50 protein-coding genes and 2 tRNA genes are annotated in these 52,688 nt (G+C 68.0%); 17 read left to right on the plus strand and 35 right to left on the minus strand.

From position 1 onward, the window contains the following. Positions 1-155: 155 nt before the first annotated feature. On the plus strand, positions 156-1,601 hold the full coding sequence (locus CAP40_RS05685) for an MFS transporter (RefSeq protein WP_086128319.1): 1,446 nt from the start codon (positions 156-158) through the stop codon (positions 1,599-1,601). 835 nt (positions 1,602-2,436) lie between these two features. Here CAP40_RS05685 and CAP40_RS05690 read toward each other — a convergent pair. Together CAP40_RS05690 and CAP40_RS05695 are read right to left on the minus strand one after the other, a co-directional pair. Beyond that, positions 2,437-3,594: a YdcF family protein gene (locus tag CAP40_RS05690; RefSeq protein WP_086128320.1), complete on the minus strand. Its 1,158-nt coding sequence runs from the start codon at positions 3,592-3,594 to the stop codon at positions 2,437-2,439. Then, entirely contained in the window at positions 3,594-6,095 is a 2,502-nt protein-coding gene (locus CAP40_RS05695; protein ID WP_086128321.1) for a TonB-dependent receptor, read from the minus strand. The genes CAP40_RS05690 and CAP40_RS05695 overlap by 1 nt, the downstream gene beginning before the upstream one ends. A gap of 123 nt (positions 6,096-6,218) precedes the next feature. Here CAP40_RS05695 and CAP40_RS05700 point away from each other — a divergent pair, with 123 nt between their 5' ends. Beyond that, a complete protein-coding gene (locus CAP40_RS05700) occupies positions 6,219-7,352 on the plus strand; it encodes an ROK family transcriptional regulator (RefSeq protein WP_086128322.1) in 1,134 nt (377 codons plus the stop codon). Between the two features lie 114 nt (positions 7,353-7,466). On the opposite strand, the gene CAP40_RS05705 is transcribed toward CAP40_RS05700, so the two are convergent. The 5 genes from CAP40_RS05705 to infA all read right to left on the minus strand — a co-directional run bounded on the left by CAP40_RS05705 (position 7,467) and on the right by infA (position 9,516). Next, positions 7,467-7,542 (minus strand) — tRNA-Phe (locus tag CAP40_RS05705). 30 nt (positions 7,543-7,572) lie between these two features. Further along, positions 7,573-7,758, minus strand: a complete 186-nt coding sequence (locus CAP40_RS05710; RefSeq protein ID WP_086128323.1) for a DNA gyrase inhibitor YacG — start codon at positions 7,756-7,758, stop codon at positions 7,573-7,575. A gap of 1 nt (position 7,759) precedes the next feature. Further along, entirely contained in the window at positions 7,760-8,722 is a 963-nt protein-coding gene (locus CAP40_RS05715) for a ribonuclease (RefSeq protein ID WP_086128324.1), read from the minus strand. Next, positions 8,715-9,284, minus strand: coding sequence for a nucleoside triphosphate pyrophosphatase (locus tag CAP40_RS05720; RefSeq protein WP_086128325.1), 570 nt, complete (start codon positions 9,282-9,284; stop codon positions 8,715-8,717). Before CAP40_RS05720 ends, CAP40_RS05715 begins: the two co-directional genes overlap by 8 nt. 13 nt (positions 9,285-9,297) lie before the next feature. After that, positions 9,298-9,516, minus strand: coding sequence for a translation initiation factor IF-1 (gene infA / locus CAP40_RS05725; RefSeq protein ID WP_003049127.1), 219 nt, complete (start codon positions 9,514-9,516; stop codon positions 9,298-9,300). A 247-nt stretch (positions 9,517-9,763) separates the two neighbouring features. Between infA and CAP40_RS05730 the strand changes: the two genes are divergently transcribed. After that, complete coding sequence (locus tag CAP40_RS05730) at positions 9,764-11,137, plus strand: hypothetical protein (RefSeq protein WP_086128326.1); 1,374 nt, start codon at positions 9,764-9,766, stop codon at positions 11,135-11,137. 81 nt (positions 11,138-11,218) lie between these two features. Here CAP40_RS05730 and CAP40_RS05735 read toward each other — a convergent pair whose 3' ends face one another. The 7 genes from CAP40_RS05735 to hisG all read right to left on the minus strand — a co-directional run bounded on the left by CAP40_RS05735 (position 11,219) and on the right by hisG (position 19,509). Further along, positions 11,219-13,210: an alpha/beta fold hydrolase gene (locus CAP40_RS05735; RefSeq protein WP_144034232.1), complete on the minus strand. Its 1,992-nt coding sequence runs from the start codon at positions 13,208-13,210 to the stop codon at positions 11,219-11,221. A gap of 172 nt (positions 13,211-13,382) precedes the next feature. Then, positions 13,383-15,563, minus strand: a complete 2,181-nt coding sequence (locus tag CAP40_RS05740) for a sodium-translocating pyrophosphatase (RefSeq protein ID WP_086128328.1) — start codon at positions 15,561-15,563, stop codon at positions 13,383-13,385. 108 nt (positions 15,564-15,671) lie between these two features. Further along, positions 15,672-16,511: a thiamine-phosphate kinase gene (gene thiL, locus CAP40_RS05745; protein ID WP_086128329.1), complete on the minus strand. Its 840-nt coding sequence runs from the start codon at positions 16,509-16,511 to the stop codon at positions 15,672-15,674. A gap of 114 nt (positions 16,512-16,625) precedes the next feature. Then, the gene (gene nusB / locus CAP40_RS05750) at positions 16,626-17,087 is read right to left on the minus strand and encodes a transcription antitermination factor NusB (RefSeq protein WP_086128487.1); all 462 of its coding nucleotides are present in this window, start codon (positions 17,085-17,087) and stop codon (positions 16,626-16,628) included. 90 nt (positions 17,088-17,177) lie between these two features. Then, a complete protein-coding gene (locus CAP40_RS05755) occupies positions 17,178-17,567 on the minus strand; it encodes a hypothetical protein (RefSeq protein ID WP_086128330.1) in 390 nt (129 codons plus the stop codon). Then, on the minus strand, positions 17,567-18,859 hold the full coding sequence (hisD, locus tag CAP40_RS05760; protein WP_086128331.1) for a histidinol dehydrogenase: 1,293 nt from the start codon (positions 18,857-18,859) through the stop codon (positions 17,567-17,569). The genes CAP40_RS05755 and hisD overlap by 1 nt, the downstream gene beginning before the upstream one ends. Beyond that, the gene (gene hisG, locus CAP40_RS05765; RefSeq protein WP_086128332.1) at positions 18,856-19,509 is read right to left on the minus strand and encodes an ATP phosphoribosyltransferase; all 654 of its coding nucleotides are present in this window, start codon (positions 19,507-19,509) and stop codon (positions 18,856-18,858) included. The genes hisD and hisG overlap by 4 nt, the downstream gene beginning before the upstream one ends. 124 nt (positions 19,510-19,633) lie before the next feature. Between hisG and CAP40_RS05770 the strand changes: the two genes are divergently transcribed. Both CAP40_RS05770 and CAP40_RS05775 read left to right on the plus strand, forming a co-directional pair. Next, positions 19,634-20,671, plus strand: coding sequence for a DUF2332 domain-containing protein (locus CAP40_RS05770; protein WP_256924028.1), 1,038 nt, complete (start codon positions 19,634-19,636; stop codon positions 20,669-20,671). Beyond that, on the plus strand, positions 20,668-21,048 hold the full coding sequence (locus CAP40_RS05775; RefSeq protein WP_086128334.1) for a DUF6157 family protein: 381 nt from the start codon (positions 20,668-20,670) through the stop codon (positions 21,046-21,048). Before CAP40_RS05770 ends, CAP40_RS05775 begins: the two co-directional genes overlap by 4 nt. A gap of 28 nt (positions 21,049-21,076) precedes the next feature. Here CAP40_RS05775 and CAP40_RS05780 read toward each other — a convergent pair whose 3' ends face one another. The 4 genes from CAP40_RS05780 to CAP40_RS05795 all read right to left on the minus strand — a co-directional run bounded on the left by CAP40_RS05780 (position 21,077) and on the right by CAP40_RS05795 (position 23,529). Continuing rightward, positions 21,077-21,976: an alpha/beta fold hydrolase gene (locus CAP40_RS05780; RefSeq protein WP_086128335.1), complete on the minus strand. Its 900-nt coding sequence runs from the start codon at positions 21,974-21,976 to the stop codon at positions 21,077-21,079. Between the two features lie 55 nt (positions 21,977-22,031). Continuing rightward, a complete protein-coding gene (locus CAP40_RS05785; RefSeq protein ID WP_256924029.1) occupies positions 22,032-22,196 on the minus strand; it encodes a hypothetical protein in 165 nt (54 codons plus the stop codon). 43 nt (positions 22,197-22,239) lie between these two features. Beyond that, on the minus strand, positions 22,240-23,139 hold the full coding sequence (locus CAP40_RS05790) for a pirin family protein (protein WP_086128488.1): 900 nt from the start codon (positions 23,137-23,139) through the stop codon (positions 22,240-22,242). A gap of 105 nt (positions 23,140-23,244) precedes the next feature. Beyond that, positions 23,245-23,529, minus strand: coding sequence for a BolA family transcriptional regulator (locus tag CAP40_RS05795; protein WP_086128337.1), 285 nt, complete (start codon positions 23,527-23,529; stop codon positions 23,245-23,247). Between the two features lie 108 nt (positions 23,530-23,637). On the opposite strand from CAP40_RS05795, the gene CAP40_RS05800 reads away from it, so the two are divergent. Further along, positions 23,638-24,180 carry a J domain-containing protein gene (locus CAP40_RS05800; RefSeq protein ID WP_256924045.1) on the plus strand — a complete coding sequence of 181 codons (543 nt, stop codon included), beginning with the start codon at positions 23,638-23,640 and terminating at the stop codon, positions 24,178-24,180. A gap of 113 nt (positions 24,181-24,293) precedes the next feature. On the opposite strand, the gene CAP40_RS05805 is transcribed toward CAP40_RS05800, so the two are convergent. The 8 genes from CAP40_RS05805 to CAP40_RS05840 are packed head-to-tail and all read right to left on the minus strand — an operon-like array spanning position 24,294 to position 28,843. After that, the gene (locus CAP40_RS05805) at positions 24,294-24,941 is read right to left on the minus strand and encodes a glutathione S-transferase family protein (protein WP_086128338.1); all 648 of its coding nucleotides are present in this window, start codon (positions 24,939-24,941) and stop codon (positions 24,294-24,296) included. Positions 24,942-24,947: 6 nt separating this feature from the next. Beyond that, on the minus strand, positions 24,948-25,730 hold the full coding sequence (locus CAP40_RS05810; RefSeq protein ID WP_086128339.1) for a VOC family protein: 783 nt from the start codon (positions 25,728-25,730) through the stop codon (positions 24,948-24,950). Further along, a complete protein-coding gene (locus CAP40_RS05815; RefSeq protein WP_086128340.1) occupies positions 25,727-26,083 on the minus strand; it encodes a DUF1428 domain-containing protein in 357 nt (118 codons plus the stop codon). Before CAP40_RS05815 ends, CAP40_RS05810 begins: the two co-directional genes overlap by 4 nt. Positions 26,084-26,107: 24 nt before the next feature. Then, a complete protein-coding gene (locus CAP40_RS05820) occupies positions 26,108-26,761 on the minus strand; it encodes a glutathione S-transferase family protein (protein WP_086128341.1) in 654 nt (217 codons plus the stop codon). Between the two features lie 10 nt (positions 26,762-26,771). Continuing rightward, entirely contained in the window at positions 26,772-27,251 is a 480-nt protein-coding gene (locus tag CAP40_RS05825; RefSeq protein WP_086128342.1) for a VOC family protein, read from the minus strand. 25 nt (positions 27,252-27,276) lie between these two features. After that, a complete protein-coding gene (locus CAP40_RS05830) occupies positions 27,277-27,660 on the minus strand; it encodes a DoxX family protein (RefSeq protein ID WP_086128343.1) in 384 nt (127 codons plus the stop codon). Positions 27,661-27,686: 26 nt separating this feature from the next. Beyond that, positions 27,687-28,127 carry a VOC family protein gene (locus tag CAP40_RS05835; protein WP_086128344.1) on the minus strand — a complete coding sequence of 147 codons (441 nt, stop codon included), beginning with the start codon at positions 28,125-28,127 and terminating at the stop codon, positions 27,687-27,689. Positions 28,128-28,150: 23 nt separating this feature from the next. Then, complete coding sequence (locus CAP40_RS05840; protein WP_086128345.1) at positions 28,151-28,843, minus strand: DUF899 family protein; 693 nt, start codon at positions 28,841-28,843, stop codon at positions 28,151-28,153. 159 nt (positions 28,844-29,002) lie between these two features. Between CAP40_RS05840 and CAP40_RS05845 the strand changes: the two genes are divergently transcribed. Next, complete coding sequence (locus CAP40_RS05845; protein WP_256924030.1) at positions 29,003-29,617, plus strand: winged helix-turn-helix transcriptional regulator; 615 nt, start codon at positions 29,003-29,005, stop codon at positions 29,615-29,617. 58 nt (positions 29,618-29,675) lie between these two features. Here the strand turns inward: CAP40_RS05845 and CAP40_RS05850 are convergent, their stop codons facing one another. Beyond that, positions 29,676-30,329 carry a hypothetical protein gene (locus CAP40_RS05850; RefSeq protein WP_086128347.1) on the minus strand — a complete coding sequence of 218 codons (654 nt, stop codon included), beginning with the start codon at positions 30,327-30,329 and terminating at the stop codon, positions 29,676-29,678. Between the two features lie 184 nt (positions 30,330-30,513). Here CAP40_RS05850 and cobS point away from each other — a divergent pair, with 184 nt between their 5' ends. After that, positions 30,514-31,518 carry a cobaltochelatase subunit CobS gene (gene cobS, locus CAP40_RS05855; RefSeq protein WP_086128348.1) on the plus strand — a complete coding sequence of 335 codons (1,005 nt, stop codon included), beginning with the start codon at positions 30,514-30,516 and terminating at the stop codon, positions 31,516-31,518. Positions 31,519-31,537: 19 nt separating this feature from the next. On the opposite strand, the gene CAP40_RS05860 is transcribed toward cobS, so the two are convergent. Next, positions 31,538-31,921, minus strand: coding sequence for a hypothetical protein (locus CAP40_RS05860; RefSeq protein WP_086128349.1), 384 nt, complete (start codon positions 31,919-31,921; stop codon positions 31,538-31,540). Between the two features lie 136 nt (positions 31,922-32,057). Between CAP40_RS05860 and CAP40_RS05865 the strand changes: the two genes are divergently transcribed. The 6 genes from CAP40_RS05865 (at position 32,058) to CAP40_RS05890 (ending at position 39,072) form a co-directional block, all read left to right on the plus strand. Further along, positions 32,058-32,948 (plus strand): hypothetical protein, encoded by an 891-nt coding sequence (locus CAP40_RS05865; protein ID WP_144034234.1) that lies wholly within the window; start codon positions 32,058-32,060, stop codon positions 32,946-32,948. 42 nt (positions 32,949-32,990) lie between these two features. Next, positions 32,991-34,817, plus strand: a complete 1,827-nt coding sequence (gene cobT / locus CAP40_RS05870) for a cobaltochelatase subunit CobT (RefSeq protein ID WP_086128351.1) — start codon at positions 32,991-32,993, stop codon at positions 34,815-34,817. After that, complete coding sequence (locus tag CAP40_RS05875; protein WP_086128352.1) at positions 34,814-35,083, plus strand: ribbon-helix-helix domain-containing protein; 270 nt, start codon at positions 34,814-34,816, stop codon at positions 35,081-35,083. Before cobT ends, CAP40_RS05875 begins: the two co-directional genes overlap by 4 nt. 112 nt (positions 35,084-35,195) lie before the next feature. Then, positions 35,196-37,700, plus strand: a complete 2,505-nt coding sequence (locus CAP40_RS05880) for a TonB-dependent siderophore receptor (protein ID WP_086128353.1) — start codon at positions 35,196-35,198, stop codon at positions 37,698-37,700. A 101-nt stretch (positions 37,701-37,801) separates the two neighbouring features. Beyond that, positions 37,802-38,395 carry a tetratricopeptide repeat protein gene (locus tag CAP40_RS05885; RefSeq protein ID WP_373384843.1) on the plus strand — a complete coding sequence of 198 codons (594 nt, stop codon included), beginning with the start codon at positions 37,802-37,804 and terminating at the stop codon, positions 38,393-38,395. After that, on the plus strand, positions 38,389-39,072 hold the full coding sequence (locus CAP40_RS05890; RefSeq protein ID WP_086128354.1) for a Fe2+-dependent dioxygenase: 684 nt from the start codon (positions 38,389-38,391) through the stop codon (positions 39,070-39,072). Before CAP40_RS05885 ends, CAP40_RS05890 begins: the two co-directional genes overlap by 7 nt. Positions 39,073-39,153: 81 nt before the next feature. Here CAP40_RS05890 and CAP40_RS05895 read toward each other — a convergent pair whose 3' ends face one another. The 6 genes from CAP40_RS05895 to CAP40_RS05920 all read right to left on the minus strand — a co-directional run bounded on the left by CAP40_RS05895 (position 39,154) and on the right by CAP40_RS05920 (position 48,849). After that, positions 39,154-40,134 carry an FAD:protein FMN transferase gene (locus tag CAP40_RS05895; RefSeq protein WP_256924031.1) on the minus strand — a complete coding sequence of 327 codons (981 nt, stop codon included), beginning with the start codon at positions 40,132-40,134 and terminating at the stop codon, positions 39,154-39,156. Positions 40,135-40,179: 45 nt separating this feature from the next. Further along, entirely contained in the window at positions 40,180-41,079 is a 900-nt protein-coding gene (locus tag CAP40_RS05900; RefSeq protein WP_086128356.1) for a DUF4198 domain-containing protein, read from the minus strand. A 19-nt stretch (positions 41,080-41,098) separates the two neighbouring features. Next, a complete protein-coding gene (locus CAP40_RS05905) occupies positions 41,099-41,632 on the minus strand; it encodes a DUF2271 domain-containing protein (RefSeq protein ID WP_086128357.1) in 534 nt (177 codons plus the stop codon). Between the two features lie 6 nt (positions 41,633-41,638). Further along, positions 41,639-42,295 carry a PepSY-associated TM helix domain-containing protein gene (locus CAP40_RS05910; protein WP_086128358.1) on the minus strand — a complete coding sequence of 219 codons (657 nt, stop codon included), beginning with the start codon at positions 42,293-42,295 and terminating at the stop codon, positions 41,639-41,641. A gap of 490 nt (positions 42,296-42,785) precedes the next feature. Then, positions 42,786-47,375 carry an NAD-glutamate dehydrogenase gene (locus CAP40_RS05915; protein WP_373384850.1) on the minus strand — a complete coding sequence of 1,530 codons (4,590 nt, stop codon included), beginning with the start codon at positions 47,373-47,375 and terminating at the stop codon, positions 42,786-42,788. A gap of 184 nt (positions 47,376-47,559) precedes the next feature. Then, positions 47,560-48,849, minus strand: coding sequence for a hypothetical protein (locus tag CAP40_RS05920; protein WP_086128360.1), 1,290 nt, complete (start codon positions 48,847-48,849; stop codon positions 47,560-47,562). A 189-nt stretch (positions 48,850-49,038) separates the two neighbouring features. Here CAP40_RS05920 and CAP40_RS05925 point away from each other — a divergent pair. Continuing rightward, positions 49,039-49,114, plus strand: a tRNA-Thr gene (locus CAP40_RS05925). Positions 49,115-49,134: 20 nt separating this feature from the next. Here CAP40_RS05925 and CAP40_RS05930 read toward each other — a convergent pair. Then, a complete protein-coding gene (locus tag CAP40_RS05930) occupies positions 49,135-49,974 on the minus strand; it encodes a Fic family protein (RefSeq protein ID WP_144034236.1) in 840 nt (279 codons plus the stop codon). Positions 49,975-50,100: 126 nt separating this feature from the next. Between CAP40_RS05930 and CAP40_RS05935 the strand changes: the two genes are divergently transcribed. Both CAP40_RS05935 and CAP40_RS05940 read left to right on the plus strand, forming a co-directional pair. After that, positions 50,101-50,559: a hypothetical protein gene (locus CAP40_RS05935; protein ID WP_144034237.1), complete on the plus strand. Its 459-nt coding sequence runs from the start codon at positions 50,101-50,103 to the stop codon at positions 50,557-50,559. A gap of 284 nt (positions 50,560-50,843) precedes the next feature. Continuing rightward, positions 50,844-52,421, plus strand: a complete 1,578-nt coding sequence (locus CAP40_RS05940) for a hypothetical protein (protein ID WP_179187923.1) — start codon at positions 50,844-50,846, stop codon at positions 52,419-52,421. Positions 52,422-52,688: the final 267 nt, after the last annotated feature.

Consider the following 52,688-nt stretch of genomic DNA (forward strand, 5'->3'; position numbering starts at 1 on the left):
GCGCGGGGCCGCGCTGGCGGCTCCGCGCGCATCGGCGTTGTCGCCAATCTGAAATGATCGGGCCGTAGGGGCGGCGGCAGGGTGCGGTGTCGGGCTTGCCGCCACCCCTGATACGAAAGACCCCGCCGATCACGAGCATTGCCACAGAGAGACGGATGCTCGCCTATTCGTCCGGCAATTTCGGCAAGGCCCTGGTGTTCGGCGGCGCGGATCTGACGATCCTGTTCCTGCTTACCGACGTGCTGGGCCTGAACGGTGCCCAGGCAGCGGGGCTGATGCTGTTCGCGGTGCTGGGCGATCTGGTGTTCGATCTGCTCGCAGCCCGGCTCGTCCTCCATTGGCGGGCGGTGGGGCGGGGCTATCGCTGGACCCTTGCCTTGGCCGCGCTCCCTTGCGGGGCAGCCTTCGGGCTGATCTACGCGATGCCGGCGCTGGGCCTGCATCGCACCTGGATGCTTGCGGTGGCGATCCTGGTTTTCCGCGGCGCCTATGCGGTGGTTGACGTGCCGCACAATGCGCTGATGGCGCAGGTCAGCCGTGACAGCCGGGCGCGCGGGCGCGTCTCGGGCTACCGGCTCTTCTTCAGCACGGCCAGCGCGCTGGCCATCGCCACAATGCTCACACCGCTGGTCCAGCAAGCGGGACGGACTCGGCATTTTGATGCGCTGGCGTTCACCGGGATCGGTGCGGGCCTGGCCTTTGCGCTGACCATGCTCCTGTGCGCCTGGGCTTCGGGCGGGCGCGGCGAGAGCGGCACGGCATCCGCGCTGCGCGGCGATCGCATCGCCGTTCCGCTGCGCGACCCGATGGTGTTGGCAATGGGCGCGCTGGCCCTGCTCACCGGCTTCGCCATGCCGTGCTTCGGCCGGATGCTGATGTATCTGGGAACCTATGTCGTCGATCGACCGCGTGCGGTCCCCTTGCTGCTTGCCGCGCTGACGGCGGGGCAATTCGGCGGCGTGCTCGCCTGGACTGCGCTCACCCACCGATTCAGCAAGAGCCGCCTGCTCGGTGCGGGACATGCGGTGAGCGCGTTGGGCCTTCTCTTCTTCGCCCTGTGCATGGCATGGCCGGCGGGGCAGGTGGCCGGCGCGGCACTGATCGGCTTCGGCTTTGCGAGCGTGTTCATGCTGCCCTGGGGCCTGCTTGCCGACGCGGTCGACGTCGTCGAATGGCGGCACGGCCGGCGGCTCGAGACGGGGCTGTTCGCCTTTTACCTGGTCCTGGTGAAGGCCAGCGGCGCCGGGGCGACCGCCACGATCGGCTGGGTGCTGAGCATGCTCGGCTACGTCCCCGGCGCAGTCCAGCCGGCCGGGGTGCGTCTCGGCATGCTCGGCCTCGGCCTGGGCGTACCGCTCGCCGGCGCGCTGCTGGCGATGCTGCTGCTCAGGCGCTTCACGCTCGACCATGGCCGCCATGCGCGACTGCTGCGCGCGCTGGGACGGCGTCAGGCCGGGGCGGAGCCCGTCTCCGGATCGAACCGGGGGTTGGAGAAATCGAGTGGCGAGGGCGCCACCTTGGCAGGCGGCGCCGCGCTTTCCGCCCAGGCACGGCAGAACATGTCGCGCAGCATCGCCGCGCCCGCGGCGGTGCGCTCGTAGATCAGGGCGCGGACGTCCTTGTCGGCCATATTGCCGAAGCCGTCGCGTTTCTCGAGCCTGTAGACCGTCTCCATCCGATCGCCGGACCGGTCGAGAAAGGCGAGCACCGCGTCGAACATGTCGCCGTGGAGATGCGTCGGCGCGCCGATCCGGGGCACGATGTCCGCGGCGGTGAGCCCGATGCCGTCGACGAAGCGGCTCTCGAACCGCCCATGGATGCTGCGGTCGCGGGTATAGCCGTTCGGATTGGGGCCCAGCCAGCCGTCCGAGTTCACCGAGTTGTGCAGCGGCTGCGAGCCGTCGCCGACATAGTGGCCGAGCCGGATCGCCTGGAACGCGCAGTGCTGCTCGGGAACCGATGCGTCGCCACCGCTCGCCTGCGCCGCGCGGATCGCGCGCATGCAGACGATCAGCCGCTCATAGGCTTCCATCGCCGCATAGGGCAGCGTGCCGGTCCAGCGGACATTGGTACGTGCGGCGGTGGCGGGATCGCTCTGCTTGATCCTCTCGTAGCGCTTGTAGAGCGCGAGGATGAAGGCGTAGCGCGATCGCGGGACGGGCTTCAGAAAGGCGAACTGCTCGCGAAACCAGCCATGGTTCGGGTCTTCCTCGATCTTCGAGAAGCCCTCCGCGTCCCCGCGCCAGCCGTCCGGCAGTGCGGCGGAGGCCGAGATATAGTCGATATGGCGGCGCAGAAAGACCGGGCCGCCATCGGGTATCGTCTGGATCGCCGCGCGGTCGATCACCGCATGCGCCGTGCCGCCCCAGGCATGGGCGACGGCGGGGCACAGCAAGAGGGCGGCAGCCAGGGCAAGGCGGCGCATGACGGCTCCTTTCAGGGATCGAGGGGATCGCGCGGATCGATGCGTTCGGACGTCCGCGACGGGCGGAACACCAGCTCGTTCGGCGACACCCGGCGAACGACCGCGCCGGGCTGGTAGCCGAGCTCGGCGGCGTTGCGCTCGGCGAACCTGGCGCTTTCGATATAGGCGCTCTGCAGGGGATTGCAGACGATCACGGTCTCCGCCTCCAGCGGCGCGCCCATCCGCGCGAGCAGCCGGCCGGCGTTGCGCAGGTTGGTGGTGGTGTGGCGGGCATAGGGCTCGATGAGGATCGCTTCGGCGGGGACGCCGTAGCGCTCGATCAGCGCCTTGCGCATCTCGACGGCCTCGGTGAAAGGCGTTGCGCGCGGGTGCGCCCGCCCGCCCGTGACCAGGATGAAGGCGATGTCGCCCTGCGCGAACCGGCGCGCGGCGATGCGCAGATGATATTTGCCGAACGGGCTGAGCGGTTCGCCCTCGATCTCGGGTCCGACGCCCGTGACGATCATCGCGCTGTAGCGATAGCGGCGCCAGTCGAGCCCCTTCGCCCGTGCCATCGCCGCGGCGTTGGCGCCGCCGCTCAGCGGTTCATGGCCGATCGCATCGGTGCGCTCGCTCACGTCGAGCAGCGCGAGCGCATAGTCGATGCTGGGATCGAGCCGCTGTGCCGATCCGGCGCGGGGCGTCTCGGCGATCCAGTCGGCGGCCTGGAGGCGTGCCCGGTGATCCTGCGGAGAGACGGTGCCGGGGCCATCGATCACGGTGGCGGGGATCGCCCCCAGCGCATAGGTCCGCACGATCATGTTGATGCCCGCGATCTCGCGATCCACCTGGGCGGCGGGGCCATCGTCCGCGGCGGGAAGGCCCGGCGCCTGGGCAACGGCGCGCCGCACCGCATCCGCTTCGCGATCGCTCCAGAGCAGCGCCTGCGCGCGACAGGCGAGATCGGTGCCACATGCGGCGCGGCGCTCCTGCCGCACCCGCAGCATGTTTTCCATGCCGGGCGCCCTGGCGATCCGCTCGATCGCCGCCGGATCGTGCCCGGCCGCATCGAGCAACGGGAAGAGCCGCGCGGACAGTGCCGCCATCACCCGGTCGTCCACCGCCCCGGCCGAAGCCGGGGCGGCGAGCACCGTCACCGCGAGCGCGGCGGCGGAGAATATGGCGCGCATCACCAGCTGCGGCTGACGATGAGGCGGAAGTTCCGGCCGAACAACGGACGGCCGTAGATCGCCTGGCTGGAGCCCTGGCCGGCGAACTGGTCGGTACGCGTGTTGCCCTCGGTCAGGCCGTGCGCGTTGAACAGATTGTCGCCGACCACCTGGAAGCGCCACGCCCCCCAATCGAGCGACGCGCCCGCGCCGGTCGTCTGGTAGCCCGGCATCGCCGTGCGGTTGAACAGGTCGACATAGCGCCGGCCGACCCACTCGAAGCGCCCGAAGATCGAGAGCTTCTGCTCGCCCAGGTCGAAGTCGAAGCTCGGCCGCAGATTGCCGAAGAACTTCGCCTCGCGGATGATCTGCTTGCCGTTCACCGCGCTCGGATCGGCGCCCGAATTGTTCTGGAGATTGGCATATTCCGGCTTCTGCCAGGTCACGGACCCGTCGAGCGAGAACCAGCGGACCGGCACGATCCGGCCATCCACTTCGACGCCCTTGACCGAGGCCTCGCCGATGAACGGCAGCGTCTGGTCGTTGCGGCCGGTCAGCGGGTTGAACGCCGCGAAAGAGGCGTTGAACGGGTTGAACTTGGTGTAGAAGCCGGTGGCATAGAGATAGTTCGGGCCGAAGCTCGCCTTCAGGCCGACTTCATACTGGCGCGCCTTGGTCTTGACGATGGTCGCGTTGATGCCGGACACCACACCCATCTGCGGCGGCACTTCCAGATTGGAGATGCGGCCATAGGCGCCGAGATGGCCGTCCAGGTCGTAGCTGACGCCGACGGTCCAGTTGGTCGCCTTGGGGCTGAGGCGCTGGTCGAGCACCTGGCCGGTGAAGGCGCGGGTGGTGTCGTCGGCCAGCGTCGTCGCATCGCCCAGATTGACCTGGGTGGTCGGCAACGCGAAGCCCCTGTAGCCGTAGCGCTCGGTGCGGATGCCGGCATCGACGCGCAGGCCGCGGGCGATGTCCCAGGTGTCGTTCGCGTAGAAGGCGATCATCTGCGCATCGCCTTTGCCCTTGTTGAGGGTGGTGGTGTAGCGCAGCACGCCATTCTGGGTGACCGAGCCCAGCACCGCGCCGGTCGACGAATAGGCGAGCAGGTCGAGCGTGCGCGGCTGGCTGCGCACTTCGATCAGCATGTCCTGATAGGCCTGGAGCAACGTGTTGCCATAGAACGCGCCGTACAGGCCGACGCGCACGTCATGGGTGCCGATGCCGGTCTCGAACTTGCGGGTGACGCTCAGGTCGCCCTGCACCGAATAGAAGTCCGATTCCGAGGCGCGATACTGGCCGGACATGACCAGGCCCGAGGCAGTGGAGGGATCGTAGACCGACGCGCCGTTGGTGCCGGCGAAGGCATAACCGAGCCGGGCCACATTCGGCCCGAAGGCAGTGCGCGCGGCGGCCAGATAGCCGGCGGCGAAGCTGGTCGCGTCGGCAGGGTTGGTGGTCGAGTAGAACGCGTCGAAGCTCGACTTGCCCTTGGTCCCGCCGACCTTGGCGGAGACCTGCCAGCCGCTGAAATCGGCCTCGTAATCGACCGCCGCGTTGAAGAAGCGCATGTGGCGGCCGCTGGAGAGGTCGCGCTGCAGGCTCTGCAGCGTTCCGGCGCCGTCGCGATACTTGATGTTGACGTTGCGCAGCGACGGCGAGTTCATCGTGCCGGTGAAATAGTCGATATAGGGATTGAGCGAGACCGCCGGGTTGCGCGGATCGTTGGTCGGGATCGGCAGATAGAAGACGTTGTGGTCGTTCACATATTCAGCCGAGATCTTGACGTAGCCGTTGGTCAGCTGGCGCTTGAGATTGGCGCGGATCTGGCCGCCCTTGTCGCTGGGGAAGCCGGCATAGCGATAGCCGTCATGCTGGCGCAGGAAGCCGCCGATCGCGAAATAGGTGTTGTCGCTGATCGGGCCGGACTGCATCGCGTCGAGCCGGTAGAGGCCGGTATCGCCCAGCGTGATCTGCGCCTTGCCGCGCGCCTGGGGGCCGCCCGACACGGTGATGTTGTTGGCGATCGCCGCGGCGCTGCTGGCATAGATCGGTGCCGGGCCGCCGCGCACGATCTCGACACGCTCGGTCATCAGGTCGTAGCGGTTCATGCCTTCGCCGGAATTGAAGAAGACGCCGTCGATCTCGTGGTAGAGCGGCAGGCCGTCCTGCTGGAAGATCAGATAGCCGCGATCGGTGGGGATGCCGCGCACGCGGGTGATGTTCTGCACTTCGCCGCCGGTCGCCTCGACCTGGATGCCGGGGACGGTGCCGAGCAGGTCGGCGAAGCTCTTCGGCGCGATCTTCTGGACGTCCGCCTGGCTGAGCGAGTTGATCGCATAGGAGACGTCGAAGCGGCGCTGCGCGCGCGCCGAGCCGGTGACGATGATGTCCGCGCCCGCATCGTCGGCGGTCTGCGCCGGGTCTGCGGCTGGCGTGTCGGCGGTCTGCGCAAAGGCCGGCGCGGACAGGATGCTGAACGCGAGCACCGCACAGCCGGCGGCGAGATTGTGCTTCTTCATCGGATCGTTCCCCCGAGATTCTTGTGAACTCGCGGCGCCGATGCGCGGTGCGGATGACAGATTTATTTATTTCTGAGAAAATTAATCGCGGGCCGTGCGCCGGGCTGCTATTGGCCCCGGGCGATGAGGCATCCACCGGTCACGCTGCTCGAGGAGGAGAAGCGGCTGCTCTGGCAGCTGCGCATGCGTGGTCCGCAATCGCGGTCTGCCCTGGCGGAGACGCTGCAGATCAGCAACGGCGCCATATCCAAGCTGACCAGGGCGCTGATCGGGCAGGCCCTGATCGAGGAATTGCCCGCCGAGGCGCTGGCGGGGCGGGGCCGCCCGACGGTGCCGCTGCGGATTTCCCCGGCCGGGGGCTATGCCGTCGGGCTGGCGATCTATGCCGGCCTCCTGGAGATCGCGCTGGTCGATTATGCCGGGGGCGTGGTGTCGCTCACCTCCGAGAAGATCGAGCCGATCGACCCGCGGGGTTTCGCCCGCCATGTCGATCGCCGTATCCACGAACTCGCGATCGAGCACCGCCTGTTGGGAAGCCGCTTGTACGGCGTCGGTTTCAGCGTGCCCGGCCCGGCCCTGTCGCGCGACGGCAATCGCTGGCACGTCGTCCGCAACCTGCCCGGCTGGAAGGATGCGCCGCTGCGCACGATCTTCGAGGAAGCGCTTCGGCTGCCGATCTGGATCGAGAACGACGCGACGGCGGCGGCGCTCGCCGAATATTATCTGGGCGGGCTGATCCGGCGCTGCACCACGGCGGTGGTGATCCTGCTGGGGCATGGCGTCGGGGCGGGGATCGTCCATGAAGGCCGGCTGATGCGCGGCGAGACGGGCAGCGCGGGCGAGATCGGCATGTTCTACCCGGGCAACCAGCCGCGCCCGACGACGCTCGATCTGATTGCAACGCTGCAGGCGGCCGGGTGCAAGGTCGGATCGCTGGCGGATTTCGCCGAGGCGATCCCGGGATATGAAGCGACGATCGATCATTGGCTGGAACGGGCCGCCGATCAGCTCCTCCAGACGATCAACTCGGCGCTTGCCTGGTTCGATCCGGGAGCGATCCGGCTGATGAGCCCCTTGCCGTCCGCGATCATGCACGGACTTGCCGATCGGCTGAACCGCCGAGCGATCAAGTGGGGCGACCATATCGCGGAGAGCGAGAAGGAGCGGTACGAGATCGAGATATCCCGGCTCGGCGGCGCCGGCTCCGCGCTGGGTGCAGCGCTGCTGCCGATTCATGCGTCGATCGCGCGAGCATGACGACAGGATTGCGGCATCGCTGTCGACAATCCGGCGGTGACGGAGCGCACCCGGGTGCCGTTCGCGAAGCTGCAACCGGTTCGTTACCGTGCAGGATCAATCGCGATGGGAGCGTGGTGCCCGGGGACGGAGTCGAACCGCCGACACTGCGATTTTCAGTCGCATGCTCTACCAACTGAGCTACCCGGGCATGCCCGGCGAGTGCCGGGGAGCGCGCCTCTTAGTCGCGCGAATCGGTGCTGTCCACCCCCGAATGCGCATGGGGATCCACGCGCTCGCCGGGAATGCGATAGCCCTCGCCCAGCCATTGCAGCAGGTCGCGGTCCCTGCAGCCGCGGCTGCAGAAAGGCTTGTTCTCGATATCGGTCGGCTGCCCGCAGACGGGGCAGGTGTCGCTCTTCGCCATTTCACTCCTTCGCGCCGGTCCGGTCGCCGGCGGACGTGAACCCGGTTACGCCGCCGATTCGCCGCGCCAACTCGGCGGTCCAGCCGGGTTGCTGGGCGAGGCGGCGGGCGACGTTCCTGGTCACCATATGGGTAGTCGGGGGCGGTGGGGGAAGCCGTTCGACCCGCCTCAGCTCCGCCCGCGTCTCGGCGCCGATCGGATCGGCGCGCAGCAGCTCGGGCAGCGAAGGCCTGGTGCGGCGGCGCACGATCTGGAGGAAGCCGAAGCCGTTCACCGCGGTCCGCTCGAAAGGCTGGGGCAGGGCGGCGTCGATCGCTTCGGCCACCGCCTGGCGCGCACCCTTCCCGGCGAGCGTGGGGAAGTCGATGCCGATCGAGCCGGCGATGCCGTGCCGCTCGATCGCCCGCGCCACCGCATGCGCGGCGGCAACCGCCAGCGGCTCGATCGGGCCGGAGCCGTCAACGTCGAACAACGCCATCGCCGGGGTGGGCGAAAGGCGCAGCGCCCCGCCCGGAAAGGCGATCTCGCCGGTGATCGCTTCCTCGATCACTTCGGACCAGCCGGCTGCCTCCAGCGCGTCCGGCTCGTGCGCGCGGAGCATGCGGAAGGGGAGGCCGGTGGCGGCGATACGATCGAGCAGGGTGGGGCCGTCGGTGAGTTCCTCGTCGCTCGGCACCGCCTTGGGCAGCTTGGCGCGGCCCGGCTCGGGGATCGCTTCGCGAACGATCTTCACCCGCAGCTTCGCCCCTTGGGTGATCGCCTTGGGGACATGGTCGCACAGCGCCTCGCCGCCGCCGTCGAGCGCGATCAGCTTGGCCGCCTTGTCGACCAGCCGCGCATCGAGCACCGCGCCGGCGCGCGGCCGGGTGCCCTCCAGCTCGATCCGTGCCTTCCAGATGCCGCCGCGCGAGACGAGCGCGGCGCGGTTCTCGCCGATCCCGGACTCGTACAGCCACTCAGCCAAGGCTGTATCCGGCGCTCTCCAGCAGCGCGCGCGTTTCGAAGACGGGCAGGCCGACCACGCCCGAATGGCTGCCGGCGAGGTAGCGGACAAAGGCCTCGGCCTTGCCCTGGATGGCATAGCCGCCCGCCTTGCCCATGCCTTCGCCGCAGGCGACGTACCAGTCGATCTCGGCCTGGCTCAGCCGCTTGAAGGCGACGACCGTGTCCGAGATGCGCGTGCGCGCCTTGCCGTCGGCCCCGATCAGGCAGACGGCGGACAGGCAATGGTGGCGCCGGCCCGAGAGCAGCGCGAGCATGCGGCGCAGATCCGCCTCGTCCTCGGGCTTGGCGAGGATGCGACGGCCGACCGCGATGGTGGTGTCGCCCGCGAGCACGATCTCGTCCGCGGCGCGGGGCACGGCATGCGCCTTGTCGATGGCGACGCGCAGCACATAGGCGCGTGGCGTCTCGCCGGCGCGGACATTCTCGTCGACATCGGGCGCGGCGACGCGCGCGGGCTCGGCGCCGATCCGCTTGAGCAGATCGAGCCGGCGCGGCGAAGTGGAAGCGAGGACGAGCCGCAAGGGCACCGCCCGCTTACTTGAAGCGATAGGTGATACGGCCCTTGGTCAGGTCGTAGGGCGTGAGCTCGACGAGCACTTCGTCGCCGACCAGCACGCGGATGCGATTCTTGCGCATCTTGCCGGCGGTATGGCCCAGGATCTCGTGATCATTTTCGAGCCGGACGCGGAACATGGCGTTGGGCAGAAGCTCAACGACCTGACCCCGCATTTCAAGCAGTTCTTCTTTGGCCAAAAATTACCTCATGGGTGCGCGCGCTAAAAGTGGCGGTGCCTTTACAGTGCGCAGGGAGAAAAGGGAAGGTGGAGAACCCGACAAAGCCGGCCACCTTGATCCGATATGGGGATTGCGCCGGTTTTTGCCATTCTGCGCGGCAGTTCCGGCCGATTTGATCGACGGATGCGCGTGCTTCGTCGCCGCCCGATTTGCCGCGCCGGGGCAACCTGTATCTCCCGCCGCCGATCATTCGGGAGTCGGGAAAATGCGTCCTTCGTTTCTGCTGGGCTCGGCGCTGTGCGTGCTGGCCGTCCTCACCGCCGTCGATGCGCGCGCGCAATGCGCCGCGCGGCTGGAGCGGGCCAATCACAATGCGCGCGACATGCCGGAGAACACTCCTTCCGAGGTGCATGACCAACTGTCCGACCAGTCGCTGCTCGCCGACGAGACGAAGGACAGCAATCCCGCCGAATGCTTGAAGGCGGTGGTACGGATGGAAGCGCTGATGCGCCGCCACGGCAAGGCCATTGTCGAGGAATCGGGGATGCCCGCCGCCGTGGCAGCGGCGCGCCCGAGGACGCTCGACGAGCTCTTCCCGCCGACGCCGCTCTCGCGGCGCCTGGCGCAGATGCGCGTCCCGACCGGGGGGCAGACCCGGGCCGATGCGCTGGCGCTCAACGAATATGCCAATGCCAGCCGGGCGCTGGGCTTCGCGATCTATAGCGGCACCATCGAGAGCAATGCCGCCGCCGCGGCCGAGGCCGTGTCGGTTACGGACAGGGCTGTTGCCGCGGCCGAGGCGACGCAGGAAACCATGATCATGATCAACCAGGAAGGCGACATGCTGCACGCGCAGCTCGAGGACGCCTTTCGCGAACTGGAGACGGCACAGCGCGCGCAGGATCGGTTCGCGCAGAAATATGGGGAACTGGCGCCGCTGTCGCAGGACCCCGTCGCCAATCCGCTGAAGCGGCTGGAGGCGGCGAAGCGCAACCTCAAGAATGCGACGGATCGCCTGAACAAATGGATCGAGCGCAATCTGGAGGAAGGCTTCGCGCCGGGCTATCTCGGCGCGATGCGCGTGCTGGAGGCGCGCTACAAGCCCAAGTTCGAGAAGATCGAGGAACAGTGCGAGAAGATGCGGCAAGCGGCGTTCGACAAGTTTGCCCAGGCCGCGCTTACGGGGAAGAAGACGACCGCGCTCGAGGACGCCGGGAAGGCCTGCTCGCAAATGGAAAAGCCGCTCAAGGAGCAGTCGCAGCGTGAGGAAGACGAGATCCACAAGAAGTACAAGCTGCCGGAGAAGCCGGACGACGACCTGCTGGCGCCGCTGACGCCGGAGCCCAAGGGCGCGGGCAAGGAGGCGGCTCCGGCAAAGGCGCCCGAGGCCTCGGACGATGATCTGCTTGCGCCGCTGACGCCGGAGCCCAAGGGCGCGGGCAAGGAAGCGGCTCCGGCAAAGGCGCCCGAGGCCTCGGACGATGATCTGCTTGCGCCGCTGACGCCGCAGCCCAAGGGGGCGGGCAAGGAAGCGGCCCCGGCAAAGGCGCCGGAGGCACCGGCCGACGACTTGCTCGCGCCGTTGACGCCGCAGCCCAGGGGTGCCGGCAAGGGGCCGGGTTCGGGCAAGCCGAAATAGAAGCCGTTCCCCGCCGGTCGGTTTGCGCGAGGGCCGGAGGGCGATGCGCGGGGCGGCCTGTCGCCATGCCGCCCCGTTCGCTCAGGCCGGATTGTGCTTGTCGAGGAATTTCTTCACTTCCTGCAGGAACTGGGTCCGGTCCTGTTCGCGCAGCAGGTTATGGGTGTTCAGCGGCTGCTCGAGATACAGGAAGTCGACGCCCTCCTTCTTGCCTGCGCCCTTGAGCTTGCTGACCAGCCCGCGCGACTGGGCGACGGGGACGCGCTGATCCTTGGCGCCATGGACGATCAGGATCGGCGTCGAGAACATCTCGGGATGATAGGCCGGGGAGATCGCCCTGAGGTCGCCCGCCGCGCCCAGGCCCATCTTGGCGCCGTAGCCGCCGAGATAGTTCTTGTCGTAATTGACCATCGCCGGGAGGTCATGGACGCCCGCGCCGCTCACCGCGCAACGATATTTGTCGCCGTCGCGCTGCGCCGCGCGGCTGGCGGCATAGCCGCCATAGGACCAGCCCACCATGCAGACCCGCTTGGGATCGATGGTCCCGTCCTTGGCGAGCCAGGGGATCACGTCGTTGAGATCGTCCTGCATGCGCAGGCCCCAATTGCCGTCCACGGCCTTGCCGAATTCCTTGCCGTAGCCGGTCGACCCGCGATAATTGGGCTGGACGACGACATAGCCATATTCCGCCAGCGTCTGGGCCCATTGGTAGCTGTCCCAATCGGCGTCGTCGCGCGCCCAGGGGCCGCCATGCGGCATCACGATGAGCGGCAGGTTCTTCTCCCCCGTCCGGTGGCGCGGCAGGGTGAGGATGGCCTCGATCGATTTGCCGTCGGAGGCGGTGTAGCGGATGGCCTGCACCGGATTGAGCTTCGCGTTCTTGAGCGTCTCGTTGCTCCACGAGATCAGCGAGATGTCGCCGGTCACGGTGTTGAGCAGATAATAAGCGGGGACCTGGCCGAGCGCGCTGAACGAGAAGAGGATCTTCTCGCGCTTCTGGTCCGCCGACAGCAGATTGACGTTGCCGGCGCCGAATTCCTGATCGAGCAGCTTGGCGACTTCCTTGAGCCTGGGCTCGTAGAAGACCCGGCGGGTGCGCTGGTCGCTATAGGTCACGCTCTGCAGCGCGGTGCCGTCCGGCGTGATCGTCGCATCCGAAATGTCGTAGCCCGCGACGCCGAACACCTTCTTGCCGAGCGCCATCTTGTCGAGGTCATATTCGTAGAGCGCGCGGAAGCCGTCGCGATTGCTCAGGGCATAGGCCTTGTTCGAGCCCGACAGGATGTAGTCGGGCAGTTCGGTGTCGTCATATTGGTCCGGCGTCTCGTGCAGGATGGTACGGAACGTCTCCGATTCGCCGGTCCGGTAGAGCACGCGCACCTTGCCGTTCTCGCGGTCGCGCGCCGAGCCCATCCGGACGACGCCGCTCCTGTCGGCGGTCCAGGAACTCACTACCGGATTGGAGCGCTGCACGTTGCGGACGGTCCCGGTCTCGACATCGATGTCGATCACTTCGGGATGGGCCCACATTTCGCTGCTGTTGCGGTTGGTGAAGCGCTGGAGCAGCAGATGCGGCTTGGGCGTGCCCGGCGGCGACATCCACAGCACATCGCCCGCCCATCCCGCGGCACCGTCCCAGCCGAGCGGCGTCGCCTTGCGCGACTTGATATTGTAGGCGGCGATGCGCGTGACGTCGATCCACTGGCCGAACTCGAAATCGAGGCCGCGGATCCAGATCAGCAGGTTCTGGTTGTCGATCCATTGCCAGCGATAGATTTCGCGGTCGCCGAAATTGCCCTTGGAGAAATCGGAGTCGCCCGCGACGATGAACGGCTTCGCGTCCGGCTGGCCGATCGGCAGGATCGCGAGCGCCTGCCGCCCGTCGGCGCGGGCCTTGGCCGCGATCAAGTCGCCATTGGGCGAAAGTGCCGGGCGGTCGATCGACGGGAATTGGCCGAACACTTCGATCGGGACGGTCTTCTTGGCCCATTCGGTGTCGGGCTGGGCGCTTGCCGGCGCGGACATGGCGATGATGGCAACCAGGGCGCCGAACGGCGCAAAGCGATGCAACAAGATGATCCTCCCCCGTAGAGGAGGGCGAAATGCCCCCTGCGCCGAAATTCATCAGCGTCGATGGGGTTTGTCCAGCGGAGTTTGGCACCGGCGTGGCGCCATCCGGACAAGGAAGGCCCCGCCCGGATCGCTCCGGGCGGGGCCAGTCCTCGATCTTGCCGAAGGCGGAAGATCAGCCCGCGGCGTGACCCGCCAGCGCGGCGAGCAGCAGCAGCGCCACGATGTTGGTGATCTTGATCATCGGGTTCACGGCCGGGCCCGCGGTGTCCTTGTACGGATCGCCGACGGTGTCGCCGGTCACGGCCGCCTTATGGGCTTCCGATCCCTTGCCGCCATAATTGCCGTCCTCGATATATTTCTTGGCATTGTCCCACGCGCCGCCGCCCGAAGTCATCGAGATGGCGACGAACAGGCCGGAGACGATCACGCCGAGCAGCATCGCGCCCACGGCCGCGAAGCCCTGGGACTGGCCGGCGACCGCGGTGATGATGAAGTAGATCGCGATCGGGCTGAGCACCGGCAGCAGCGACGGAACGATCATCTCCTTGATCGCCGCCTTGGTGACGATGTCCACGGTGCGGGCATAATTGGGGCGGCTGGTGCCGGCCATGATGCCCTTGTCGGCGGCGAATTGCTGGCGGACGTCCTCCACCACCGAACCCGCCGCGCGGCCGACGGCGGTCATGCCGAAGGCGCCGAACAGATAGGGCAGCAAGGCGCCGAGCAGCAGGCCGACGATCACGTACGGATTGCTCAGGGAGAAATCCACCGGCACGTCCGGGAAGAACTCCTTGAGGTCGGTCGTATAGGCACCGAACAGCACCAGCGCGGCGAGCGCGGCCGATCCGATCGCATAGCCCTTGGTGACGGCCTTGGTGGTGTTGCCCACCGCGTCGAGCGCGTCGGTCTTGTGGCGGACTTCATCCTCCAGGCCGGCCATCTCGGCGATGCCGCCGGCATTGTCGGTCACCGGGCCATAGGCGTCGAGCGCGACGACCATGCCGGCCAGCGCGAGCAGCGACGTGGCGGCAAAGGCGACGCCGATGATGCCGGCGATCTGATAGGCCGCGATCACCGCGACGACGATGACGAGCGTCGGCAGCGCCGTCGATTCCAGGCTGATCGCCAGGCCCTGGATCACATTGGTGCCATGGCCCGTCACCGAAGCCTTGGCGATCGACTTGACCGGGCGATACTGGGTCCCGGTGTAATATTCGGTGATCCACACCAGCAGGCCGGTGACGGCCAGCCCGATCATCATGCAGATGAACAGGCTCCAGCCGGTGAACTGCGCGCCCGAGGCCAGGCCCTGCACCGCCTCGGCGGTGACCTGGTCGCTCGGCTCGAGGAAGGTGCTGGGATCGATCGAGAGGCCGCCGATCGGCGCGTTCATGTCGCCCAGCGCATATTGGGTGACGAACCAGATCGCCGGGACCGAGAGGATCGCGGTGGTCCAGAAGCCCTTGTAGAGCGCACCCATGATCGACTGGCTCTTGCCCAGGCGGACCATATAGGTGCCGATGATCGAGGTGATGATGCACACGCCGCCGACGATCAGCGGCAGCGACATCAGCTTGAGCAGCAGTTCGTCGGACAGATTCTTCACCAGCAGCGCGATCGAGACCATGGTGAGGCCGAGCGTCACGACATAGGTTTCGAACAGGTCGGCGGCCATGCCGGCGCAGTCGCCGACATTGTCGCCGACATTGTCCGCGATCACGGCGGGGTTGCGGGGATCGTCCTCGGGAATGCCGGCCTCGACCTTGCCGACCAGGTCGGCACCCACATCGGCGGCCTTGGTGAAGATGCCGCCGCCCAGGCGCGCGAAGATCGAGATCAGCGAAGCGCCGAAGGCGAGGGCGGTCAGCGCCTCGATCACCTTGCGGCTGTTGGGAGCGAGCCCGAACGGGCCGATCAGGTACCAGAACAGCACCGCGATCGCGAGCAGGCCCAGGCCCGCCACCAGCATGCCGGTGATCGCGCCCGAGCGGAAGGCGAGCGTGAGGCCGCCCTGCAGCGAGGTGCGCGCGGCTTCCGCGGTGCGGACATTGGCACGCACCGAGATGTTCATGCCCACGAAGCCCGCCACGCCCGAGAGCACGGCACCGACGAGGAAGCCGATCGTCGAAAGCGTCCCCAGCGTGAAGAACAGGACGATGGCGACGATCACGCCCACTACGGCGATCGTCATATATTGCCGGCCGAGATAGGCCTTGGCGCCTTCCTGGATGGCAGCGGCGATGCTTTGCATCTTCTCGTTGCCCGCCGGCGCCTTCAGCACCTGCTGGCTGGTCAACAAGCCATAGAGCACTGCGAGCACGCCGCAGGCTATGGCGATGTACACAATCGTCATGCGTTCAAGCCCTTCCCCTATTGGATATCGAGCCGCGCCGGTCTGTGTGCCGGTTTAAAAGGCCCGGTATGGGGAGGCTATCGAGCGGTGGCCCGCAGCGCAAGCGGATCAGCGATGCTGGTAGCCCAGCGGGAAATCGGGTGCCGCGCCGTCGAGCAGCAGCGGCACGGCCCGCTTGTCCGTCAGCGTGCCGATCCGCGTGGCCGCCACGGGCGGCGCGAAATCGGCGGGGGCGGCGAAGAGCAGTTCGTAATCGTCGCCCCAGGTCGCGGCGCGCAGCGGATCGGCGCCGGGAGCGACGGGCAGGGCGGCCCGGGCGATCTCGACGGTGCAGCCGCTGGCTTCGGCGAGGCGGAACGCGTCGAGGAGAAGCCCGTCCGACACGTCCATCATCGCATGGACGTGCGGCGCGAGCGCGCGGCCCTCGGCGAGGCGCGGGCGCGGGCGGAGATAGGCGGCGCCGTCGCCCGCCTCGAACCCCAGCATCGCCGCGCCGATCGTGCCGGTCACCCATAGCGCGTCGCCCGTCCGGCCGCCGTCGCGGCGCGGCACGGCGGCGCCGGCGCGGCCGATCGCGGTGCAGCCGAAGGTGGCGGGCTTGACCGAGATGGTGTCGCCGCCGAGCAGCGGCACGGCATATTCGGTGAGGATCGCGCGCAGCCCCTCGACGAAGCGCTCTGCCCCTTCCACCAGCACGGCGCCGATCAGCACGCCCAGCGGCGCGGCACCCTTGGCGGCCAGGTCCGACAGGTTCACCGCGACCAGCTTCCAGGCGATGTCGAACGGATCGGTGCCGGGGCGGTAATGCACGCCCTCGGCGATCGCGTCATGGGTGAGGATCAGCGTCTCGCCGCCGATCGCCAGCGTTGCCGTATCGTCGCGCAGGCCCTCGGCGCCCGGATGGAGCGGCAGGGTGCGCAGCGCGGCGATGAACTCGGCTTCGTTCACTTCAAATCCTCCCCGAACTTGTCTCGGGGAGGGGGATCATCCGAAGGATGGTGGAGGGGTCGTGCCGAAGGCGCGCGGTCCCCCTCCCCGAGCGGAGCTCGGGGAGGATTTGGATCAACCCCGGACTTCCTTGGCCACGGCGTCGAGGATGCCGTTGACGAAGCCCTTCTCGCGACGATCGTAAAAGGCGTCGGTGACGTCGAGATACTCGCTGATCGCCGCGCCCACGGGCACGTCCTTGCGCGCCATCAGCTCATAGGTGCCGGCGCGCAGGATCTGGCGCATCGGCTTGTCGAGCCGGTCGAGGCTCCAGTCGGCAGTCAGCTTGGCGGCGATCAGCCGGTCGATCTCGTCGCGGCGCTCGGTCACGCCGACCACGATGTCGTCGAAAAAGGCGATGTCGGCCTCGGCATATTCCACGTCCTCGATCACCGCGCCCAGGCGATGGTGGTGGAACTCGTGGAGCAGCGCCGGGATCGAGGTCGCTTCCATCTCGTGCTGGTACAGCGCCTGCACGGCGGCGAGGCGCGCGGCGGCGCGCGCCTTGGAACGGGACTTTGCTTGATGGCTAGGCATGCTGCGCCCCATAGGTCCGTTCGACCGAGATGGCAAAGCGTCTTGCGTGAGGAGCGCCCCTCCCTCTCCCCTGCGAGGAGGGAGGTGCGCCTAATCGCGCGGCCAGGCCTTGAGCGGCGCCCGTGCGGCATAGTCGCGGCTCTCGGCGTTCCCCGCCTGCACCTCGATCACATGCTCCGGCCCGAACGGCACTTCGGTACCCAGCCAGAACTCGTCATTCTCGTCGATCTCGGGCTCGTTATCGAGCAGCCCGAAATAGGTGCCGTCCGCGGCCTCGCGCACCACGACCCACATCCGCTCGACGATCGGTTCGTCATCCTCCTCGACCGCGATCACGAAGATCAGCTTGGCGAAGTCGCCGGGCTGCAGGCCGGCGCGCGTCGCCTCATCGGGGATTTCGAAGCTCTCGGGATGGAGGAGATGGCGCTCAAGCCCGCTTTCGAGGCACCAGCCATCGTCATCCAGATCGGGCGTGCGCATCAGCTGCTCCTCAGGCGAATGGCGACGGACTCGGCGTGCGCCGGCAGCCCCTCGGCATGGGCGAGCGCCACGGCTGCCGGGCCGATGGCGGCCAGCCCGTCCCGGTCGAGCGACAGGAAGCTGGTCCGCTTCATGAAGTCGAGCACCGACAGGCCCGACGCGAAGCGCGCCCGGCGGCCGGTGGGGAGGACATGGTTCGGACCCGCGACATAATCGCCCACCGCCTCGGGCGTGTAGCGGCCGATGAAGACGGAGCCGGCATGGCGGACCAGGTCGAACAGCGCCTCGGCATCATCGCAGGCGAGTTCGAGATGCTCGGGAGCCAGGCGATCGACCAGCGGCATCGCGGAAACGAGATCGGGCACCAGGATGATCGCGCCGTTCGCTTCCCAGCTCGCCCGCGCGGTCTTCTCGGTGGCGAGCGCGGCCAGCGCCCGCGCCACCGCTTCGGCCACCTTGTCGGCGAACCCGGCATCGTCGGTGAACAGGATCGACTGGCTGGTGGGATCGTGCTCGGCCTGGCTGAGCAGGTCGGCGGCGATCCAGTCGGCATCGTTCCTGCCGTCGGCGACCACCACGATCTCGCTCGGCCCGGCGACCATGTCGATGCCGACCACGCCGTAGAGCTGGCGCTTGGCCTCGGCCACCCAGGCATTGCCCGGCCCGGTGATCACGTCGACCGGCGCGATCCTGTCGGTGCCATAAGCGAGCGCGGCGATCGCCTGCGCTCCGCCGACGCGCCAGATCTCGTCGACGCCGGCAAGATGCGCGGCGGCGAGGACGAGCGGGTTCACTTCGCCGTCCGGCGTCGGCGTCACCATCACCAGCCGGCCGACGCCCGCCGCCCTGGCCGGCAGCGCGTTCATCAGCACCGAGCTGGGATAGGCGGCCCGGCCGCCCGGCACATAGACGCCTGCCGCGTCCACCGCCCGCCAGCGTGCGCCCAGCCTGATGCCCTGCGCGTCGATCTCGTCGCGATCCTCGGGCTTCTGCTTGGCGTGATAGGCGGCGATCCGCTCGGCGGCGAGCTCCAGCGCGTCGCGCAGCTCGGGGGAAAGCCCCTCCCAGGCGGCGAGGCAGTCGGCGCGGTCGAGCTTCCAGCCCTGGGTGTCGAGGTCGAACCGGTCGAAGCGCCGGGTGAGGTCCCTGAGCGCCGCATCGCCCTCGGCCCGGACCCGGGCGACGATCGCGGTCACGTCGCGTGCGACATCCTCGTCGGCCTCGCGCCGTGCGTCGACCAGATCGGCGAACGCCCGGGCGAAGCCCGCATCGCCGGCGTCCAGCCGGATCATGCGGCCACCGCCCGGCGGAACCCGTCGACCAGCGGCACCACTTCGGTCGCGCGCGTCTTGAAAGCGGCGCGGTTGACGATCAGCCGGCTGCTCACTTCGGCGATCACCTCTACCTCGACCAGCCCGTTCTCCTTGAGCGTGCGGCCCGAGGAAACGAGGTCGACGATGCGCGGCGCCAGGCCCAGCACGGGCGCCAGCTCCATCGCGCCGTTGAGCTTGATGCACTCCGCCTGCACGCCGCGGGCCTCGAAATGGGCGCGGGTGATGTGCGGATATTTGGTGGCGACACGGACATGGCTCCAGCCGCGCGGATCGTCCCGTTCCGCCAGGTCGGCCGGCTCGGCGACCGAGATGCGGCAATGGCCGATTCCCAGGTCCACCGGGGCATAGAGTTCCGAATAATCGAACTCGGCGAGCACGTCCGAGCCGACGATGCCCAGCTGCGCCGCCCCATGCGCGACGAAGGTGGCGACGTCGAACGCCCGCACGCGGATCAGGTCGATCGCGGGGGTGTTGGTCCGGAAGCGGAGCGCGCGCGAGCCCTCGTCGGCGAAGTCCGGCTCGGGCACGATGCCGACGCGGGCGAGCAGCGGCAGCGCCTCGTCGAGGATACGTCCCTTGGGGACGGCGAGGATCAGCGGTTCGGTCATCGAAGGCGGGGCTTTACTAGGGGCACCCCATGGGCGCAACAGACGCGCCGCGGAGGTAATTCTTATGGCCAGTGAAGAGAATAACCGCGGCGCGTTTCGGATCCAGGAATTCTATTGCCGCAAGATGGACGCGCCCATCTATGCGGACATCTGCGCGGCGATCGCCGACGGGCTGACGCGCGGCAGCGAAACCGGCCGCCGCGTGCTCGACTGGCCGGGCGAGCCGACTCGCGACGCGCTGCCGCTGCGGCTGGTCGGCGGGCTGCACGCGCTGGTGCTGGCGGGCAGCGACCCGGAGCTGGCCGAGGCGTTCGCGGGCAGGCTGGCGGGCGAAGCGTTGCAGGCGGCGCTCAACCGCGTGCTGGCGCGCAACGATGCCGCCCTGCTCCCCTGGCTCGACGGCCCCCCGCAGACCAACGAGCCGGGCCGTTCGGGCGCGCTGATCGTCGGGCTGATCGACGTGGCGCGGCGCCATGGCCCGAAGCTGGAGATATTGGAGATCGGATCGAGCGGCGGGCTTAACCTGCTGATCGATCGCTATCGCTTCGATCTGGGCGGCGCGCTGCTCGGGCCGGCCGATTCGCCCGTCACGATCGCGCCGGCATGGCTCGGCGACCCGCCCGCGCTGCCGCCGCTGGAGATCGTCTCGACCCGGGGCTGCGACGTGGCGCCGCTCGACGTTACCGATCCGGCGGTGGAGGCGCGGCTTTCCGCCTATGTCTGGGCCGAGACGCCGATGCGGCTCGACCGGCTGCGCAAGGCGATCGCGATGGTGCGCGCGAGTGGCGTGAACCTGGCCCGCGCCGATGCGGCCGACTGGGTGGAGGCGCGCCTGGCCGAGCCGCAGGAAGCGGGGGTCACGCGCGTGCTGATGCATTCGGTGGTCTGGCAATATGTTCCCGATGCGAGCACCGCACGCATCCGCGCCGCGATGGAGGCGGCCGGTGCCGCGGCCACGCCCGAACGGCCGCTCGCCTGGGTGGCGATGGAGCCCGATCGCGCGCTCGGCGAGCAGGTGGTGAGCGTGCGGGCCTGGCCCGATGGCGGGCCGCGCGTGGTGGTTGCCACCGCGCACGCCCATGCCGCATGGGTCCGCCCCGGCGCGGAACGCAGCAGCGAGCAGGGCATTCTCCTCGATGCCGCGGCCGAGGTGCGCCTGTGACGAAGTCGACCAATTATCGCGACACGCTGATCACCGCGTCTCCGGACACTCCGGTGCAACAGGGCATCGTGCCCGGGAAGCCGGGAACGGTGGCGGCGGTGCAGCGTGCGCTGCTCGCCAAGCCCTATGCGATGACCAGCGACGACCTGATCTTCGCGGCATATCGCGCACGTGGCGGGGACAAGAGCCGCGAGGATTTCTTCGCCAGGCCCCAGGCGTGCCTGCGCGCCTCGCCGCTGGTGAAGCAGTTCGGCTGGGGCGTGCATCACGATGGCGAGAGCCGGATCGCGCTGCTCGGCATGGAGAGTGCCGAATATCGCCGGCTGCTCGACGATCCTTCGGTCGCCAAGGCGCCCGGGATGCGCCGGGCGCGCTAGGGTCAAGGGTGCGCCAAACGCGCGGTCCTCAGCCGTTCCGCGCGGCGAGCCAGTCCCGCATCGCCTCGGCCACCGCATCGGGCCTTTCCCAGGGCACGAAATGGCCGGCGTCCGCGATGCGCACCAGGGTCAGGTCCGGCACCAGCGCGTCCAGTCCGTCGAGCTGGACGGGCAGCAGCGCGCTGTCCCGCATCCCCCAGATCACCAGCGTCGGCTGGCCGAGCGGCGGGAAGGGCGCGTCGAGCCAGGGCGGCCGCTCCGGCGTATCGCCCGGGGCGGGCACCTGGATGGTGCTGGCGCGGTACCAGTTCAGCATCGCGGTCATCGCGCCGGGCTGGCTCCATTCGTCGAGATAGGCGGGCTTCTCGGGCGCGAGCAGCGCCGGATCGGCATGCTTGGCGAAAGTGGTGTCGAAGAAATTCTCCAGCCCGATCCGCGCGAGGAACTGCTCGAAATCGGGGTTGCGGAACGCAGTGATGTACTGGCTGGCCTCGCGCTGGGCCGGATCGTCGAACAGGCTGCGCTGGAAGACCAGCGGGTGCGGGGCGTTGACGATGATCAGCCGAGCGATGCGCTGCGGGTTCTGCAGCGCCGCCATCCAGGCGATGGCGCCGCCCCAGTCGTGCCCAGCCAGGGTGAAGGGCGCGAGCCCGAAATGATCGGCCAGCGCGAGCAGGTCCGCCACGGGCTTGTCGGGCGTATAGTGCGCCACGCCTTCGGGGCGGGCGGAATGGCCGAAGCCGCGCTGGTCGGGCGCGATGACGAAATGGTCGCGGGCCAGCGCCGGGATCTGGTGGCGCCAGGTGCGGTGCGATTCGGGGAAGCCGTGGAGCAGCAGGACCGGCGGCGCGGCGGGATCGCCCGCGATGGCGACGTTCAGCGCCACGCCGGTGGGAAGCGTGATCTGCCGGAGTTCGAAATCGGCCATGTCTGCCTTTCCCGCTTGTCTCTTTGCCACAGGGTAGGCCGGGGGCGACCCATCCTCAACCGTCATCCTCGCGCCCGCGTGTCGATAATGGCGGCTGTCCGGGCCGTATCGCGCGCTTGCCCCTGGTGCGGCTGGTCAGGTGATAATGGAAGCAGCGGTCGCAGCGATAGGGGCGCAGCGCCAGCCCCGATGCGCGGATCGCGTCCAGCGCATCGGGCATCGTCGCATAGCGCCGCTTGCGCCGGCAGATGCTGAGCCGCGTCCTAGGGATAGCTCACCGTCTTCGGCACTTCGGGGATCGGGATGAACTCCTTGTCGTCGCCCGGCACCTTGGGGAAGTTGCCCGCCTTCCAGTCTTCCTTGGCCTGGTTGATGCGGTCGCGGCTGGAGGAGACGAAGTTCCACCAGACGTGGCGCGGCGTCGCGAAATCCTCGCCGCCGCACAGCATCACGCGTGCGGCGCCGGTGGAGCGCAGGATCGCGGTGATGCCGGGGCGCAGGATGTAGAGCGTGGAGACTTCCATCTCGATCCCGTCGATGCTGGCATCGCCATAGGCAAGATAGATGGCGCGCTCGTCGGCGGAGGGATCGATCGGCACCGCGCCGCCCGCGTCGAGCGCGATATCGGCATAGATGGTCTGGGCATAGGTGGTGGTGGGCGCCCTGGCGCCCCACAGCTCGCCCATGATCACCCGGCAGCGCGCGCCGGGCGTCTCGACGAGCGGCAGTTCGCCGGCGCCGACATGCTCGAAGGCCGGGGCCATTTCCTCGTTCGCCTCGGGCAGGGCGAGCCAGGTCTGGATGCCGGACAGCTCCGGGCCCTTCGCGCGCTCGGCGCTGGGCGAGCGTTCCGAATGGACGATGCCGCGCCCGGCGGTCATCAGGTTCACCGCGCCCGGCTCGATCGTGGCGAAGGTGCCGAGCGAGTCGCGATGGTCGATCGCGCCGGCATAGAGATAGGTGACGGTGGCGAGGTTGATGTGCGGGTGCGGGCGCACGTCGATGCCGGTGCCGACGTCCAGCCGCGCCGGGCCCATCTGGTCGAAGAAGATGAAGGGCCCCACCATCGTCCGCGGCCGGGAAGGCAGCGTGCGGTGGACCTTGAAGCCGCCCAGATCATGGGTGGTGGGAGTGATGGTCTGGAGGAACAGGTCGTCGGTCATGATGCTCTCCTTGGAGAGCGGCATAGCTCGGCCGGCCGGCGGCGGACAGCCACGCTTTGGAAAGGCAGGATTTCCGATCGTGCGGTTCCGCCGCGCGGCACCGGCTCATTCTCCCGGCGCGCGGGCCCGGATCGCCAATGCGTGGATGCGCGAGACGAGCAGGTCGGCGAGCGCGTTGTTGATCAGGCGCTGGCGCTGAACGCGCGACAGGCCCTGAAAGGCTCCGCTCTCGACCACCACGGTCCAGTGCGATTCGCCGGTGCCGTCGTCGCCCAGATGGCCGGCATGGTGATGGCTGTCGTTGATCACTTCGAGATGCGCCGGGGCGAGCGCGGCGGTGAGACGGGCGGCGATGATGTCGGCGAGTCCGCCGGTGGCAGTGTCGGTCATCGCGCCTATATAGGCGGTTTGCGCAAGGGAGGTAGCGTGGCCGAGGGCCAGCACAGGAAGGACAGGCCGAACGCCCGTTTCCACGGCCGGGTGGAGGCGCCGGGGCGGTTGTGCGCCGAGCCGGGCTGCACCGAACCGGGCGAGTTCCGCGCGCCGATGGGCCATGCGCGTGGCGGCTATGACGGGCCGGGCGAGTATCGCTGGCTGTGCCTCGATCACGTCCGCGCGTTCAACTCGGGCTATAATTTCTTCCAGGGCATGACGCCCGACGAGATCCATGACGCCCAGCGCCCCTATGCCGGCTGGGAGCGCGAGACGCGTGCCTTTTCGGGCACGGGCGGCGCCGACAGGCCGCCGCGCTGGGCGGATTTCGCCGATCCGCTGGATGCGATCGGCGCGCGCTTCAAGGATCGCATGAAGGACCGGGCGGAGCGCAAGGACGGCAAGCCGCTCTCGGGCAAGGACCGCGAGGCGCTCAAGGTCCTCGACCTCGCAATCGATGCCGACCGCACGGCACTGCGCAAGCGCTATTCCGAACTGGTCCGCAGGTTCCACCCCGATCGCAATGGCGGCGACCGCAGCCATGAAGGCCGGCTCCAGCGGGTGATCGAAGCGTATCAGACGCTCAAGGGCTCGCCCGCCTTTGCCTAGGCGGTATCGTCGGTGGCGGGTTGGACCCTGAAACGAGTTCAGGGTGACGGAAGAAGTTGGTTCGAAGTGTTCCGGCTCGCCAAGCCAATCCCGCAACCCGAGTGCCGCTTCGCCTAGTCCGCCGGCCGGGTGTTCACCGCCAGCTGGTCCGCGAAGGCCCGCCGATAGGCCGGTCGGCCCTCGCCGCGCGCCACGTAGGCGGCGAGGTTCGGATATTCGTCGAGCAGGCCCGAGGGGCGGCAGCGGAGCAGCACCGAGACCATCATCAGGTCGCCCGCACTGAACGCGCCGTCGAGCCATTCGGCGTCGCCGAGATGCGTCGAGAGCTGCCCCAGCCGGGCGCGGATGCGGTCCTTGACCAGCGGCAGGCGGTCCTGGGTCCAGGGCTGCGCGCCCTCCTGGAACAGCGCGGTCGCAAGGTCGAGGATCGGCGGCTCCACCGTGTTCACCGCGGCGAACATCCAGGCGATTGCCCGGGCCCGCGCATCGGGGTCGTCGGGCAGCAGGCCCGCATGCCGCTCGGCAAGGTGGAACACGATCGCCCCGGTCTCGAACAGGGCGAGGTCGCCTTCCTCATAGGTGGGGATCTGGCCGAAGGGGTGCAGCGCGAGATGCGCGGGCGCCTTCATCGCGGCGAAGGAGACGAGCCGGACCGCATAGGGCTGGCCCGTCTCCTCGAGTGCCCAGCGCACCCGCGTGTCGCGCGCCAGCCCCTTGCCGCCATCGGGCGACCGTTCGAACGCCGTGATGGTGGCGGTCATCGCGGCTCAGCTCTTGCCGGGCGAGACGAAGCCGCAGGCCACGCCCTCGGGATCGACGATGCTGATCACCCATTCGCCGCCGGGCACCTGCTCGGGCCCCCACACGACCTGGCCGCCGCCGGCCTCGACCTTGGCGATCGCGTCGGTGATGTCGGGCACGCGGACATAGAAGCGCCAGCCCGGAGGAGTGCCCGGCTGCACGCGCATGATCGCGCCGACCGCCTCGCCCTTGCTGTCGCCATTGGCGATGAAGCTGTACTCGCCCATCTCGCCCATCGGCATGCCGCCCACCTTGGTGATGGCGAACAGCTTTTCGTAGAAGGCGAGCGCGGCGGCATCGTCGGGCGCGAGCAGCTCGTTCCACGCGACATGGCCGAGGCCCATCCGCTGATAGGCGGTGCTGGTTTGCGGCGAGGCGCCGCGCATCACATAGAAGGGCACGCCCTGCGGATCGGTGACCATCGCCAGCCGGCCGACATCGGGGATGTCGAAGGCGGGAAGGTGCACCTGCCCGCCGGCCGCGACCACCGCGGCGACCGATGCATCGACGTCATCGACGCCGAGATAGCCGAGCCACGTGGGCCGGGCGCCGCCGGCGATCATGTCGGCATTGAGCTGCATCACGCCGCCGGCCTGGCCGTCGGCCGCGTTGATCATGCGATAGTCCATGCCGCCCGGGGCGGGCTCGGCATCGATGTTCCAGCCGCAGACCGAATCGTAGAAGGCCTTGGCCTTGGCGGAGTCTCCGGTAACCAGCTCGTACCAGATGAAGCTTCCATGCGCGTTCATTTGCCTGCTCCCGTGTCCACGATCGCCTCGAAACCGCCCCAGAACATGCGCTGGCCGTCGAACGGCATCTCGCCCTCGGGCTTCATCCGCTCGTCCGCCATCACCTTCTCCCAGCCCGAATCGCGCGTCGCCTTGTCGGGCCATTCGATCCAGGAGAAGACCGGCGTCTCGCTCTCCTCGGCCTTCACCGCCATGTAGAAGTCGGTCACCTTGCCGCGCGGCACGTCATGGCCAAAGCCTTCCACCACGCGCAGCGCGCCATGTTCGATGAAGATCGGGGCAGCCTTCCTGGCCATCGCCAGATAGGATTCCCGGTCGCGCGCCGGCGCGACGAAACCGTCGATATAAGCCATTTTCACTCTCCTCTTCCGTCTTTGTCAGGCCGCGACCGGCGCGGGCTGGAAATCCGCGAGCTGCGCCGCCATCGCGCGCCGGAAGGCGGGCCGCGCCATGCCGCGCTCGACATAGGCGGCCAAAGCGGGGCGCGACGTGATCAGCGTGCTGCCGTCGGCGTTGCGCAGCACCGTCACCATCGCGATGTCGGCAACGCTGAAGCCGTCGCCCAGCCATTCGCGCTCGCCCAGCGCATCGGCGAGCCGATCCAGCCGCTTGCCCATGTCCTCCATCAGGCTCGGCAGGCGCAGCTTCGCCCATTCCGCGTCCTTGGAGAACAGCGTGACGTTGCCCAGTTCGAACAGTCCGGGCTCGACGCTGTTGAGCGCCGCGAACAGCCAGGCGATGCTCGTCGCCCGCTGCTGCGGATCATGCGACAGCAGCCGCGTGTCCTTCTCGGCCAAATGGAGCAGGATCGCGCCGCTCTCGAACAGCCGGACCTCGCCATCGTGCAGCACCGGCACCTGGCCCCAGGGCTGCTCCCTGAAATAGGAAGCGGGCTTGGGCGGGACCGGACTGATCAGCCGCATGGCATAGGGCAGGCCGATCTCCTCGCAGGCCCAGCGCGGCCTGAGATCGCGGACATAGCCGCGCGCGAAATCGGGCACCCAGTTGAAACCGGTGATCTCGACGGTCATGGCATCCTCCTCAACCGCGCGCCGCGGCTTCGATCGTGGCGATGTCGATCTTCTTCATCGTCATCATCGCCTCGAACGCCCGCTTCGCGCTTGCGGGATCGTCGCTGAAATTGAGCTCGATCAGCCGACGCGGGGTAATCTGCCAGTTGAAGCCCCATTTGTCCTTACACCAGCCGCACATGCTTTCCGCGCCGCCATTGCCGACGATCGCGTTCCACAGGCGATCGGTCTCTTCCTGGTCCTCGGTGAGGATCTGGAACGAGACGCTTTCGTTCGGCTTGAAATTGGGGCCGCCGTTCAGCCCGGCATAGCTGCGCCCGGCCAGGGTGAACTCGACGACCAGTGCCGCGCCTTCCTTCCCGCTCGGATTGTCGCCCGGCGCGCGGAAGATCCTGCCGACCCGGCTGTCGGGCAGCAGCGAGACGTAGAAGCTGGCGGCCTCCTCGGCCACATGGTCGAACCACAGGACGGTCGTGATCTTGTCTGCCATCGGTCCTCTCCTTCGGACTCTGAAATCAGCCGGCGATCGGGATCAGCGCGCGGACGCGGGGATCGCGGAACCACAGTCCGCCCCAGGCGAGCACGCCCAGATAGACGCCGAACAAGGTGTAGCTGAACAGCGGGCTGCCCACCCGGAAGTGCATCGCGACCGCGCCGCCCAGATAGCCGGTGAGCAGGATCGCGCCGAGCACCGCGGTGCGCGGCACCGCATAGAGAATGGTGCAGATCGCTAGGATCAGCCCGAGCTCGCGATACAGGTTCACGTCCGGGGCGATCCCGAGCGGCGGGCTGTAGGCGATCATCGCTGCCGGCGCGACGAGCTTGCCGCCCGCATCCATCGCCAGGAACAGGATGACGAGGCCGCTCAGCGCCCAGCCGATTGCGAAGTCACGCTTCATGCCGCGTCTCCTTCCCTCGCGTCCGCTCAGGCCGGCTCATGGGCGGGGCCGTCGGGGAACGCCGCCATCGCCGCCTCGAGATCCATGAACATCGGCTCGAAGATATGGCCGTCCGGATCCTCGAAGCTGCGGCCGTACATGAAGCCCATGTCCTGCTTCTCGCGGATATCCGCCTTGCCGCCGGCCTTGCCCGCCGCCTCGACGATCGCGTCCACCGCCTCGCGGCTGTCGCGCGAGATGCAGATCAGCGCCTCGGTCACCGCATGGGCATCGGCGATCGGCTTCGGCGTGAAGGTTTTGAAGAAGTCCCGCGACAGGATCATGAACACGATCGTGTCGCTGAGCTGCATCGCCGAGGCCTGCTCGTTGCTGAAGCGGGCGTCCTTGGTGCAGCCGATCGCTTCGTAGAAGGCGGTCGACCGGGCGACATCGGTCACGGGCAGGTTGACGAAGATCATCTGGGGCATGTTTTCTCTCCTGGGGATTTGGTTCAGTAGGTGAGGGAGGGATACCAGTCGGTCCCCCGGCCCTCGGGCGTGGAATCGAGGATGGTCCAGAGCGGCATCAGGTCGGGCGCGCCGCGCGGGTCCTGGCCGGGATCGGCACTGTCCGGGCCCATCTCCCCCGCCCAGAACAGGCGGGGGGTGCCGTCGCGCCGGGTGAAGACCAGCAGCTGCGGAATGTCCGAGCCGTCGGGAGCGATCGCGCCATAGTCGCGGCTGAACGCCTGGTCGCCGTCGGAATAGAGCGGGAGATGCCGCCAGCCGCGCTCGGCCTTGAACGCCGCGAGCTTGCCGATCGGCGATCGCGCGATCACCGCCAGGCCGGTGCGCCGGAGGATGTCGGGCGCCTCGCCGTCCCAGGCCGACAGCAGGGAAGTGCACATCGGGCAGGGCCGTTCGCGCTGCGGGCCGAACATATAGGTATAGACCACCAGCGTATCGTGCGGGCCGAACAGGTCCGTGAAGCGGGCCACGCCGTTTTCGCCCTGGAACGCATAGTCGCCGGTCACTTCCGGGCCCGACGGCAGCGCGCGACGCTGCTCGGCCACGCTTTCCAGATGGCGGCGCAGCGCGATCTCCTCGGCGAGCAGCGCGGTGCGCGCGGCACGATATTCCGGGGACTCGCCCGGCCAGCGCGTCGTCTCGCGCGCGGCCAGCTCTGCGGCGGGAACCAATGTCATCGGACTAAACCTCCGCTTTGGGTGGTCGGCGAATCGCTTTCTTGATCCTGATGCCCGACTCGGTTATTAAAAGCAACTATGGAGTCACAAAAAATAACTAACTCGGATTTCGCAAAGGCTCGCCGCTGGTATCAGGACGCGTGCGGGACGGCGCTCGCGATGGATCTGATCGGAGAACGCTGGTCGCTGCTGATTGTTCGCGAGCTGCTGCTGGGGCCGCGTCGCTTCGGCGAGATTCGCGGCGCGCTGGAGGGGCTCAGCGCCAATATCCTCACCCAGCGGCTCGAGGGGCTGGAGAAGGGCGGCATCCTGCGCCGCCGGCAGCTCCCCTCGCCGGTCAATGCCCAGGTGTATGAATTGACCCGCTGGGGCGCGGCGCTGGAGGAGCCGATCTTCGCGCTCAGCCGCTGGGCGGCGGGTTCTCCCGCGCACGACGTCACGCTGCCGCTCAGCAACGGCGCCTTCATGCTTTCGCTCAAGACGATGATGAATCGCGAGGGCGCGCAAGGGCTCTCGATCGACCTCGGCTTCCGCATCGGCGGCGAGCCGTTCCGCGCGACGATCGTGGATGGCGGGCTGGTGATCGAGCGCGGCGACCCCGCTGGCGCCGACGTGATCTTCGAAGGCGTGCCGACTCCGCTCGCCGCGACCTTCTATGGTCCGCAGCCGCTCGCCGAATCGATCCGCGAGGGGCGCGTGGCCGTCACCGGCGACGTCGCGCTGGCCCAGCGCTTCGTCGATCTGTTCGGCTTGCCCAGGTTCGAGAACGACTAAGGGCGGCCTGCTATCGGCGTCATCCTCGCTCGCGAAAGCGGGGACGGCATGGGCGTCCCTAGGTCCGGTTGCAGAAGCCCGGGCGGCGATCGCCCATGTCCCAGCAGCCGTCGAGGATCATCGTCTTCAGCGTCTCGCAGCCCCGCTGCGGCCCGCATTGGCCGTCGGGATTGACCACCGTGCACTGGCGCGCGAGCAGCGCCGCCTTCTGCCAGCCGATCTTCGATGCGCAGCTCGGGCCGTTGTCGCGCCAGTTCAGGCGCTTCTCGCGGGGGCGATAGTGGACCGGCCGCGGCGACGGGGCGGGCCGCCATTCCGGCGGCTGCGTCCAGCGGGGCGGCGCCTTGAGATAGCGGCGATAGGCAGTGCCGACGCATTCCGCCGTCTGGCAGGCGTCGCGCTCGCTGAGCAGCGCCTGGAGCTGCTGGCGCTGGACCCAGAGCCGTTGGCGGTCGGCGCCCTGGCGCTCCTCCGCCCATTGGCCGGCCAGCGTGCGGTGCAGCCAGTTCAGGCCCTTGTTGTCGCAGACCAGCCATTCGCCGCGCCGCAGCGCGCCTTCGCAATAGGGGACGGGATCGAGCCAGTTCGGCCCGCGATCGACCGGGCGGACCACCGGCGGCGGCGGACGCCGCGGGGGCGGGGGAGGCTGCTGGCCCCAATCGCAACCGGCGAGCGGCGCGAGCAGCGCCAGGAACAACAGCTTCCCGTTCATTGTCTTCCCCAGAGAAATGGATCGGTAGGTGCGCGCGCCCGTTACTGTGGCGTCATGATCCCATGAAAGCCGATTCGAGGAAAGGGCTTGCGGCGGAAGGCGACGTCGGTGCGTTTTGCGCGATGCCCGTTGCAGTGCGGCACGGGAGCTTCTAGTCGCTCTGGCGACGGAAGGATCCGAAGACATGGCCGATATCCCCAACACCCAGCCCGACAGCCGGAGCACCACGATCCTCGACACGCCCGACAAGATGGTGAAGGCGCGCGACCTGTTCGGGATCGACAGCGACCTCGAAGTGCCGGCGTTCAGCGAGGCGGACGAGCGCGTGCCCGATCTCGATCCCGCCTATGTCTTCGATCCGGATACGACGCTGGCGATCCTGGCCGGCTTCGCGCACAATCGCCGCGTGATGGTCCAGGGCTATCACGGCACCGGCAAGTCGACGCATATCGAGCAGGTGGCGGCGCGGCTGAACTGGCCCTGCATCCGCATCAACCTGGACGCGCATATCAGCCGCATCGACCTGATCGGCCGCGACGCGATCGTGCTCAAGGACGGCCAGCAGATCACCGAGTTCCGCGAGGGCCTGCTCCCCTGGGCGCTGCAGACCCCGACCGCGCTGGTGTTCGACGAATATGATGCGGGCCGCCCGGACGTGATGTTCGTGATCCAGCGCGTGCTGGAGACCGAGGGCAAGCTGACGCTGCTCGACCAGAACCGCGTGATCCGCCCCAATCCCTATTTCCGCCTGTTCGCCACCGCGAACACCGTGGGCCTGGGCGACACCAGCGGCCTCTATCACGGCACCCAGCAGATCAACCAGGGCCAGATGGACCGCTGGAACATCGTGGTGACGCTCAACTATCTGCCCGCCGCGGTCGAGGCGCAGATCGTACTCGCCAAGTCGGGCGATTTCGACAAGCCGGGCGGCAAGGAGCTGGTCGAGAACATGGTCCGCGTGGCCGACCTGACCCGCAAGGGCTTCGTCGCCGGCGACATCTCCACCGTGATGTCGCCGCGCACCGTGATCACCTGGGCGCAGAATGCCGAGATCTTCAAGGATGTCGGCTTCGCCTTCCGCCTGTCGTTCCTCAACAAGTGCGACGAGGCGGAGCGCGCGCAGGTGGCCGAATATTATCAGCGCGTGTTCGGCAAGGACCTGCCCGAAAGCGTGGTGAGCAAGGCCTGACTGAGCGGCGCGGCGGCGCCTAGCCCTTCTTCTCCGTCTCGCGCGGCGCGAACTCGATCGCCACGGTCATCGCCAGCCACACTGCGAGCGTCGGCTGGAGCTGGACCGGCAGCTGCGCGCCCGGCGTGAGCAGGATCTTGAGCGCGAGCGGCATGAGCGCGACCCCTGCCGCGGCGAGCAGCGCATAGGCGATCCGCTGCTTGCTCGACGAGACGTAGAGGATGGTGATCACCATCGACGCGGTGCCGACAAGGACGATGGTATAGTCGCGGGTGCCCAGCGTCTCGGTGCTCGCCATCACGAAGCCGAGCACCGCGCCGAAGAAGATGCCCAGGCCATTGAGGTTGGCGCTATATTCCCCGTGGCTCATCCGCCCGAGGCCGATACGGTCGAGAAGCTTCATTCGATCCCCCTTGCCCGGAACCATGAAGCGCGGGCGCGGCCAAGGCAATCATGGATCGATCGGCGATTGTGTTGCCCTTCGCGCCCGGGCAAGCTCGGCGCGGGGAAGCGCGGGCAATCGCGCGAAAGGGGGGAAGATGATCCGGAAATCGAAGGGGCTCGCCATGCTGGCGGGCGTGCCGATGCTTATAGCCACGGCGCCGGCGGGTGGCGGCAATATGGCGGTGTTTCCGCTGCCCGACACGATGTGGCCCGATCCGGCTGCGCCGATCGGCAGGGCGTTCACGCTGAAGCCGGGCGAGGAACTGATGCGCGCTTCGGTCAAGCAGACGCAGAAGCTCACGCTGCTCGCGCCGGTGAAGGTGTCGATCGACAGGTTCACCGACGAGATCGCCGCCGGCGAGGAACTGACCGCAGTGGTCGCGCCCGAGGCGACGCAGGCCAAGATAGGCGGCAAGGGGCTCTATTTCTGCGGGCGCGACCAGCGTGGCCGTTCGGGGCTGGGCGCGGCGCTGCTCGGCGGCCTCGCCTCCAAGTTCATGCCGATCGTCCGCTTCTGCTTCATCGATGGCGACAAGGACGGCAAGCTCGACCAGGTCTTCCTCGCCGGTGCCAAGGACGAGGCGCTGCAAAAGGCGATCCCGATCGATGCGGTGGCGTACAAGACCGAATATCTGGTGCCGCGCGATGCCGGCCAGTATCTGCGGTTGCGCTATCGGAAATACACGCCCGAGAGCAACAAGGTGCAGCTCGAGCTCGAAGTCTATGAAGACGGCAGGAAGCGGAGCTTCGACTATGTGCTGTACAACGGCTCTGCCGGGCCGCTGCAGCGTCAGGTGCCCTATCTCCAGACCAATCCCAGGAAGATCCCCTATCCGGTGTTCTTCAACAATGTGATGGGCGCGGTCGTGCGGGTCGACGGCGTCGACGCCGAGGGCAATGCGCGCTTCACCATCGAGCGCAATTTCCGCCCGACCCTGTTTCGCCCGATCTCGATCGAGGTGCGCTACATCTACATCTATATCTAGCCGAGGCTTGCATCGCGCGGCCAAGCTTCCCAAAGCGGGAGCATGGCCGCCGACTCTCCCCTCGACAGGTTCCGCAACGTGCTGGGCGGCGCCGCGCGCGCGCTTTCGGGCGAGCGCGAGGCCGAGCTGAGCTTCACCGGCGAGGCGCCGCGCCAGGACGGGCGCCAGATCAAGGTGCCGACGCCGTCACGCACGCTGCCGGCCGAGGAAGTGGCCGAGGCGCGCGGCTTCGCCGACAGCTTCGCGCTGCGCATGCGCCACCATGACAACGGCCTGCACCTGAAAGCGGCGCCCCGGGAGCCGGTGGCCCGCGCGGTGTTCGACGCGGTCGAGACGGCGCGGGTCGAGGCGCTGGGTTCGCGCGGCTATGCCGGCATCGCCGCCAATCTCGAGCACGCGCTCGAACTGAAATTGCGTGCCGATCCGATCACGCGCGCCCGCAATCGCGAGGAAGTGCCGCTCTCCACCGCGCTGGGATTGATGGTCCGCGAGCGGCTGACCGGGCGCGAATCGCCCGGCGCGGCGGCGCTCGGCATGGCGCTGATCCGCGACTGGATCGAGGCGCGGGCCGGTGCCGACCTCGATGCGCTGGCGCTGGCGATCGACGACCAGCGCGCCTTCGCCTCGCTCGCGTCGAAGCTGCTCCACGACCTGGAGCTCACCGAAGGCGATGTGCTGCCCGATGAGGCGGACGAGGGTGGCGGCGAGGACGAGGGCACCGACGAAGAGGAGCAGCCCGGCGACGAGGAGGGCGAGAGCGAAACGAGCCAGGGCGAGGGCCAGGCCGAGGCGCGCGGCGAGCAGCGCGAGTCCGATACCGGCGAGGAAGGCGAGCAGCAGCAGTCCGACGCGATGGAGGATGGCGACGGCGAGCCGGGCGACGAAGGCGACGAGGGCATGATGCCCGTGCGGCCCAATCGCCCGTGGAGCGACCTGCCGCCCCAGTTCGAATATCGCGCCTATACCACCCAGTTCGACGAAGTGATCGCGGCCACCGAGCTGTGCGACACCGAGGAGCTGGATCGCCTCCGCTCCTATCTCGATCAGCAGCTCGTCCATCTCCAGGGCGCGGTGACCAAGCTCGCCAACCGGCTCCAGCGCCGGCTGATGGCCCAGCAGAACCGCAGCTGGGACTTCGACCAGGAGGAGGGGCTGCTCGACGCGGCACGGCTGGCGCGGGTGGTGATCAACCCCATGCAGTCGCTCTCCTACAAGGCGGAGAAGGACACCGAGTTCAAGGACACGGTGGTCACGCTGCTGATCGACAATTCGGGCTCGATGCGCGGGCGGCCGATCTCGATCGCGGCGATCAGCGCCGATATCCTGGCGCGCACGCTGGAGCGGGTCGGCGTGAAGACCGAGATTCTCGGCTTCACCACGCGCGCCTGGAAGGGTGGGCAGAGCCGGGAGAAATGGCTCACCGATGGCCGCCCGGCCCAGCCCGGCCGCCTCAATGACGTGCGCCACATCGTCTACAAGCAGGCCGACGAGCCCTGGCGCCGCGCGAAGAAGGCGCTCGGGCTGATGATGCGCGAGGGGCTGCTCAAGGAGAATATCGACGGCGAGGCACTGCTCTGGGCGCATCAGAGAGCGATCGGCCGGCCCGAGGACCGCAAGATCCTCATGGTGATATCGGACGGTGCGCCGGTCGACGATTCGACGCTCTCGGTGAATTCGGGCTCCTATCTGGAACGCCATCTGCGCCAGGTGATCGGCTGGATCGAGGCGCGCTCTCCCGTCGAGCTGGTGGCGATCGGCATCGGCCATGACGTGACGCGCTATTACAGCCGGGCGGTGACGATCATGGACGCCGAGCAGCTTGCCGGCACGATGGTCGAGCAGCTGGCGGCGCTCTTCGACACGGAATGAACGTCGATCCGCCCCCGGGCGGCTTTCACGGGCCGGTCAAGCGCTCCGTCACCATTGCCGGGCATCAGACCTCGATCAGCCTCGAGCCGCTTTTCTGGGAAGCGCTGGAGCGCGCGGCGGCCGAGCGCGCCCTGCCGCTCAACGCGCTGGTCGCGGCGATCGACCATGCCCGGATCGGCGGCGAGGATCCGCCCAACCTTGCCAGCGCGATCCGCACCTGGTTGCTGGGGCAGCCGCGCGATGGGCAGCTGCCGCCGGCAGCATGACGTTATTCCGCAACAAATTCGCGACAAAGATGCGAACCGCTCGCATTAGCATTGACTCTGAGAACGCCTCGCAATAGCTCGCCCCGAAATAACCTGTTCAGGGGGACCAATTGTGAGTCGTGTTTCCACCGCGCGTTCGGGCGCGTCGTTCCTTGCGCTGGCCTGTGTCGGCTTCATCGCCACCGCGCCGGCCGCGCATGCCGCCGACGGCAGCGGGCCGGTGCCCGCCGACGCGGACAAGGACGGCCAGGATCGCAGCGCCGAGGATCGCGAGCAGATCGTCGTCACCGGCGGCCGCGCCGAGCTGCAGGGGCCGAAGGCCACCGCCTCCGTCCAGAACACCCCGCGTTCGGTGGTGATCCTGCCGAAGGACGTGATCGACCAGACCGGCTCGACGACGCTGGCCGATGCGCTGCGCACCGTGCCGGGCATCACCTTCGGTGCCGCGGAAGGCGGCAACCCGATCGGCGATCGCCCCTTCATCCGCGGCTTCGACAGCCAGGGCTCGACCTTTGTCGACGGCGTGCGCGACACTGCGGCTCAGTCCCGCGATACGTTCGCGATCGAGCAGGTCCAGGTGATCCGCGGTTCGGATTCGACGCTGGGCGGCCGCGGCAGCGCCGGCGGCTCGATCAACATCATCACCAAGGTGCCGCAGCAGGCCAGCTTCATCCGCGCGACCGGCAGCGTCGGCACCGCGGACTACAAGCATGCCGCGCTGGACGTGAACCAGTATCTGGGCGGCGGCATCGGCGTGCGCGTCGCGGCGATGTGGCACGATCAGGACGTCGCCGGCCGCGATGCGATCTGGCAGCGGCGCTGGGGCGTCGCGCCGTCGGTGACCATCGGCCTCGGCACGCCCACCCGCCTGACGGCCTCCTATTATTACCTCGAGAGCCATGAGCTGCCCGACAGCGGCATCCCCTATCTCTACACGCTGGCCAATGCCCCGGGCACCGGCGAGATCTATTCGGAGCCGGCCATCGGCAATGTGCGGACGATCGCCGGCGTGACCGGCCGTGTCGACCGCGACACCTTTTACGGCCTGAAGAGCCGCGACTTCCGCGATACCTTCACGCATCAGGCCACGGTACGCGTCGAGCATGACTTCGGCACGGTGACGCTGCGCAACACCTCGCGCTACAATTACAACGAGCAGAACTATATCTACACCCAGCCCGACGATCAGCAGGGCAATGTCTATGGCACCAATGCCGCGGCGACGGCGACGGCGGGCGGTCTCGTCTGGCGGCGGGCGAACACCCGCTATGGCTATGCCGAGTCGCTCACCAACCAGACCGACCTGTTCGGCACCTTCGAGACCGGGGCGATCAAGCACAGCTTCGCGACCGGCTTCGAGATCAGCTGGGAGAAGGCGCGCCGCGGCGCCTATGTCCTCGCCACCGGTTCGGGCATCACCCCGCGCTGCACGCCGGCCGCGATCAGCCGCTTCTACTGCACCAGCCTGTTCAGCCCGAACCCGAGCGACCCCTGGGTCAACTATACCGGCGACGCCACCACTGCGACGACGCCGATCGTGAAGGGCGCGCCCACCGCGGAGACCCAGAACGACGCGCACACCCTCTCGGCCTATGCCTTCGATTCGATCACGCTGCTCCCGTCGCTGATCCTCAACCTGGGCGGCCGCGTCGACCGGTTCACGTCGCGGATCACGCCGGCGCTCGCCGCGGGCGCCACCCAGACGACGCCGCTCGAGCGCACCGACACGCTGTTCAACTGGCAGGCGGGCCTGGTCTTCAAGCCGACGGCGAACACCAGCCTATATGCGAGCTACGCGACCGCGGCGACGCCGCCGAACAGCCTGCTCGGCGAAGGGCAGGAGCCGAACGCCCTGCCGACCACCAACACCGCCGCCAACCTGGCGCTGCTCGACAGCCTGAAGGTGGAGAAGACCAAGAGCTATGAAGTGGGCGCCAAGGCCGGGCTGTTCGACAACCAGCTCTCGCTGACCCTGGCCGCCTTCCAGACCGACACCGACAATGCCCGCGCGACCGGCCCGGACAATACGGTGCAGTTCATCGGCAAGCGCCGCATCCGCGGCATCGAGTTCAGCTTCAACGGCAACCTGACCAAGTGGCTGAACGTGTTCGGCGGCTACACCCATCTCGATCCGAAGATCGTCGATGGCGGCTATACCGTGCTGACCGCGGCGGCGGTCACGGTGGGCGGCGTCGTCGTCCAGCAGCCCAAGACCCTGCTCGTGCCCTCGGTCAACACCGGCCGCCAGGCGACCCAGACGGCGCGGGACAGCTTCACGCTGTGGGCCAATGCCACGCCGATCAAGGGCCTCAGCATCGGCGGCGGCGCCTATTATATGAGCCGGGTGTTCGGCGGCTATTCCGACAATCGCAGCTTCACCCAGAATGCCGCGGGCGTCACCACCTACACGCCGGCCACCAAGGTCCGCATCGTGACGGTGCCCGAATATTGGCGCTTCGACGCCCGTATCGGCTACACGATCAACGAGCATTTCGATGTGAGCGTCAACGTGCAGAACCTGACCGACAAGGTCTATTTCCCCCAGGCCTATACGGCGCATTATGCGTCGATCGCGCCGGGCCGCTCGGCCTTCGCCACGCTGGGAGTGAAATTCTGAGCGAAAGCCTGGACAGCCTCTCCGCGGACGAAATCGCCGCCCGCCTCTCCGGTTCGCCGGAGGCGCGGGCGGCGCTCGTTCGGGCGGGCGCCGAGCAGGGTGTGGCCGAAGCGCAGGCCGTGCTGGGCCAGATGCTGCTCGACGCGGGCGAACCGCGCGAAGGTTTTGCCTGGTTCAACAAGGCGGCCGCCCAGGGCCATCTGATGGCGCTCAACATGGTCGGGCGCTGCTATGATCTCGGCTGGGGCACGCCGGTCGACAAGGCGCGGGCCGCCGAATGCTTCCGCATCGCCGCCGCGCGCGGGCTCGATTGGGGCATGTACAATTACGCGACCGCGCTGGCACTCGGCGCCGGCGTGGCCGAGGACAAGGCCGCGGCGCTCGCCTGGTTCGAAAAGGCCGCGGCGATGGGCAATGCCAAGGCGATCAACTATGTCGGCAGCTTCCATGAGGATGGCTGGGTAGTAGCGCGCGACATGGCCAGGGCGGCGGATCTCTATCGGCAGGCGGCCGAGGGCGGCGATTTCCGCGGCGCATTCAATCATGCCCGGATGCTGCTGGACGCGGGCCGGGTGGCGGAGGCACGGACCTGGCTCGCGCAGAGCCGCGAGACCGCCACGCCGGCCTTCGCGCAAAAGGCGCGCGACTGGCTGAAGGCCTCGCGCTGGCCCGAACTGGAGGCATTGCTGTGCTGATCGCCATTCCCGAACTGCTCTCGCCGGAAGAAGTGGCGGCGATCCGCCAGGTGATCGATGCGGCCGAATGGGTGGACGGCAATGTGACCTCGGGCGCGCAATCGGCGCTCGCCAAGCAGAACGACCAGCTGCCCGAAGGCGGCGAGGCGCATCGCCGCGCGGGCGCGATCATTCTCGACGCGCTGGGCCGCTCGCCGCTGTTCGTGGCGGCGGCGCTGCCGCTCAAGGTCTTTCCGCCGCTGTTCAACCGCTATGGCGGCGGGCAGAAGTTCGGCACTCATGTCGACAATGCGGTGCGCATCCAGCGCGGCACCGATTTCCGCATCCGTTCCGATCTCTCGATGACCGTCTTCCTCGAGGATCCCGCCGCTTATGACGGCGGCGAACTGCTGATCGAGGGGCAGTTCGGCGAGCAGGCGGTCAAGCTGCCGGCGGGGCATGCGATCCTCTATCCCTCGTCGAGCCTGCACCGGGTGGAGCCGGTGACGCGCGGCACGCGGGTGGCGAGCTTCTTCTGGCTCCAGTCGATGGTGCGCGACGACGGTGCCCGGCGGATCCTGTTCGAGATGGACCAGGCCGTGCAGCGGCTGGTGGCGACGCTCGGCAACGACGATCGCTCGGTAATCGAGCTGACCGGCGTCTATCACAATCTCCTGCGCCGCTGGGCCGACGCCTGAACCGAAGGCTGGCTCGGGCCCCAGGGTGGATCGACATTCGGGCAGGGGCCCTCTGCTCCCCTCTCTTCCAGGGAGAGGAAGCTAGAGCATCGCCTGAAATGCGGGGGAGAGATGCTCCACGAACCCGGTCGCCTCCCGCATGACCATATGCGCCGCCAGTCCCTCCCGTTCGGCCAGCGTCATTCCCGCCGGTCCCAGCACGGTGAGCGCCGTCGCCCAGCCGTCGGCCAGCATGCAGCTGGCGTGCAGCACCGTGACCGAGGCCATGCCATTGTCCAGTGGCCGGCCAGTGCGCGGATCGAGGGTGTGGGCATAGTCGCGCCCGCCATGCGCGAAGCTGCGGCGATAGTCGCCCGTGGTCGCCACCGACAGGCCGTGGAGCGCGGCACGCAGCGGCGCCAGGCGGCTGCCGGGCACGGGCTCGAGATCGATCCACCAGGGCTGGCCATCGGGCCTGATGCCTTCGCCGCGCAGTTCGCCGCCCACTTCGATCAGGAAATCGTGCAACTCCATGCTGCGCAGCATCTCGGCGACGCGATCGACGCCATGCCCCTTGGCGATGCCGGAGAAATCGAGCACGGCCTGGCCATGCCGGCGGGCGCGGCGATCGTCCTGCTCGATATGCGCGCGGCCGGAAATGGCGCGGGCGGCCGCGACTTCCCTGTCGCCCGGCAAGCCGGTGCGCGGGCCGGGCGGGCCGAAGCCCCACAGGTCGACCAGCGCGCCCATCGCGGGATCGAAGGCGCCGTCGCTCTTCTCCGCGATTTCGAGCGCGGCGGCGAGGACGCGGGCGAAACCGGCCGGCAGCGGCTGCCAGCGGCCGGGCTCGCTGCGGTTGAAGCGGGAAAGGGCGGAGTCCGGCACCCAATGGCTCATCTCGGCGACCACGCGGTCGAGCTCGGCCTGGATCTTCAAGGCGATCCCCTCGGGCGGGGCGACCAGGCGGGCCGACCAGCTGGTTCCCATCGTCTCGCCGGTGCAGCTGACGACCGGGGCTCCCGCCCGGCAGCGACGGAACGCTGCCGGGGAAAGGGCGGGAGGGATGGCTATCCTGGCGGTCATTGGTCGATCGCCATCCCGGTGAAGGCCGGGATGGCGGAATGTCGGTTACGGCGCCAGCACTTCGAGCGTGGTGACGTAGCTGACGCGAGCGCGGGGCGGGCCGGCGGGGCGATCGCCGCCGGGGCCGCGCGGGGCCGCCTGCTGGCCGGCAGGCGCCGCGCCGGCAGGGCGGGGAGCACCGGCGCCCGGGCCTTCGGGGCGCTCGCCGCCCTCATTGGCCATCACCCAGTACATGCCCGGATCGCCCCATTTGATCGAGACCTTGCCCTCGGCATCGGTCTTGAGGACCTGCTCCTTCAGATTGTCGCGATAGCGGATGCCGCCGGGAATGATGGTGACGGTGAGGCCGGCGCCGGGCTTGCCGTTCTTCAGGAACTGGAAGTTCGCCGGCTCATTGGTGACGAGATCGTTCGGATGGGTGATCGGCACCAGCTCGATGCCCCTGCCGCTGGTCTTGAACACCGTGCTGGTCGGCGCGCCCTGGGTGATGAAGATCTCGTTGCGGCTGAGATTCTCGGCGGTCTGCACATCGGTCGCGCCGGCCGGGATCGCGGCGGCGAGCGTCGCGGTGGTGGTGCCCCGCGGCAGCATCTTGCGCTCGCCGTTCAGCATGTAGCTGCCGAACACGCCCTCGTTGACCACGGCGACCTTGTAGGTGCCCTGCTGCGTCAGGTGCAGGTCGAACGTCGCGCGGAACTTGCCGACATTGTGGTTCTCGACCTTGCCTTCGCTGCCGTCGGGCTGAGTGACCAGGGGCACGGCGCGCAGCGGCTGGTGATCGAAGAAGAACAGGTCGTTCGACACGGCGGCGTCGACGGTCACCCAATTGTCGGTGCCCGAGACGGTGGTCGACGACGGCAGCATCCACATGCGGTGGGCGATGGCGGCCGGGGCGGCGATCGCGGCGATCGCGGCGGCGGCGAGAAGCGGCTTGCGGAAGTCCATGGCTCTATTCCCCCTGAAATCAGCGCTTGATCGAGACGGTGACGGCGCCGAGCTCGCTCGTGCCCTTGGCGGCGCCACGCGCGGCGGCGCCGTTCCAGGTGAAGGGCACCGTGACGACTTCGCGGCCGCCGACTTCGCGGGCCGCCTCGACCATCAGCTTGTAATTGCCCGGCGTGAGCGCGGGCATGCCGCCGCGCCCGGCGACGAGCGTGACCTTGTGGCTGCCCGCCGGGCGCGTGGCGCCGGTGACGCCGTCGGCCGGGAAGGTCATGCCGCGCCCGACCACGCGCCACCATTGGCGCATGTCGCGCAGCCATTTGGTGCCGGCGCCTTCCTTGCTGTTCCCGTCGAAATCATACCAGACCTGGAGGGTGCGCGGCGCGGCGCCCTCCTTCTCCAGCCAGATCGCGACATAGGGCCGGTGATATTCGGCGACCTTGAGCTGCGGAATGGCGATCGACAGGTCGAGCGTCTGCGCGCCGGCTGCGGCGGGAAGGCCCGCCCCGCCGATCGCGGCGAGCGTGAGGCCGGTGATGCGATAGTGCATGGACATGGCTCCCTAGTGGATCAGGAAAATCGCGACGAGCGCGGGGATGACGAGGCCGGCGATGACGAGCGGCCAGGTGCTCTTGCGGTGCCTGGAATGCATCCAGAGCAGCACCAGGCCGGTGAGGGTGAAGATGATGCAGGCCAGCACGAAGATGTCGATGAACCATTTCCACGCGGTGCCGGCGTTGCGGCCCTTGTGGAGGTCGTTGAGATAGGCGATCCAGCCGCGCGAACTGACCTCGCTCGTCACCGCGCCGGTGTCGCGGTCGATCGATATCCAGGCGTCGCCGCCGGGGCGCGGCTTGGCGAGATAGATCTCGCCGGCGGACCATTCGGCCGTTCCGCTCGCATCGATCTTCACCTGGTCCTGCACCCATCTGGCGACATCGGCGGGGATCGGCTTCTTGCTGTCGGGCTGGTCGTCGGCCTTTACCCGGGCGAGCAGGGCAGGCGGCAATTGCGCCGCGCGCTCGACCGATTTCGGCGCGGCCTCGATATCCGCGGCATGGTTGAGCGTGAAACCGGTGATCGCGAAGAGCAGCAGCCCGATCAGGCTGATCGCCGAGCTCATCCAGTGCCAGGTGTGCAATTGCTTCAGCCAGAAGCTCTTCCGGCTGCGTTTCGCTTTGGCCTTGGCCTGCGCTGCCTGGGCGGTGGGGGCGTGCATTTCGGGTGTGTGATTCCGGGGCGATTCGATGCCGGTCCGTAACGCGAACGATTCGCAATTGCAAACCTGATGCAGGGGTGGATCGGGTGGGGAGCGCCTAGGACCAATCGACATTCACCTTCCGCCCCTCCCGCCGGGAAGGAACGGAGCCGAATGTCGATCCGCCCTAGCCCTTCGGGGAGAAGGATGGGTCCAGATCTCGCAAATGCAGCAAAGATACACCGCAGTGCAGCGACGAATGTTTCTTGCCGAGTCTCAAGAAATTACGCAGCTTCCTTCCAGATAAGACTTGGGAGGACTGGATGTCGGCACTTTATATCGGTCTGGCGGTGGTGTGCGTAGTCGGGGTTTCGGCCTGCCTTGGCGGCATGTACCTCATCCTGCGGAGCACGCCATCGGCGGCACGGGCCGACTCCGAAGCCTGACAGCGACTTGATCCTCGGGGCATGAGAGCCCGGCCGGTCCGCAGGGGGACCGGCCGGGCTTTTCTCTAGCGGGCGAGGAGCACGCGCGCCTGGCCGGCGATCTGCGCGAGCATCGCCGCGTTCGGCACCGCGGCCTGGCGAGCGCGGCGGACCAGGGCCGTGAATTGCTCGACCCGCGCGGCATTGGCGGCCAGCCAGGCATCCACCGCGGCCTGGGGTTCCGCGGCCTGGCCGCGGCTCAGGAAGTCGAGGCGGATCTGCTGGAAGTCGCGGGCGAGGCCCGCGATCAGCAGCCGTTCCCACACATCGCCGGTGGTGATGCGCGCGGCGGTCGACTGGGCCCAGTCGAGCCCCAGGGCCTGGCCGAGCGACGTGAAGGCGCGGGTGAGCGGCGTCACCTCCAGCCCCATGCTGACGCCGAGATCGGCGAGGCCGACCGCGCCGTCCAGCTCGAACAGCTTGACCACTCTGGCGACCAGCTCGCTCGGCGCGCCGGCGGCCTCGAGCCGCGCGGAGATGCGGCTCGACTGCGCCTTGACCTCGTCGAGCAGCAGGCCCTTGGCGGCCTTGTCCAGCGCGTCGATGCCGGGTTTCAACCGGTCGATCACTTCGGCGGGGCTGGCGCCCGGCGGGGAGACGCGGAGCAGGTCCGCCACCTGGCCGCGCACCGCCACCGCCATCTCGTCGAGCAGCGCGATGCGCGCGCCTTCGGAGATCGGGGCGGTTTCCACCGCTTCCCACAGCGCGGGCAGGCAGAAGAGCCGCTCGGCGACGACGAACATCGCGGCGATGTCGGCCATGGCCGCGCCTTCCTCTTCGGCAAGCTCGAAGGGGTGGAGCACGCCGAGCCGGTTGATCACGCGGTTGGCGAGCTTGGTGGCGACGATCTCGCCGCGCAGGCGGTGCTCGTCGATCGCCTTGCCGAACTTCGCCTGCATCGCCTTGGGGAAGGCATGGCGCAGATCGCTCTCCAGCGCCGGATCCTGGCCTAGCCCGGTATGCTCGATCGCATCCTGCAGCGCGAGCTTGGTCGAGGCGAGCAGCACGGCGAGTTCCGGCCGGGTCAGGCCGTTCTTGTCCTGGGCACGACGGAGCAGTTCCTCGTTGCTGCCAAGGCCCTCCACGGCGCGGTCGAGCCGGCCCGAGCCTTCGAGGATCTCGATCACCCGGACATAGGAGGGCAGCGCGACATAGCCGTCATTCTCCATGAAGGAGAGCGCGAGCGTCTGCAGGCGGTTGTCCTCGAGCACCAGGTGCGCGACGTCGTCGGTCATCGCGGCGAGGAGCGTGTTGCGGTCCTCGAACGCCAGGCGGCCCTCGATCATCTCGCGGTTGAGCGCGATCTTGATGTTGACCTCGTTGTCCGAGCAGTCGACGCCGGCCGAATTGTCGATGAAGTCGGTGTTGATGCGGCCGCCCTGCGAAGCGAAGGCGATGCGCGCGGCCTGGGTGACGCCCAGGTTCGCGCCTTCGCCCACCGCCTGGCAGCGCAGCTGCTCGGCATTGACGCGCAGCCGGTCGTTCGCCGGATCGCCGACCTCGCCGTTACTTTCGGACGCGGCCTTGATGTAGGTGCCGATGCCGCCGAACCAGAGCAGCCCGACCTGGGCCTTGAGGATCGCCGAGATCAGCGAGGTCGGGTCGATCTCGGTAAGCTGCAGTCCGAGCAGGGCCTGCACTTCCGGGCTGAGCGGGATCGACTTCTCGGTGCGCGGGAATACGCCGCCGCCCTTCGAGATCAGCGCGGGATCATAGTCCGCCCAGCTCGATCGCGGCAGCGCGAACATGCGGGCGCGCTCGCCCCAGCTCCTGGCCGGATCGGGATCGGGGTCGAGGAAGATGTGGCGATGGTCGAAGGCGGCGACCAGCTTGATCGCCTTCGACAGCAGCATGCCGTTGCCGAACACGTCGCCCGACATGTCGCCGCAGCCCGCCACGGTGACGGGCTCGGACTGGATGTCGGTGCCCATCTCGAGGAAGTGGCGGCGGACCGAGACCCAGGCGCCCTTGGCGGTGATGCCCATCGCCTTGTGGTCGTAACCGTGCGAACCGCCGGAAGCGAAGGCGTCGCCCAGCCAGAAGTTGCGCTCGGTCGCGATCGCGTTGGCGACGTCGGAGAAGGTCGCGGTGCCCTTGTCGGCGGCGACGACGAAATAGGGATCCTCGCCGTCGAGGATGCGCACGCGCTCGGGATGGACGACCGCGCCCGACACGATGTTGTCGGTGATCGACAACAGGGTGCGGATGAAGATCCGGTAGCTTTCGGTCCCTTCGGCGAACCAGGCGTCGCGATCGGTGGCCGGGGAGGGGAGCTGCTTGGGATAGAAGCCGCCCTTGGCGCCCGTGGGCACGATCACCGCGTTCTTCACGCGCTGCGCCTTCATCAGGCCCAGTATCTCGGTGCGGAAATCGTCGCGCCGGTCGGACCAGCGCAGGCCGCCGCGCGCGACCGGGCCGGCGCGCAGATGGATGCCCTCGACCCGGGGGCTGTAGACCCAGATCTCGCGCCAGGGGAGCGGCTGGGGCAGGCCCGGCACCTTGGCCGAATCGAGCTTGAACGCCAGCGCTTCCCTGGCGGCCGGGGCATAGGCGTTGGTGCGCAGCGTCGCGAGCACGACGCCGCGGATGGTGCGCAGGATGCGATCGTCGTCGATCGCCTGGACCTGGGCCAGGCCGGCCTCGATCGCGGCGGCGGCGGCCTCGATCGCCGCATCGTCGCCCGCGCGGGCCGGGTTGTGCGCGGCATCGAAACGCTCGATCAGCGCATTGGCGACGCCCGGCGCCCGGCGCAGCGCGTCGACCACCGTGGCCATGCCATAGTTCATGCCGGTCTGGCGCAGATAGCGGAACCAGGCGCGGAACAGCACCACCGATGCCGGCTTCATGCCGCTCTCGACGATCAGCCGGTTGAAGCTGTCATTCTCGGCATTGCCCTCGAGCACGGCGGCGAGCGCTTCCTCGATCACCGCGGCATCGCCCTTCAGCCCCGTGGCCGAGACGGCGAAATCATGGACGAAGGCGCCGCCGGTGAGCGCGGTCGGCACTTCCTCGATCACGCGGAAGCCGAAATTCTCGAAGGCGGGCACCGCGTCGGACAGCGCCAGCGCGCCGCCCTGGGCATAGAGCTTCACGCGATATTCGCCGGCCTTGCCGTCGATGGGGGTGATCCGCACCGAGCGATCGCCCGGATTGTCCAGCCGGGCCAGGTGCAGGATGTCGCGCGCCGCTTCCTCGGGCGTCGAAGTGGTGCGATAGGCGGGCGGGAAGGCATGCGCATAGCGCAGCGCGAGGCGCGTGGCGCCGGTCGGCCCGGTATCCTCCATCAGCGCGGCTTCCACCGCGGGCACCCAGCCGCGCATCATCCGCTCGAGCTGATTGTCGAGCGCCTCGGCGTCCGGCATGGTGCCGCCCGCGCGCAGATCGAGCGTGTAGCGCAGCAGCGCGACCTCGCCATCCTCGAGCGCGATCGACCAGTTGATGATCTTGGCATTGGCGGCTTCGGCGAGCAGCTCGCCCACCGCTTCGCGCCGCGTGGTGGTGACTTCGTCGCGCGGCAGCCAGACGAATGCGAACAGGTGCCGGCCGAGCAGGCTCTTCACCAGCACCAGCTTGGAGCGCGGACGATCGGCGACCGACATGGTGGTGAGCACGAGATGCTCGAGCGAATCGGCGTCGAACGCGGTGGTCAGGTCGTGCGGCAGTGCCGTGAGCGCATGCTGCATCGCCTTGCCGGTATGACCCTTCGGATCGAAGCCGAACTTGCGCTCCAGCCCCTCGAGCCGGGCCCGGAGCACCGGCACTTCGTCCGGATTGGCGAACAGCGCGGCGCTGGTCCACAGGCCGGCATGGATCGACAGGCCGGTCACTTCGCTGCCGGTGAGGATCGGCACCGCCACGATGTCGAGCGGCACGCGGCGATGGACCGGCGAGATCGAGTTGGACTTGAGGAGCAGCGGCGCTTCGCCGCCCTTGTTGAAATAGTCGACCGCCGCCTTGCGCGAGGCTTCGGCGAGGATCGGCGTGTCGAGCTCGTAGCGGGCGAGGCCGAGCTTGTCGGAAACGCTGCCGTCGGTACGCCAGGTCTCGTGCCCGAGCAGCGTCATCGCGCCTTCCTGGAACCAGCGGAGCAGCTTGGCGCCCTCGCGCGAGCCCACGGTGGCGGCGTCCGAGCCGACCGCGCTCTGCAGCGCGCGCCAGTCGTTCACGGCGTCGCGGACCTGGGCGAGCGTGCGTTCCAGCTCGGCGACCAGGCTGCGCCGGGTGCGCGCGTCGGCGCGTTCCATTTCGATGTAGATCATCGATTCGCGCTTGCCGGCGCCGATCGATTCGAGCTTGCCCGCCTTGTCGCGCTTCACGGCGATGACGGGGTGGATGATGCGGAAGACGGCAATGTCGTAGGTTGCGATCGCGCCCGAGATCGAATCGACGAGGAAGGGCATGTCGTCATTGACGACGGCGAGCCGCATCCGGCGGCTCTCCTCGCCCTGGAAGGTCTCCAGTGCGACCTTCGCGGTATCGGGGGGGCGGACTGCGGCGGCTTCCGCGACGAAATTCGCCGCTTCGGCCCGCTCGGCCTCTCCGAAATCTTCCAACTCTCCCGGCAGCGCCCCTTCGAGCAACCGCGCCTCGAACGCCTGCGTCAGCGACGTCATCATGCTTTTCATGGCAGTACCGCCTACGCTTGTGCGGTGACCGGCTCAAGACTCGTTCCGTAAGAAAATTACAAACATGCCGACATTGTTGCGGAGGCGAACGAAAGTGTCGGCGAGGCGGGTCTGACGGCCTCGCGCATCCCCCGCTTCGGCGGAGTCGCCGGACGGACGCGAATGGCGATCCGGCTTAAGCTGCGGCCTTGCGGACGGCGCGTTCGGTGAGCGGGCTGTCCTCGACCCTGGCGACGATGTCGAGGCCCTGCTTGCCGGCGCGGGCGAGCAGCACGACGAACTCGCTGTCCGCCGGAATCTCGAACGCGATGTCGATATGGGCGAGGGGCGGGCGGCTGCGCAGCTCGGCGGCGATCTGGGCGAAGAGGTCGGGCTTGGGGGCGGGACGGCGATAGGCCCGCTCGGCCTTCACCACGCCCTTGATGCCGCCTTCGGCCGCGTCGAGAAAGGCGTCGAGCCCGCCCTGCGACACCCCGACCCGCCGGGCGTGGCTGAGCACGGCGGCGAATTCGGTGATGCGGGTCTTGTCATAGTCGGCGCCGAAGACGAGCTTGACGGCGGGAGTCATCGGCGCGCGTGCCTGGATGGTGAGCCCGGCATCGGCGAGCAGCGCGGCATAGCCCTGGGCGTCGTCATCGGCGGCGAGTGCGAAATCATAGGCGCGGGCGAGCGCGCGGTAGAGCGCCGAGCGGCTGCGCGTATCCGAAGCGCGCGCGGCGGCGGCCGATTCGCGGGCGAGCAGCAGCTTGTCGGCCAGGCTCGCATCGCCGGCGACCGGCGATTCGGCGGCCGGTACTTCGTCGGCCGGCGCGTCGAAGCTTGCGCTCGGGCCATCGGCCCAGACCGGCGCGGCGGCGAGGCTGCGCGGCGCGGTGCGGCGCGATTCCTCCACCTCGGCTTCGAGCCGCGCCTGGGTTTCGGCGTCGACCAGTTCCTTCCAGTTGATGACGCCGTAGATGAAATCGATCGTGTCGGCGTCCGAATCGGCGCCCGACGAGAAGGGCATCAGGATGCCGCGATAGAGCGTGTTGTGCCCGCGCGTGCCGACGAACTCGGCTTCGAAGCCGATCGGCGCGCGGTTGGCGATGATCTGGAGATAGTGATCGGTCAGGCGCGACAGCAGGGAGCGACTGGGCACCTGGGCGACATGGGTGATCGAGGTGTCGAGCCCGGTCTCCTCGCGCAGCGCGCGGCCGAGGAAGCGAATCGCGGGATCGTCGACGCCCTTGGAGAAATCGAGCAGTACGCTGTGTGCGCCAAAGTCCATGATGTTGTCCGGATCGAGATCCTCGATCGACGGATAGGCGCGGCCGCGGAGCAACGAGACCCAGTGGTTGTAGGCGCGCACGTGCATCCGGCGCTCGTCGGTGCCGATCGCCAGCGCGCGATCGTTCACGGCTTCGTCCGTCGCCTCGCCCTCGGGGTTCGAGTCGAGCGGGTGGTTGATGCCGCGCGCCATGTCCATGCCAAATGCTCCACTCGAGGCGGTACGCCCCCTTCATTCGTGGAACCGCTTGTGCACGCTGTGTGGTAAACGACGCGTAAAGGCGGCGCTTTTCCCGGCCTGTTCGCGGCAAGGCTTTCGCAACGCTTGTCAGCTAGGAAACATGCTGGTAAGCGCGCCGCTCCTTCGGGGCTCCGCGCCCCTTGGTTGGCCGCCTTAGCTCAGCTGGTAGAGCATCGCATTCGTAATGCGGGGGTCACAGGTTCGAGTCCTGTAGGCGGCACCATCCATTTCCCAGCGTTGAAACTAGGACGAGCGGGCGCCCCCGCTTGCGGGCGGATGTTCGGTAGATCCTGTCTGCCACTCTTGGGAAAGCTTGTACGAATCGTGGAGAAAGCGCTGCAGGCTGCTCCAGTCGTTGCCGAGCACCAGCCGCCGCAGCTTCACCACCAGGCTGTTCCCCGTGCGCGATGCCACCAGGCCGATGGGCAGGAAATGCCGGCAACCGGCCGAATGGAGCACGAGATTGTGCATGATTCGGGCAGTGCGCCCGTTGCCGTCGAGGAACGGATGGGCGTGAATGATGCCGCCATAAGTCACCATGGCGCAGGTGGCCGGCCATTTGTCGATATGCATGCCGACGAATTGCGCCAACTCCGCCATCAGGCTGTCGCACAGCCGCCAGTCCGGAAAATGCGTAGCGGCACTCTTGTCGTACGCGGCAATGCGCACGCCCGAGCGGCGGAAGGCGTTCGCGCCGGCGCGGCAGCGGCGATGCACTTCGATCGTGTCGCGCACGAACCGGGCTGGATCGCGGTAGCTGATATCGGGATTTGCGCGGAGGAAGGCGCGGTAGATGTCGAACTCCAGGCGCGTACGCCTCCGTGCTTCCTCCGCCCTTTCCGCGGGCGCCGCGCCGAGGACATGGGGTTCGAGTTCGTCGTGCAGCCCGGCGAGGGCGGCAATGCGCTCATCCGGGGTATGCGGATAGGACGCCATAAGCCGCTGCATGGCGTCCGCGTCCGTGGGCTGCAATTGTATCACAACCGCTTCAAGCGCGGCGCTCAGGACAGTAAAATTCGAGATGCCTTCAAGTGAGGGGAATTTCAAACGAAGAAGCGTGTCAATAACTTTCTCGCCATCCACAAATATTACCCATTTATTACAGCGGGTAGAATATAATTTCAGATATGAATTTGCAAATCATATTTGAAAATAGCTAGATTGAGATGCGAATCGCGGTTCGCATTTTTGCGGCAATGGAGGTTGTTCGTGAGGGTATTGACCGAATTCGAAATGGCGCTCGTTGCGGGCGGGGCCAGGAGCTCCGAGATCATCGTGAAAGACCCGAGGGATCGCGATGATCGTCCGCCGCCCGACTGGAACGAAGTCTGGGACAACGACCCGCCCTATGACGGCGGCAACTATGACAACCCTGACGGCGCCTATCCTTCAGGCGGCGGTTCTCCGGGCAGCGTTGCTATCGCGGGCGGTGGCCCGGGTGTTAACGGCCTGATAGATTCAAAGCACATCAAGAAACTGTCTCCGACGGGCTCGGTTATTCAATCGAACGGCTATGTGCTGGTCGATTTCAACCGCGATGGCATCTTCGACATGGCATGGCAGCACATCAGCGGCAAAGGTTGGGAGATGTCGGCCGACGGCAAGCTCTGGACCCCCGACAGAGATCCGGGCGGGCCGGCCGTCTTCATTGCCAACCCCCCGCAATAATCACTCCCCACAAGCAGAGGCGGACCGGGTGTTCGCCTCTGCACTAGGAACCGTGCATGCGCCTGCTTCTTTCGGCACTATTGACGTCCCTGGCTACGATGCCTTCCGGGCAGGATGTCCCCGGCGAGATCGAGGGATTCAAGCTCTATCTTCTCCCGGAGTCGAGCGCGAGTTGTTACGAGAACCGATTGATGGTCGACCCGACATCTCGACGGGTAGTTACCTGGACTTCGCCGCGGGACCTACGCGACTTCGATTCCGTGATGCCGCATTCGTTCCAGATCATGAATCTTCCGGATGACGGAACGGCAACGCCGGTGATCGTGATCGGGACCAATGCGCGGGTCGAGCCCTTGCGCTGGAGCGAAAGCGGGGATCGGCTGCTGTTCCGCGTCGATGCGCGCGGCACCGGCTTCTATCTTGCCGACCAGCAGCGTGTCGAAGTCGGGCCGCGCATGGATCCTCTATGGGAAGAGGTGAAGATCGAGGCGGTGGCGAACGGCGATCTTGCCTTTCACCAGCGGCCCGAGGCGCTGGCCCTGCTGCGCCGGGTCCGGGCGGATGGCGAGCCCAGGCGCGTGCTGCTTGCCCAGGGGGCGACGTCCGCGGCCCTTCTCGCCTTTCATTGGCGCAATCAGTTTCGCCTGACCGCCTATGCCGGCACGCGGCGGTGGGAGACGGGCAAGAACATAGCCTTCACTTCGGCGCCGCTGCTGATGCCGGGGACGGCGCGCGTGCGGCAACTCGGCGAGCAGGAGGCGGGCCGCCCCTTTCTGCCCTATGCCCTGCCTTTTCTCGATCGGCGGCTGGGTGCCATCGCCGGGCGGTTCGGGATCACGCGGATCGAGCCGCTGCGCGGGCGTGCAATCGACCTTGGCAAGCATTTCGGCCAGCTCACGGCGATCGCGGACGTTGCCGCAAATGGCACGACATTGTTCGCGCTCGTCGACCTGGAGCGGGAGCGGCGCGTTGCCCGTATCCGCGACGGCAAGATCAGCAGCTGGCTGCTCTGCGAGAAGAAGCCGTTGCCGATCCCGATCAAGCTGCCGCCCGATGACTCGCTTCCCGCCGATACGCCGGTTGTCCGCAGCGAAGTGCCGTTGGGGCCGGGCATGGGCCATGCCTTTGCCACGCTGTATCGGCCCGTGCATGCCGATGGCCGGTTGATCGTCTATTTCCATGGCGGCCCGACGATCCCCTTCTCGCTCGATGCCGTTCCCTGGGGTGTCCGCGAGGCTGCGGCGAGCGGGATCTCGATTCTTGTCGTGGAATATTCGGGCATGCAGGGCGGTGGCGCCGCGCTTTCCGAGCGATTGCCCAGGCTCGGCATCGCTGCATATCGGCAGGATGTGGACCGGGTAATGCGCTGGGTGGCGCGCAGTCCGTTTCAGCGCCGATACCTGCTGGTGGACAGTTTCGGCGGCATACCCGGCGTGCTCACCGCGCGTTATCATGCGGCGCTGTTCGATCACATGTTCTTCCGCGCGCCCGCGCTGACACTGCATTCGCCCGAAGAGACGCTGCGGGATCGGGAAGGTTTTGCCAGGGACAGAGTATCGCCCGAAAGCCAGCGTGAATTCGAAGCCGCGATATATGGCGGCGATGCCGGCCGGGCGCGCTTCGTTGCGGATCTTCGCGCCGAGGTGAGCCAGCTGCGGCCGTCGTCGCGCCTGTCCTTCTATTTCGGTACCAAGGACGGAGCGTCGCAGCCGGGCGACCTTCCCGCGCAGTTCCACGGCCGTCCCGAGGTGATGATCGTGCAATCCACGCATGGCATGCTCGCCAATCTGGAGGAAGTGGAGCGGGACATCGCCATGAAGATGGCGTGGCCGGGCCGGCAAGAGCAGTTGAAGGCGCCGTGACGGATTCGATGGCGCCCCCCTTTTCCAGCGGCATCGGCGAGCATCTCCTGGCGAGCGGGCGGGCCGCTTGAGCGCGTCGATACGGCGCCTGCTTCGTGGCTCCCGCGTCGTCGCCCCAACCGGGAACGCGGCGCGCCTTCCATTCTGCCGAGAAATTTCGATCCGCTCCTAAACGATCGCGAGATTCCTCCGATTTGGATGTGAAGGGGCGGCGTGTCGTGCCGTCCGGGTTGATGTTTGGGGGAACGGATGGTTGCGATCTTCACG

It is taken from the genome of Sphingomonas sp. IBVSS2, from assembly GCF_002127225.1.
In the GTDB taxonomy this organism is placed as follows: Bacteria; Pseudomonadota; Alphaproteobacteria; order Sphingomonadales; family Sphingomonadaceae; genus Sphingomonas.

Excerpts from the sequence above, each read along its gene's own strand:
- CAP40_RS05710 (WP_086128323.1), bottom strand. The coding sequence starts at position 7,758 with ATGGCGAAGAGCGACACCTGCCCCGTCTGCGGGCAGCCGACCGATATC.
- CAP40_RS05740 (WP_086128328.1), bottom strand. The coding sequence starts at position 15,563 with ATGACGATTGTGTACATCGCCATAGCCTGCGGCGTGCTCGCAGTGCTC.
- CAP40_RS05875 (WP_086128352.1), top strand. The coding sequence starts at position 34,814 with ATGAACGTCGATCCGCCCCCGGGCGGCTTTCACGGGCCGGTCAAGCGC.
- hisD (WP_086128331.1), bottom strand. The coding sequence starts at position 18,859 with ATGATCCGGCTGGACGCCGGCGATGCGGGCTTCGCCCGGGCGTTCGCC.
- CAP40_RS05820 (WP_086128341.1), bottom strand. The coding sequence starts at position 26,761 with ATGACCGTCGAGATCACCGGTTTCAACTGGGTGCCCGATTTCGCGCGC.
- CAP40_RS05920 (WP_086128360.1), bottom strand. The coding sequence starts at position 48,849 with ATGGACATGGCGCGCGGCATCAACCACCCGCTCGACTCGAACCCCGAG.
- CAP40_RS05785 (WP_256924029.1), bottom strand. The coding sequence starts at position 22,196 with ATGCCCGATGCGCTGGACGCGATCCGCGCATCGGGGCTGGCGCTGCGC.
- CAP40_RS05700 (WP_086128322.1), top strand. The coding sequence starts at position 6,219 with ATGAGGCATCCACCGGTCACGCTGCTCGAGGAGGAGAAGCGGCTGCTC.
- CAP40_RS05910 (WP_086128358.1), bottom strand. The coding sequence starts at position 42,295 with ATGCACGCCCCCACCGCCCAGGCAGCGCAGGCCAAGGCCAAAGCGAAA.
- nusB (WP_086128487.1), bottom strand. The coding sequence starts at position 17,087 with ATGCCTAGCCATCAAGCAAAGTCCCGTTCCAAGGCGCGCGCCGCCGCG.
- CAP40_RS05940 (WP_179187923.1), top strand. The coding sequence starts at position 50,844 with ATGAATCTTCCGGATGACGGAACGGCAACGCCGGTGATCGTGATCGGG.
- CAP40_RS05780 (WP_086128335.1), bottom strand. The coding sequence starts at position 21,976 with ATGGCCGATTTCGAACTCCGGCAGATCACGCTTCCCACCGGCGTGGCG.
- CAP40_RS05845 (WP_256924030.1), top strand. The coding sequence starts at position 29,003 with ATGGATCTGATCGGAGAACGCTGGTCGCTGCTGATTGTTCGCGAGCTG.
- CAP40_RS05795 (WP_086128337.1), bottom strand. The coding sequence starts at position 23,529 with ATGACCGACACTGCCACCGGCGGACTCGCCGACATCATCGCCGCCCGT.
- CAP40_RS05815 (WP_086128340.1), bottom strand. The coding sequence starts at position 26,083 with ATGGCTTATATCGACGGTTTCGTCGCGCCGGCGCGCGACCGGGAATCC.
- CAP40_RS05805 (WP_086128338.1), bottom strand. The coding sequence starts at position 24,941 with ATGACCGCCACCATCACGGCGTTCGAACGGTCGCCCGATGGCGGCAAG.
- CAP40_RS05755 (WP_086128330.1), bottom strand. The coding sequence starts at position 17,567 with ATGCGCACGCCCGATCTGGATGACGATGGCTGGTGCCTCGAAAGCGGG.
- CAP40_RS05790 (WP_086128488.1), bottom strand. The coding sequence starts at position 23,139 with ATGACCGACGACCTGTTCCTCCAGACCATCACTCCCACCACCCATGAT.
- CAP40_RS05840 (WP_086128345.1), bottom strand. The coding sequence starts at position 28,843 with ATGACATTGGTTCCCGCCGCAGAGCTGGCCGCGCGCGAGACGACGCGC.
- CAP40_RS05900 (WP_086128356.1), bottom strand. The coding sequence starts at position 41,079 with ATGGACTTCCGCAAGCCGCTTCTCGCCGCCGCCGCGATCGCCGCGATC.
- CAP40_RS05915 (WP_373384850.1), bottom strand. The coding sequence starts at position 47,375 with ATGATGACGTCGCTGACGCAGGCGTTCGAGGCGCGGTTGCTCGAAGGG.
- CAP40_RS05905 (WP_086128357.1), bottom strand. The coding sequence starts at position 41,632 with ATGTCCATGCACTATCGCATCACCGGCCTCACGCTCGCCGCGATCGGC.
- CAP40_RS05865 (WP_144034234.1), top strand. The coding sequence starts at position 32,058 with ATGATCCGGAAATCGAAGGGGCTCGCCATGCTGGCGGGCGTGCCGATG.
- hisG (WP_086128332.1), bottom strand. The coding sequence starts at position 19,509 with ATGACCGAACCGCTGATCCTCGCCGTCCCCAAGGGACGTATCCTCGAC.
- CAP40_RS05685 (WP_086128319.1), top strand. The coding sequence starts at position 156 with ATGCTCGCCTATTCGTCCGGCAATTTCGGCAAGGCCCTGGTGTTCGGC.
- CAP40_RS05770 (WP_256924028.1), top strand. The coding sequence starts at position 19,634 with ATGGACGCGCCCATCTATGCGGACATCTGCGCGGCGATCGCCGACGGG.
- CAP40_RS05730 (WP_086128326.1), top strand. The coding sequence starts at position 9,764 with ATGCGTCCTTCGTTTCTGCTGGGCTCGGCGCTGTGCGTGCTGGCCGTC.
- cobS (WP_086128348.1), top strand. The coding sequence starts at position 30,514 with ATGGCCGATATCCCCAACACCCAGCCCGACAGCCGGAGCACCACGATC.
- CAP40_RS05690 (WP_086128320.1), bottom strand. The coding sequence starts at position 3,594 with ATGCGCGCCATATTCTCCGCCGCCGCGCTCGCGGTGACGGTGCTCGCC.
- CAP40_RS05810 (WP_086128339.1), bottom strand. The coding sequence starts at position 25,730 with ATGAACGCGCATGGAAGCTTCATCTGGTACGAGCTGGTTACCGGAGAC.
- CAP40_RS05860 (WP_086128349.1), bottom strand. The coding sequence starts at position 31,921 with ATGAAGCTTCTCGACCGTATCGGCCTCGGGCGGATGAGCCACGGGGAA.
- CAP40_RS05830 (WP_086128343.1), bottom strand. The coding sequence starts at position 27,660 with ATGAAGCGTGACTTCGCAATCGGCTGGGCGCTGAGCGGCCTCGTCATC.
- CAP40_RS05695 (WP_086128321.1), bottom strand. The coding sequence starts at position 6,095 with ATGAAGAAGCACAATCTCGCCGCCGGCTGTGCGGTGCTCGCGTTCAGC.
- CAP40_RS05825 (WP_086128342.1), bottom strand. The coding sequence starts at position 27,251 with ATGGCAGACAAGATCACGACCGTCCTGTGGTTCGACCATGTGGCCGAG.
- cobT (WP_086128351.1), top strand. The coding sequence starts at position 32,991 with ATGGCCGCCGACTCTCCCCTCGACAGGTTCCGCAACGTGCTGGGCGGC.
- CAP40_RS05850 (WP_086128347.1), bottom strand. The coding sequence starts at position 30,329 with ATGAACGGGAAGCTGTTGTTCCTGGCGCTGCTCGCGCCGCTCGCCGGT.
- CAP40_RS05895 (WP_256924031.1), bottom strand. The coding sequence starts at position 40,134 with ATGACCGCCAGGATAGCCATCCCTCCCGCCCTTTCCCCGGCAGCGTTC.
- CAP40_RS05835 (WP_086128344.1), bottom strand. The coding sequence starts at position 28,127 with ATGCCCCAGATGATCTTCGTCAACCTGCCCGTGACCGATGTCGCCCGG.